Raw genomic sequence first — 56,416 nt, 5'->3', positions numbered from 1 at the left:
CTGAACAGGCGGCGTTTTTCGAAGGCGGTCAGGCCCCAGTCCACCACTCTGCGCGCTTCCTCCTGCCGCGTCTTGTCGTCTGCGATGCCGGCAAGCGCCAGATAGATGCGGCGCCCTTCCCGCTCCGCCGAAACCACGGCGGCAAAACCGCTGCCTTCTGCAAAACCGAGGCCAAGACCGTCTATACCGCTTCCCGGCATCAGCAACGTGTTCTTGTTGCGCTGGAAAATCCGGTTCCATTCGAAGTCCGGCTTCGTAAACAACGAGTAGCGGTCGGGATAGGTGTCATGCAGATGCTGGGCAAGGCGCACCATGTCCCTGGCGGTCGTCTGGTTTCCGGAATCGGGAAGTCCGGTGGAATTGGCAAACGTGCTGCGGTTCATGCCAAGTTCGCCGGCCCGTGCCGTCATGCGCTTGGCAAAGGCAGCGTCCGATCCCGCCATGCCTTCGGCGATGATGATGCAGCCGTCATTGGCGTTCTGCACGATGATTCCGGTCAAAAGGTCATTGATGCCAACGGAGGATTTCAGGGCGGCGAACATGGTTGACGTTCGCGATGGGGCTCCGCCCGTGCGCCAGGCATATTCCGAAACGGGATAGGCCGTTTCCGACGCCAGCTGTCCTTTCGACAGCGCATCCAGCACCACCTCCACCGTCATCAGCTTGGCAAGCGATGCGGGTGGAAAGGACTGATCCTCATTTTGGGCAAGTAGCACCGTACCGGTCTCGGCATCGATCATATAGGCCTGCTCGGCCTTGGCGATGAAGGGTGCAGTCTGCGATTGCGCCGCGCCGGCGCTCAAAAATGCAAAAGCGGCCGCCGCGACGGCCGACAGATAGGAGCGATGAAAGGTCTTGCGCATGAAACCGCCCAGTGCTGTCTGCCACAACCGGCCACCCGCCATGAGAACGGTGCGGCGGTGTCCTCAATCCGTTAGCGTGACTTCGCCTGCTGACGCTTCACATGGGCGAGGATCGACTCTTCGCTCAAGCCGTCACGATTGACGAGCACGGTGTCGAACACCTTTGCGGTTTTGGATACGGCGGCGGATTCTTCGGAATAGGCCGCTGCATATTTGGAAGACGGCGTGGGCACACGCAGATAATTGCCGCCTGGAGCCGCTGGTTCCCGCAGGAAGTTACCTTCGGGGCGCTCCGCCAGGATCGGGCCGATTTCCGGTAGGATCGCGAATTGTTCGAATGCGGGCTGTACACCGTTGACGAGTGGCATGGCCTGAAGCGCCGCATTCTTCTTGGAACCGACGAGCGCGGTCTGAGCCGAGCCGGCATAATTCGGGTTCGATGTCGGCGCCGGCACGAAATTCGGCGAGGCCGAAGCAACCATCACGCCGGTCGCGATCTGCCCTTCAGGCGCGACGCCCGGCGAACGCGAACCCTTCGGAATATAGGAAGCCATCAGGTAAGGCATGTCATGGCCGTCGAGCGGCGCACGGCCCGCATATTGAACCCGTACATTTGCTGTCCCCGTCGCCTTCATGTCCAGAAGATCTGCCGTCTTGCTGGAAACGTCGATCAGACGGCCCTCGTGGAACGGACCACGGTCGTTGACACGGACGAGCACCGACGCGCCATTATCCATATTGGTGATGCGCGCGTAGCTCGGCAGCGGAAATGTCGGATGTGCGGCGGAAAGATGTTCCTTGTCGTAAACCTCGCCATTGGCCGTGAGGCGTCCATGGAAGGCAGAGCCATACCAGGAAGCAAGGCCAACCTTGTTGTAGCCCGGCTCTTCTTTCGGGAAGTAACGGCGGCCCTTGACGGTATAGGCGTTACCCAGCAGCTCGCGTCCGCCACCCTTCGGGATGTTCTTTCCATCGGCAACGCGCGGGCTGGCCTTCACGCCATATTCGGATTCGGAGAAATATTCCTTGCTGCGCTTGGGCTTAGGCTTTGTCTCGGAGGTGGTGGAACACGACGCCGTTGCAGCGCAAAGCACGGAAATTGCAAGCCACTTCACGCCCGACCTGGCGCTGATGCCTGTTTTCTTGACCGTAGAATTCAAATCGTCTGCCCCACGCTGCTATTGGCTCGGAGAACCGCACCCTCACTTGCCTCGATATTGCCCCTGCCATCGAAGCACCTAACAGTCGCTTAATCTTGTGCATAACGTGGCGAAAATGCGAACGACTTTTGCAAATTCGATAAAATTGTAACGAACGTGGTTAATGATTTCTATCTTTTCGGCACGCCCTCCACGGCGGAATCCGCCCGCCGCAAGTCCTCCCCTCGCAGCCTCGCAAGGAACAAAGTAGCGGTAACCGCGTTTTCTCCGCGCAAACAAACGAGCTTCCGCCGGTTTCGGCTGAGGGAGGAAACATGATAAATTTTATGAAAACCACAGGTCTGGCGATTGGCATCGCCCTGGTATCCTTCGCCGCACCTATGCCTGCCGGTGCCCAGGATATGGAGCTCAGAATCGGCCCGGATGGCGTCCGTCCCGTCATCCGCGACCGTGATCGGGACATGGACCGCCGGGGTCCTCCACGCATGCGTGGCTGCAGCGAACGCGAAGCCCGCTGCGGCCCGTGAAGCAGGCCTTCGTGATCCCGAAGTCGTGCGCGTCACGCCGGGCCGCGTTGTTGTCGAAGGCTTCACGCGCCGGGGACCGGACCGGATCACCTTCGCAAATGAACGAGGCTGTCCGGAAATCTGATCCACAACCGCTGCCTGGAACCCGCCGAAAGGCGGGTTTCTTATTCGTACGGAATGTACGCGATGCCCAAACGCTGCGGGAACACGCCTCGTCGCGACATTATTCGAATGATGTTGCGCTTGATGGCAGATGGGGTGGGATTCGAACCCACGGTACGCTCTCACGCACGCCGGTTTTCAAGACCGGTTCCTTAAACCACTCGGACACCCATCCATGGTGGTGAGGCTTTATAGCGGTTTGAAAAAGGGCGTCAATCCCGCTCCGACAAGCATCGTCTTCCTTCTCTCACAGTTGGCGGATCATTGCCCCGGGGTCGCTGCAGGCGGCAGCAGGGAGCCGTCACCTGAAGGTATCGAAGGGACCTGCTGCGCTGTATCGAACAGCGTAAGGCTCAAAACGATTGCAACAAGCACCAACAAAAGCGCCACAAAGAGGATTCCGGATTTATCCATGCGTCTGCTCATGTCACGTTACGTTAAAGGAGAATATGTGCAATTCGAGGCGAGCAAAGAATAAAGCGAAAGCCTGTCAAGTTGTCTTACAGATCCGTCAAATTCATCGTTCAAAAATCTGCGGATTAAGTGAAATTTGTGCATCGGCGTACTGTTTGGGACGGAAGTGGCCTATCGCGTCCGCACCATTGTCTCTTATATCCCACTCATCGCTCCCGGGCATTGCCCAACTTTCCCCGAGCGATCAACCTGCCCCGCCTCTTTGCGGGGCTTTTTTCTTTTATGGTCATGACATGATGTGCGGCCGGAGGATGGGCGACCCTTTACGGCGGGCGTCTCGCTCAAACGCCGATGCTGGGCCCGCCATGGCCGTGCCGGCCTTCCCCCCGGAGAATGTCCTCGAAGAGGTTCAGCAGCGCCGGCGGCAAGGTATCGGACAACTCGGCGATGATTTCGTTGGCGCGGTTATAGGAATAGATCGCGCAGAGCGTGAGCACCAGCAGAACGATCCAGGGCCAGATTGGTTTGCGCCTTTGCGGCGCTCCGTTGGGCTGTTGCGGTAAAGTCATGCCGGCACCTTCCGTTCAGGCCTTGACGCGCGGCTCGCCTCCCGGCGCATAGGCGGTTTTCTGCAGGAAGCGGAATATGTTGCCGCATTGGGCGCAGCGGATCATGAAGTCGGTTGGGTCGCCCGAAGGGCGTTCTGCGCGAAATCCCCGGGGCATTTCGTCAATGCGGAAATCAACGTCCCGGCGGGTTTTGTCATCCGACTCGGACGCCTCGGCAAAACCCTGATGGCCACATTTGGAACATTCGAGTTTCCGGGAATATCTGTCACGCGCTGCCATATGCCGTCCTTTGCTTGCGCTTATCAGGTAGCAGCGGCAAAACATCATTTCAATGGCGATCGCCGCGGGTTAAAGCTTTGCCTATTATTTCCGCGCCGAAAACCCGGCGGACAGAACGAGTTTGAAAGCTCATGCATAGCGACACAGGCTTCCTTTCCTCTTCTCTCATAAGACGCGTCATCGTCATATGCGGAGCCCTTGCCGCCCTTCTCACTGCGCTCAATTTCGGCATGAAATGGTATGGCGACAGAATTATTCAGGCGGGACACACCACGTCGACCGACGAAGTGGAGATCACCATCGGCAACGACCGGCTGAAACTCGCAAAAAACACCCTTCGGAATCCGTCTGATCGTGACAGTGGTGCACATGAGCGCGCCGACCTCTACCTCACCTGGCCCGACCTTGCGGGGTATCGAGATTCGAATCGTGCCCTTTTCGACGATCCGAAAAATGCAGTCGGGCTGATTTTCGTTCAGCTGTCGCAAAGCACCATGTCGCAGGACATGTCAGGACGTTTCGAGCCGATTTATACCAGACTTATAGAAGGTGAGCCGACGCCCCTGAAGCACGGTCTGCTGCTCCATCGGCTGCGCGCTGATTCCGGTTATGGCAAGGAAGTCATATTGACCGGCCGACGCGACGGCGAAAGCGTCTATGTGGTGCGCTGCCTGCTGCCGCAGACGCCTCAGGAAACAACGGGTAGCGATTGTCAGAGAGATATCCAAGTCGGCCAGGACCTGAGCCTGTTCTACCGATTCTCGGCCAACCTGCTGCCGCAATGGCAGGCGCTAGACGCAGCCGTGACACGCTATGTCGAGAAACGCCTCGTAAAAGACGAAAACCCGTGACACGGCACGAGACAGATCGCGTGTGAAAAGTCGCATTTTATGGAAGGCGGATACCTTTCATAAACCACTTGGTAACGCCATCCCGATAAAGTTTCTACCCGGAGCATTCGGGCGGGGCGTGTCCGAGCGGAACATAAATATGCGATTGAAGAGTTCAGCAGTGTTGAAAAGTCTATCTTGGGCACATTCGCGCAAAGCGGGTACAGGGTCTTTTGTAAGGTTTGTGGCGTTGACACTTGCGGCGGCGTTCATAACCGCAACATCCGTCCAGACCGCAAAGGCCGATCCGAAATATGCGGGCATCGTCATCGATGCGAAGACCGGCAAGGTGCTTTACGGCGAGGATCCCGACGGGCTGCGTTACCCGGCTTCGCTCACAAAGATGATGACGCTTTATCTGACGTTCGAAGCCCTCAGTGCCGGACGTATCTCTCTTGATTCCAAGGTGCCGGTTTCGGCGAATGCAGCCAAGGAGCCGCCGTCCAAACTCGGTGTGCGCGCTGGCGGCAGCATTACGGTCGAGCAGGCGATCCTTGCTCTCGTTACCCGGTCGGCCAACGACATGGCGACGGCGCTCGGCGAATATCTCGGCGGCTCAGAAGACCGTTTCGCCAGAATGATGACCGCAAAGGCCCGTGCCCTGGGCATGACGCGCACGACCTACCGCAATGCCAACGGGCTGCCCAATACAGCCCAGATGACCACGGCGCGCGACCAAGCCCGCCTCGGCATCGCGCTTCGCCAGCATTTTCCGCAATATTACGGTTACTTCTCCACCCGCACCTTTAATTTCGGCAAGCAGGTAATCGGCAATCACAATCGCCTCGTCGGAACCGTGAAGGGCGTCGACGGTATCAAGACCGGTTACACGCGTGCAGCCGGCAGCAATCTTGCCACCTCCGCGCAGCTCGACGGGCGCTCCATTGTCGCCGTCGTCCTCGGCGGTCGCTCCAGCGCCGCCCGTGACGCCACCATGCGCAAACTGGTTGCAACCTATCTGCCGCAGGCGTCGCGTGGCGGCAACAGCAACCTGATTGCACAGACGCGTTCCGCCCCGGTCGAAGAGCCGGTCGCTGTGGCCGCCGCCGTTCCCTCTGTCGCCGTCGCCGCGACGGATGCCGGCCTGCCCAATGCCGGACCCGTTCCGCAGACGCGTTACGAGGAAGCGCCGGTTACCGCCTTTGCTGGATCTTCTTCCAATGCAGCCGTCAAGGCAATGGAAGCGGCTACCTGGCAGAAGGGTAAAGACCCCATCCGTCAGGCGCCCTCCGCGCCCGATCGCAAGCTGATAACCAATTCCACCAAGGTCGATAATATCGTCACGGCTTCCACCTCGGCTTCCGCAGCCTCCGTACCTTCCGTTGCGGCAAGGTCTGACGCGCCGCAGGGCGGCTGGGTCATCCAGATTGGCGCATCGCCGGACGAAAATTCCGCGCGCGGCCTGCTGCAGAGCGCCCAGGAAAAAGGCGGTGCGGCACTGCGTTCCGCCAAGCCCTTCACGGTGGCCTACAGCAAGGACGGCTCCCAGATATACCGCGCCCGTTTCGGCGGCTTCGACGGCCAGAACGCCGCGGTGAATGCATGCAATGCATTGAAAAAGAAAGGCGTCAGCTGCTGGGCATCCCTTCAGTGAAGACGTTCCCGCAGGCGGTGCTCTCTGTTTCGAACATCGCCTGTCTCCTCGAATTGTGTAATGAGTAGCGAGGCTTTCCAAGATGGCAGTCAACGAGAATTATTCGGACATTGCGTCTGGCAACGGGCATGGCAGCCTGTCGGTTCTGCATCCCATTCATGAGGCGGCGATGCGTATCGCCGATCTCGGTCTCAACCGTTCCAAGGCAAAAACGCGTGATCTCGTGGCGTTGCTGCTCTCGCATGGCGCCCGTGCCTGGCGCGCCAACCAGCCGGAAGCCAGCATTCACCTGCACGTCGCCCGTCGGTCGGGGCGCTCACCGGTTCATATACGTATTCGCTGACAGACCGCACCAGACGGAAACCCAAAGAAAAACCCCGCGGCGCACAGGCACCGCGGGGTTTTTGTTGATCCTGATGTGAAAAACGAGGCGGCTTACGCCTCGCTTTCCGGTGCCTCCGGCGTGGTTGGCAGATTGTCATCCGCCTCCTCGCCATTGCCATTTTCAGCCTCGTCGTCGCCTTCAGGCTCGTTGATGCGCTCCACGGAAACCACCTTCTCATCCTTCGCGGTCGAGAAGATTGTCACACCCTTGGTCGCGCGGCTGGCGATGCGGATGCCGTTCACAGGCACGCGGATGAGCTGTCCGCCATCGGAAACCAGCATGATCTGGTCGCCTTCTTCCACCGGGAAGGCAGCGACAAGTTCACCGATCTCCGACGTCTTCGCGGTATCGGTGGCGCGGATGCCCTTGCCGCCGCGGCCTGAAGTGCGGAAATCGTAAGACGATGAACGCTTGCCGAAGCCCTTCACGGAAACCGTCAGCACGAATTCTTCGCGCGCCTTCAGTTCCTGGTAGCGCTCCTCACTGAGTTCGCCCTCTTCCGTTACTTCCTCACCGACGAGCGCGATATCGTCCTCGTCCACGCCTGCGGCACGCCGTTCGGCAGCCGAGCGCTTGAGGTAAGCCGCACGCTCCCACGGCTCCGCTTCCACATGGCCCACAATGGTCATGGAGATGATGCGGTCGCCTTCGGCCAGGTTGATGCCGCGCACGCCGACGGAATTGCGGCCGGCAAAGACGCGTACATCGTCCACGGGGAAGCGGATGCACTGGCCGAGCGCGGTCGTCAGCAGCACATCGTCGCGGTCCGTACAGGTTTCGACGGAGAGGATTTCATCGCCCTCCTCGTCCAGCTTCATGGCGATCTTGCCGTTGCGGTTGACCTGTACGAAATCGCCGAGCTTGTTGCGGCGAACCGTGCCGCGCGTCGTCGAGAACATCACGTCAAGCGTTTCCCAGGTCGTTTCGTCCTCGGGCAACGGCATGATGGTGGTGATGCGCTCGCCGGGTTCCAGCGGCAGCATGTTGATCAGGGCCTTGCCCTTGGACTGCGGCGTGCCGATCGGCAGACGCCAGACCTTTTCCTTGTAGACGATGCCACGCGAGGAGAAGAACAGGACTGGCGTGTGGGTGTTGGCGACGAACAGACGGTTGACGAAATCTTCATCGCGCGTTGCCATGCCGGAGCGACCCTTGCCGCCGCGACGCTGTGCACGATACGTCGTCAGCGGCACGCGCTTGATGTAACCGAGATGCGAAACGGTCACGACCATGTCTTCGCGGGCGATGAGGTCTTCATCGTCCATATCGGGACCGCCCTCGACGATCTCGGATCGGCGTGGCGTGCCGAATTCGTCGCGGACGGCGGAAAGCTCGTCCTTGACGATCTGCATGATGCGCAGGCGTGATGACAGGATTTCCAGATATTCGCTGATCTCAGCGCCGATCTTGTTCAGCTCGTCGCCAATTTCATCGCGGCCGAGCGCTGTAAGACGTGCGAGGCGCAATTCGAGAATGGCGCGCGCCTGTTCCTCGGAAAGGTTGTAAGTCCCGTCTTCGTTGATGCGGTGGCGCGGATCATCGATGAGGCGGATCAGGCTTTCCACATCCTGTGCAGGCCAGCGACGCGTCATCAGTTCTTCTCGTGCCGAAGCCGGATCGGGAGCATGCCGGATGACGCGGATGACCTCATCGATATTTGCGACGGAAATCGCCAGACCGACCAACACATGCGCCCGCTCGCGCGCTTTGCGCAGCAGGTATTTCGTGCGACGGCTGACGACATCTTCGCGGAACGACACGAAAGCACGCAACATGTCGAGCAGCGTCATCTGCTCGGGCTTGCCGCCGTTCAGCGCCACCATGTTGCAGCCAAACGAGGTCTGCAGCGGTGTGTAGCGGTAAAGCTGGTTCAGGATGACGTCCGCATTGGCGTCGCGCTTCAATTCGATGACGACGCGGTAACCCTGGCGGTCAGATTCGTCGCGCAGGTCGGAAATGCCCTCGATGCGCTTTTCCTTGACCAGCTCAGCCATTTTTTCGATCATCGACGCCTTGTTCACCTGATAGGGAACTTCGGTGATGATGATCTGCTCGCGGTCGCCACGCATCGGCTCGATTGTCGCGCGGCCACGCATGATGACCGATCCGCGGCCCGTTTCGTAAGCCGAGCGGATGCCGGAACGGCCCATGATCAGCGCACCGGTCGGGAAATCAGGGCCCGGAATGATCTGCATCAGTTCCGGCAGCTCGATCGCCGGATTATCGATCAGGGCGATACAGCCATCGATAACCTCTGACAGGTTATGCGGCGGGATGTTCGTGGCCATGCCGACCGCGATGCCGCCTGCCCCGTTGACCAGCAGGTTCGGGAACTTGGCCGGAATGACGACCGGCTCCTGCAAGGTGCCGTCATAGTTGTCACGGAAGTCGACCGTTTCCTTGTCGAGATCGTCAAGCAGCGAATGCGCGGCCTTATCCAGACGGCATTCGGTATAACGTTCAGCGGCCGGCGGATCACCGTCGATGGAGCCGAAGTTGCCCTGGCCGTCGATCAGCGGCAGGCGGAGCGACCAGTCCTGCGCCATACGCGCCAGCGCGTCATAGATTGCCGAGTTGCCGTGCGGATGGAATTTACCCATCACGTCCCCGGTTACGCGGGCGCATTTGACGTATTTCTTGTTCCAGTCGATGCCGAGTTCGGACATGCCGTACAGAATACGGCGATGAACCGGCTTCAGGCCGTCTCGCACATCGGGAAGCGCGCGGGACACGATAACGCTCATGGCGTAATCGAGATACGACCGCTGCATTTCCTCCATGATGGAAATCGGTTCAATGCCTGGCGGAAGCTTTCCGCCGCCGGGGGGGCTCTGGTCAGTCAAAACGGATCACATTCTCTGTTAAGAATCGGATGGATTTTTATAGCGGAAACAGCCACGTTAAGCCAATTTCCCGGCGAGTTTTGAACAGGCTTTTGCGTCATTTGCAAGACGAACGCCGCTTTTCACGATTTAGCCGCCCAAATGCGTGGCGCTCTCTTTCAAAGTGCCCGCGACTTGCGTAGGCTCCGGCCTAAAAACAAAACCAACGGGGAAAGAATGGCCAGCAGCGAAACGCTCATCAATGCGCTTACCACACTTCTGGTCACACTCGATCCGCCGGGGCTTGCGCCCGTCTTTCTGGCGCTGACTGCCGGAATGACCCGTGACCAGCGCAGCCAGGTGGCGTTGCGCGGCTCCATCATCGCTTTCGGTATCCTTGCCGTCTTTGCCCTCTTCGGCCTCGCAATCCTCAATCTGCTCGGAATTTCGCTGGGCGCCTTCCGCATCGCCGGCGGCCTTCTGCTGTTCTGGATCGCCTTTGAAATGATTTTCGAAAAGCGCCAGGAGCGCAAGGAAAAGACCTCGGAAATCGCCATTACCAAGGACCATCTCCACAATCTCGCGGTCTTCCCGCTGGCCCTGCCGTTGATTGCCGGGCCAGGTGCTATTTCCGCCACCGTTCTGCTTGCCGGCTCAATGAAGACCACGGTCGAGATGGTGGTGCTCATCCTTATCCTCGCTTTCGCGATGGCCCTCGTTTACGCGGCCTTGATCGTCTCGGAACGGATGGACCGCTTTCTCGGCAATACCGGCCGCGCCATCCTTACCCGGCTTCTCGGAGTCCTGCTGGCCGCGCTTTCCGTGCAGTTCGTTGTCGACGGCATAAAATCGGCCTTCGCGTTCTGAGCCGTCCCTGCGCGACACCAACGCAATAAATTCCTGCCACCGCTGAAATGCCGGAAAATCCTCCCTTAAATTCAGCTGGCGCTTCGGCTAAAAGACGCGTGTCATTTCGGATTCGAAAGTTATCTCCATGCGTTCCACGCTGCGCCGCATCATTCCCGATGCCGCACCCGTCAGCAACAGGGAAAGGCTCCGCTCCGCCACAGGCGCCTTCGTCGGCATACTGCTGACTGGCATTCTCGCCAGTTTCGCTCTTCGTTTCGATCCCACGCTGCCCGCCATGATCGCGCCGATGGGGGCTTCGGCCGTCCTGTTGTTCGCCGTACCCTCCAGCCCGCTGGCGCAGCCCTGGTCGATCCTGTGCGGGAATTTCGTCTCGGCTTTTGTCGGGGTGACGGTGGCGCTGCTGGTTCCGGATCCGTTCCTCGCAAGCGCGCTCGCCATCAGCCTGGCCATCGCCGCCATGATGGCGCTGCGCTGCCTGCATCCGCCGAGCGGTGCGGTGGCACTGACGGCCGTTCTGGGCGGCCCTGCCATACATGGCCTCGGCTATGGTTTCCTGTTGTGGCCGGTCGCCGGAAATTCGCTGATCCTTCTTGCCCTGGCCGTCGCTTACAACAATGCCACCGGCCGCGCCTATCCACACGGTCTGAAGCTTGGCAAGGCCGCGCACGGGACAGCCGATCCGACACCCATCCAGAAAATCGGCTTTTCCTCCACCGATCTCGACGACGTGCTGAAGGAATATGACGAGTTCATCGATATCGACCGCGACGCGCTGGAAACCATCCTGCGGAAGACAGAGTTGCGCTCCTACCGGCGTCGCGCGCTGCATCTCGATTGCGAAAGTGTCATGTCGCGGGATGTGGTCGGCGTCGCCCCTGATGACAGCCTGCGCCACGCGCATGCCCTGATGCAAAGCCATCATTTCAAGGCGTTGCCCGTCACCAATGACAGCGCCGAAATCGTCGGCATCGTCACCCAGACAGACTTTCTGGAAAAGGCGAGCTGGAGAAACGGTCGTCCCTCGATCGGTTTCCTGCAGCGGCTTCGCCTCATCCTGTCAGGCGCAAGTGCCCCCAACGATACGGTCAAGGACATCATGACATCGCCCGTTAAAACCGTGCGGCCGGAAACACCAATCGAGGAAGCAATCATCCGCTTTGCGGAGGAAGGATTGCATTATCTGCCTGTCATCGACGCCAGGGGTAAGATGGTCGGCATCGTGTCGCAATCCGATGTCATGGTGGCGATGCTGGCCGATAAAGTCGCGGCATAGACTGCCCCGGGCGTCGAAGTGTTCTTCTCTTAAAAAAAACGGCAAAGCCCGATGTCAGCGTCTCGCCTTCAAAAGGCGCTGCCACAGTGTGCCACCGAAGAACCGCCCGAGCACGACAAAATAGGCAATGATCAGCACAAAGGCGATAAAGGCGGGCGCACCGTTGAGGGCAAAACCTCCGGGCGTCCGCCCTCCCGCTACCGTCGCGACCAGAAATCCGGAGGCGAAAAACGCCGTCCAGAAGTCGAGAAAAAAAGCGAGGATGATGCGCCAGGTGGCGGGCTGTTTTGGCTGCAGGGTTTCGTCAGTCAAGCTCACCTCCTGTCACACGTTTCTTCGTCCCCGGTTCGATCAGAACGGGATATCGTCATCCATGTCGTTGGAGAATCCGCCCGAAGGCTGGTTGCCACCACGGGAAGAACCGCCGCGCGAGGAGGACTGCTGGTCGTAACCGCCGCCATAGCTGGAGCCGCCGCCGCTGCCATAATCATTACCGCCGCCGAAGTCGCCGCCGCCGCTACGGCCGCCGCCCTCACCGCGACCATCGAGCATGGTCAGCGTGGAGTTGAAGCCCTGCAGCACGATTTCGGTGGAGTAACGGTCGTTACCGGTCTGGTCCTGCCATTTGCGGGTCTGCAACTGGCCTTCGATATAGAGCTTGGCGCCCTTCTTCACATATTGCTCGACGACCTTGCACAGGCCTTCGTTAAACACGACGACCGTGTGCCACTCGGTCTTTTCCTTGCGCTCGCCGCTGTTGCGGTCCCGCCAGGTCTCCGAGGTGGCGATGCGCAGGTTGGCAATGGGTCGGCCATCCTGCGTCCGGCGGATTTCGGGATCAGCGCCCACGTTTCCGATCAGAATTACCTTGTTTACGCTACCAGCCATCTCGTCATCCTGTCCGCCGGCCATCATGACCGGCAATTGCATTTCAAAAAATTCGGCACACAATAGCTGCCGCCGCCCGCAAAGGGCACCGCAAGCATGGAACTATCCACAAAGAATAATCTTAAGCTGTGGGGGCAGACATTCGCGCTTGCAATTCGTTCCTTTTTTGTTCTATTGAATTGCAGATTTCGAGTCAAGCATCGTGAAAAGCTGCGACCGATAGGGAATAGACCTCGACACGTCCGGCTGCGTCACTACATAAGGACGCGCCGCCATCCAGCCTGTTATTTTTGTCCGAGCCTTGTCATGAGTGAACTGAAGACGATTTCCATCCGTGGTGCCCGTGAACACAATCTCAAGGGTATCGATCTCGATCTGCCACGTAACAAGCTGATCGTCATGACCGGGCTTTCCGGCTCAGGCAAGTCGTCGCTCGCCTTCGATACGATCTACGCCGAAGGCCAGCGCCGTTATGTCGAAAGCCTCTCGGCCTATGCGCGCCAGTTCCTCGAAATGATGCAGAAGCCGGATGTCGACCAGATCGAGGGCCTGTCGCCGGCAATCTCCATCGAACAGAAGACCACCTCGCGCAACCCGCGCTCCACGGTCGGCACGGTCACCGAGATCTACGACTATATGCGCCTTCTCTTCGCGCGTGTCGGTGTCCCCTATTCGCCGGCCACGGGCCTGCCGATTGAAAGCCAGACGGTCAGCCAGATGGTCGACCGCATCCTCGCTTTCGAGGAGGGCACGCGTCTTTACATCCTCGCGCCGATCGTGCGCGGCCGCAAAGGCGAGTACAAGAAAGAACTTGCCGAGCTGATGAAGAAAGGCTTCCAGCGCGTCAAGGTGGACGGCCAGTTCTACGAGATCGCCGACGTTCCTGCTCTCGACAAGAAGTACAAACACGACATTGACGTGGTGGTTGACCGCGCCGTCGTGCGCCCGGATATGGCCGCGCGTCTTGCCGACAGCCTTGAGACCTGCCTCAAGCTTGCCGACGGGCTGGCAATTGCCGAATTTGCCGACAGGCCCCTGCCGCCCGAAGAGACAGCCGCCGGTGGTTCCGCCAACAAGTCTCTCAACGAGACCCATGAGCGGGTGCTGTTTTCGGAAAAATTCGCCTGCCCCGTTTCCGGCTTCACCATTCCGGAAATCGAGCCGCGTCTCTTCTCCTTCAACAACCCCTTCGGCGCCTGCCCCAGCTGCGATGGCCTTGGCTCGCAGCAGAAGGTGGATGAGAACCTGATCGTGCCGGAGCCGGCCCGTACCCTGCGTGACGGGGCCATTGCTCCCTGGGCAAAATCATCGTCGCCCTATTACAACCAGACGCTGGAAGCGCTCGGCAAAGCCTTCGGATTCAAGCTTTCGAGCAAGTGGTCCGATCTTTCGAAGGAGGCGCAGCACGCCATTCTTCAGGGCACTGACGACAAGATCGAGTTCAACTACCAGGACGGCGCCCGCTCCTACAAGACGGTCAAGAACTTCGAAGGCATCGTGCCCAATCTGGAGCGGCGCTGGAAAGAGACAGACAGCGCCTGGGCGCGCGAGGAAATCGAGCGCTACATGTCGGCAGCCCCCTGCCCGGCCTGCGCCGGTTACCGCCTGAAGCCGGAAGCGCTGGCGGTCAAGATCAACAAGCTGCATATCGGTGAAGTCACCGAAATGTCGATCCGCACGGCGCGCGACTGGTTCGAGGTGCTGCCGGAAAGCCTGAACGCGAAGCAGAATGAAATTGCCGTCCGTATCCTCAAGGAAATCCGCGAACGCCTGCGATTCCTCAACGATGTGGGGCTGGACTATCTCAGCATGTCGCGCAATTCGGGCACGCTGTCGGGCGGGGAGAGCCAGCGTATCCGTCTGGCCTCGCAGATAGGCTCTGGCCTCACCGGCGTTCTCTACGTTCTCGATGAGCCCTCAATCGGCCTGCACCAGCGCGACAATGCGCGCCTGCTGGATACGCTGAAACATCTGCGCGATATCGGCAACACCGTCATCGTGGTCGAACATGATGAGGACGCCATTCTGACGGCGGATTATGTGGTCGATATCGGCCCGGCGGCCGGTATTCACGGCGGCCAGGTGATTGCCGAAGGATCCCCGCAGGAAGTGATGGCCAATCCGAAATCGCTGACCGGCAAATATCTCTCCGGTGAACTCGGCGTTGCCGTGCCGGCTGAGCGCCGCAAACCGAAGAAGGGCCGCGAGATCAAGGTTTTTGGCGCACGCGGCAACAACCTGAAGAATGTCACGGCCGCTGTGCCGCTCGGTGTTTTCACGGCCGTAACCGGGGTTTCGGGTGGCGGCAAATCCACCTTCCTGATTGAGACGCTCTATAAATCGGCGGCGCGCAGGGTCATGGGCGCGCGTGAAATCCCGGCCGAACACGACCGCATCGATGGTTTCGAATTCATCGACAAGGTGATCGATATCGACCAGTCGCCGATCGGACGCACGCCGCGCTCCAACCCGGCCACCTATACCGGCGCCTTTACGCCGATCCGTGACTGGTTCGCCGGCCTGCCGGAAGCCAAGGCTCGTGGTTACGCGCCCGGCCGTTTCTCCTTCAACGTCAAGGGTGGCCGCTGCGAGGCCTGCCAGGGCGACGGGGTGATCAAGATCGAGATGCACTTCCTGCCTGACGTCTACGTCACCTGCGACGTCTGCCACGGCAAGCGTTATAACCGCGAGACGCTGGACGTCACCTTCAAGGGCAAATCCATCGCCGACGTGCTGGATATGACGGTTGAGGAGGGCGTCGAATTTTTCGCCGCCGTTCCCGCCGTGCGCGACAAGCTGCAATCGCTCTTCGATGTCGGCCTCGGTTACATCAAGGTCGGACAGCAGGCCAATACGCTTTCAGGCGGCGAGGCGCAGCGCGTCAAGCTCGCCAAGGAACTGTCGAAGCGCTCGACGGGCCGCACGCTCTATATTCTCGACGAGCCGACGACGGGCCTGCATTTCCACGACGTCAACAAGCTGCTCGAGATGCTGCATGCGCTGGTGGAACAGGGCAATTCCGTGGTGGTGATCGAGCATAATCTCGAAGTCATCAAGACGGCGGACTGGATCATCGATATCGGGCCTGAAGGCGGTACGGGCGGCGGCGAAGTGGTGGCCACGGGCACGCCGGAAGACATCGTCAAGGTGGAGCGTTCCTATACCGGCCACTTCCTGAAGGAGCTTCTGGAGCGCCGGCCGGCCGGAAAACGGGAGGCTGCGGAGTAAGCCGCAGCTTTCGTCGCAAAGGTTCGAAAGGCCGAAGGCCGGAGGAGGAACTAGATATGTCGACATCAGGCACGATCCGCACCGGTATCGGCGGCTGGACCTTCGAGCCCTGGGAGGGCACTTTTTATCCCGAAAAACTGCCGAAAAAACGCCAGCTGGAACACGCCAGCCGGCAGCTCACGGCAATCGAGGTGAACGGCACCTATTACAGCAGCCAGAAACCGGAGACCTTTGCGAAATGGGCATCCGAAGTGCCCGAGGACTTCGTGTTTTCCCTAAAGGCAAGCCGCTTTGTCACCAACCGCAGGGTTCTGGCCGAGGCGGGTGAGTCGATGACGAAGTTCCTGACGCAGGGGCTGACGGAACTCGGGTCCCATCTCGGTCCCATCCTCTGGCAGTTTGCGCCCACGAAAAAATTCGATGCGGAGGATTTCGGTGCATTTCTGGCGCTGCTGCCCGAAAAGCAGGACGGGCTCACTCTTCGCCATGTCGTGGAGGTGCGCAACCCGACATTTCAGGTTCCGGAATTCATCGAACTTCTTGCCAGGCACAAGGTCGCCGTCGTCTGCGCTGACCATCACGATTATCCGATGCTGCCTGACGTAACGGCCGATTTCGTTTATTGCCGCCTACAGAAGGGCGAGGACGACATCGAGACCTGTTATCCGAAAAAAGAGATCGCGCACTGGGCTGAGCGGGTAAAGACCTATGCGAGGGGCGGTGTGCCGGACGATCTGCCGCTGATCGCGCCGGATCGGAAGGTTGAGAAGACCCCGCGCGACGTTTTCGCTTTCTTCATTACCGGCGGCAAGGTCAATGCGCCTAATGGTGCGCAGGAACTGCAAAAGGCGGTCTGAGCGCTTTCAGCCCGCCATGTCTTTCGTGGCGCTGACATCGATGCTGGCGAAAGCGGCCTCGATGACCTCCGGCCCTGCCCCGGGCCTCGTGGCATCGCTGGAGAGGATTTGCCGGAAACGGCGCGCGCCGGGCATGCCCTGAAACAGTCCGACCATATGGCGGGTGACGTGGTTGAGACGTCCGCCCGCGGCGATATAATCGGCGGCATAGGCCATCATCGCGTCACGCAGCGCCATCCAGTCCGGGTGGCGGGCCTCCTCGCCATAGATGCGATGGTCGACGTCGGCAAGGATGGAGGTGTTGTGATAGGCGGCCCGGCCGAGCATCACGCCATCCATATGCTGGAGATGTCCGCTCGCCTGATCGAGATCGGCGATGCCGCCGTTGATGCCGATAAAGACGTCAGGATTTTCCCGCTTCATGCGATAGACGAGGTCATAATCGAGCGGCGGCACTTCGCGGTTTTCCTTTGGCGAAAGCCCCTGCAGCCAGGCTTTGCGCGCGTGAACCCAGACCGCGTCCGCGCCCGCCGCAACAACCCTCTTCAGAAAATCAGGCAGAACCGCTTCCGGCTCCTGCTCATCCACCCCGATCCGGCATTTCACGGTAACCGGCACACTAGCGGCAGCCTTCATTGCGGCCACACATTGCGCCACCACATCAGGCTCGCGCATCAGGCAAGCGCCGAAGGTGCCGGATTGCACCCGATCCGAGGGACAGCCAACATTCAGATTGATTTCATCATAACCGTAGTCCCCGGCGATCCGCACCGCTTCGGCAAGCTTGGCCGGATCAGACCCGCCGAGCTGCAACGCGACGGGGTGTTCCTGAGGGTGATAACCGAGCAGCCTGTCACGCTGGCCATGGATGATGGCGTCGGCAACGATCATTTCGGTGTAAAGCAGCGCACGCTTCGACAATTGCCGGTGCAGAAACCTGCACCTCGTATCGGTCCAGTCGATCATGGGGGCCACGGCGAAGATTTTTTCGCCGCTTGCAAGCGCTTGTCTGTACATGGATTAACCTCTTTGCGCCGGCTTCTACAGCAAAGGACTGTAAAAAGCCAGTTTTGCAGGCGAGGCAATTTTGAACTGGAAATCGCGCCGGAATCGCGGGACAAGAATTGCACCCTAAAAGACGACAGGAAATCCACATGGCCGCTACCGTCATCCCCGCCTCGAAGCCCGTTCTCCTGCCCGTCGAAGGCACGAGCGATCTGTTCCCTGTACGGCGGGTCTATTGTGTCGGCCGCAATTATGCCGATCACGCCATTGAGATGGGCCACGACCCCTCGCGCGAGCCGCCCTTCTATTTTCAGAAGAACCCGGACAACCTGCTGCCCGCAGGACAGGATTTTCCCTATCCGTCGCTCTCATCGAATGTGCATTACGAAGTTGAGTGCGTCGTGGTGCTGAAAAGCGGCGGAGCGGATATTCCGACGTCGGAAGCGCTGAACCATGTCTGGGGTTACGCCGTCGGTATCGACATGACACGCCGCGACCTGCAGGACGGGCTGAAGAAGATGGGACGTTCCTGGGAGGGCGCGAAGGCCTTCGAATATTCCGCGCCGGTGTCCCACATCGTCCCAGCGGACAGGATCGGGCATCCCGCAACCGGCGCGATCTGGCTCGACGTCAATGGCGAACGCAAGCAGACGGGCGATCTCGCCCAGATGATCTGGAAGGTGCCGGAAGTGATTGCAGAGCTTTCCAAGCTGTTCACCCTTGCCGCTGGCGACATCATCATGACCGGCACGCCGGCTGGCGTTGGTCCAATCGTTCGCGGTGACCGCATAGAATGCGGCGTCGAGGGTGTCGGCACACTGTCGGTGACGGTCGTCTGACGCACGAACATAAGGGAGGACATCGACATGCCGCTTTACCGCCTTGCCGACCGTGTGCCGCAAACGCCTGCAGCGGATCGCTACTGGATCGCTCCCGACGCCAATGTCATTGGCTCAGTCACGCTCGGCGAAGACGTCGGCATTTGGTTTGGTGCAACGCTGCGTGGAGACAATGAGCCGATCATCGTCGGGCGCGGCACCAATATTCAGGAAGGCGTGATGGTTCACAGCGATCCCGGCTTTGCCGCAACGATCGGCGAAATGTGCACCATTGGCCACCACGCTATCGTGCATGGCTGTACCATCGGCGATAATTCGTTGATCGGCATGGGCGCGACGATCCTGAACGGCGCAAAGATCGGCCGAAACTGCCTCGTCGGCGCCAATGCCCTGGTGACGGAGGGGAAGGAATTTCCGGATAATTCCCTGGTCGTCGGCTCGCCCGCGCGCGCTATCCGCACGCTTGATGACGACGCCGTGGCGGGGATTCGCCGCTCAGCGGAAAAATACGTCGAAAACTGGAAGCGTTTCTCGAAGGATCTGGCGATCATCGAAAGGTGATCGGGAGCGGGCAACAATACCCATTCCATCTATCGTCCGTCAGGCCGAGCAGGCGGCGCAAAGACCGCGGATTTCGATGGTGGTCTTTTCCGCTTTGAACTTGCTGTCCTTCACCCAGCGCTCCAGCCGGTGATCGATCTCGTGATCGTGGAATTCCGTGACCTGCCCGCAGGACTCGCAGATGGCGAAGGCGACGGTGCCATGGTGACTGGAGCAGCACTCCGCCTGGGTATGGGTGCAGGCGACGAAGGCGTTAAGGCTCTCCAGCCGGTGCACAAGGCCATATTCCACCAGTTTTTCCAGCGCCCGATAGACCTGCAGCGGCGCGCGGAAACCATCATCGCGCAACTTGTCGAGGATCATATAGGCGCTGAGCGGCTGATGCGCGTTTGAAAGGGCGTTCATGACCAGCGACTGGTTCTTGGTGAGGTTCTGCTGGGTCTGCGCATTCATGACTTGCCTCCTTCATCCGCGGAGCGGGACAAACCCGGCGCCGGCAACAGGCTTATAACGAAGAGGATCACCGCGGCAACCACGATGGATGGACCGGACGGTGTATCATAGGTGAGCGATCCGAAGAGGCCGCCAACAACGGCAACCGCACCGATCAGCGAAGCCACCACCGCCATTACCTCCGGTGTAGCGGAGAAACGTCTGGCGGTCGCAGCCGGTATGATGAGCAGCGATGTGATGAGCATGATACCGACCACCTTCATCGCGATGGCGATCACCAGCGCCATCAGCAACGTGAAGATCAATTTCGCCCGTTCCGGTTTCAGCCCCTCGGCTTCGGCCAGCTCCGTATTGACGGTGGAGGCAAGCAGCGATCGCCACAGGAACACCATGGAGACGATGACAACCAGTCCGCCGCCCCAGATCAGTGCAATATCGCTGCGGGTGACGGCGAGAATGTCGCCGAACAGGAACGAGACGAGATCGATGCGGACCCAGCTCATGAAGGCAACGATGACAAGGCCGATCGCCAATGCGGAGTGGGACAGGATGCCCAGCAGCGCATCGGCGGAAAGCGCCTGCCGCCGTTGCAGGAAAATCAAGAGGAGCGACACGGCCGACGCGACCAGAAACACGCTGACAATGAGGTTCAGCTGCAGCAGAAGAGACAGGGCAACACCCAAAAGCGCCGAATGGGCCATGGTATCGCCAAAATAGGCCATGCGCCGCCAGACGACAAAGCAGCCAAGCGGACCGGCTGTCAATGCAACCCCAATGCCGGCGACCATGGCGCGGACGAAGAAATCGTCAAACATGGCGTTCTCCCTGCCGCTGGTTCAGGTTGGCGTCGTCGTCATGTTCATGGCCGCAGCCGCATTCTCCATGATCATCGTGGCGGTGGCCGTGGTCATGATGGTCATGCCCGTGGTCATGATGAAGATCATGTCCGTGATGGTGACCATCCTCGGGGTGGCAATGGTCCGTCACCGTACCATCCGCATGTTGCACCCGGCCGTCCGGCAAATGGGTGTGATCATGATGGTGACTGTAGACCGCCAGCCCCTTCGCCGCCGCGCCGCCGAACAGGCGCATATATTCCGGACTCTGTCTCACCGCCTGCGGTGTGCCGCGGCAGCAGACATGGCCGTTGAGGCATATCACCGTATCGGTTTCCGCCATCACTACATGCAGATCATGCGAGATTAACAGAATTCCGCAATTATTTGAATTCCTGATATTTTTTATCAGATCATAAAGCGCGATCTCGCCGGAGAAGTCCACCCCCTGCACGGGTTCGTCAAGAACCAGAAGGTCTGGCTTGCGGGCAATGGCGCGGGCAAGAAGCGCGCGTTGGAACTCGCCACCGGACAGATGCTGCACCTCGGCATTGGCAAGATGCGCGATACCGGTCGCATTCAGCGCGGCGTCGATTTCGCGGGCGGCGAGCGGTCCTGTCAGTGTCATCAGTCGGCGCACCGAAAGCGGCATTGTCCAGTCGACCGAAAGCTTCTGCGGCACATAACCCACTTTCAGACCAGCCTTGCGGGTAACCACCCCCTCGGTTGGTTTGACGACACCAATCGCCATTTTCGCGCTCGTGGACTTGCCTGATCCGTTCGGCCCGATCAGTGTGACGATCTCGCCCTTGCTGACGGAAAATTCCACGCCGCGCACCAGCCAGCGGCCGTTGCGCTGGACGCCGGCATTGGCGAGGGAGACCAGTATCTCGTTACCCGGATGGGCGGAATGAAGCATGGGATTGTCCGTTTGGCGATGTTGCTTACCGCTATCGCATACGTTATAGAGTTACGCAATAAATGTAATAACATAACTAACGTTCTTCAAGTGGAGTGCATTTCATGAAATCGATCCTGATCCCGCTCGCGGCCTCCATGGCAATCGCGGTCGCCGCTTCCGGCGCCACCGCTGCACCCGAGGTCGTGGTGTCGATCAAGCCCGTCCACTCCCTCGTTGCAGCCATCATGCAAGGCGTCGGGGAACCACAGCTCATCGTCGACGGCGCGGCCTCGCCGCATACCTATAATCTCCGTCCGTCGAATGCACGCAAGCTCGAAACGGCGGATGTGGTTTTCTGGGTGGGTCCCGGACTGGAAGCATTTCTGGAGAAGCCGCTGGAAGCGCTGGCCGCCAAGGCGACTGTTGTGGAACTGGAAGATGCCAAGGGGCTGGAAAAGCTGCCCCTCCGTGAAGGGGGGCCCTTTGAAGCGCATGATCATGGCGAAGAAGGCCATGAGGCGAATGATGGTCATGCCGAAAAGCCGGACGCGCACGAGCATGGTCACGAGCATGACGGAGGCGGTCACGCCGGTCACGACGGTGAGAGCCACGATGACCATGAGCATGGCACCTATGACACACATCTCTGGCTTGACCCCGCCAATGCCAAGGCCATGGCCCAGGCAATCGAAACCGCGCTGATCGCGGCCGATCCGGGCAATGCCGCGATCTATCAGTCCAACACAAAGATGCTGATCGATGATCTCGACACACTTGACGCCGAACTGGCCAAAACGGTTCAGCCGGTGAAGGACAAGCCGTTCATTGTCTTCCACGACGCCTACCAATATTTCGAACATCGCTATGGCGTGAAGACGGCGGGATCGATCACCGTCAGCCCCGAAACCCTGCCGGGCGCGGATCGCGTCAAACAGATGCAAGAAAAGGTTCGCCAGCTCGGCGCGACATGCGTTTTTGCCGAACCGCAATTCGAGCCTAAGCTGGTCTCGGTCATCACCGAAGGCACGGCAGCGAAATCGGCTACGCTTGATCCGGAAGCGGCAACGCTGGAGCCAGGCCCGGAGCTTTACTTCAAGCTGATGCGCGGTATCGCCGGGTCGCTGAAGAATTGTTTGTCCTGATGGGCACTCATCAAGCCCGGCATGGCCAATGCGCCATGCCGGCTCGGTCTTGCGTGTGCCTTAAGGCTTCGGCGCCATGGAGGACCAGACCGGGCGGCTGATACTCTGCAGAGTTTCCGCGGGCGCGCCGTTGATGCGGGCCAAAAGGGCTTTCGCAAGCTCCCTGCCCGCCAGTTTGATATCCTCATTGACGGTATGGATCTGCGGCTTGATCCAGTTCAGGAATTCGGCGGACTGTTTCGAGACGATGTCGATGTCCTTTCCGATTTTCACGCCCGCGGCCTCGAACCCGGCCACCAGCGCTATGGTGCTGCTGCCACTGATCGAAACGACGCCATCGGGACGATCATCGGACTGCATGAGCCTCTGACCGAAATCGCGGATTTTTTCCAGCGGCGTTTCGATTGTAACGGTGTCCAACGGAAATTCGGTAAGGCCGAAATCCCTGATTGCCCGATTAAACCCCTTGCGAGCGTGGTCGTGAAACGAAAAACGTGACGGCGGCACGATGACGGCGATCTTCCTGCGTCCGCATTGAGCCAATCGCTCGACCGCTTCGTAGGCATAGGCCTCATTGTCAAAATCATGAAAGGCATGGTCGATGCCCATGTCCGAACGTCCATGGGTGACGAAGGGCATCTTGCGCTCCGTCATGAAACGGACTCGCGGATCGTTGGGTTCGATCTTGGAAATGATGACGCCATCCGCCGACCCCGTTTCGAGAATGTAGCGGATCGGCACCATGGAATCCTTGGCGTGGATATGGGGCGTTACGACCAGATGATATTGGGTCGAGGACAGAACCTCGGTGATGCCGAACACCATCTGGCTGGTAAAACCCATCAGCTCTTCATCGACGCTGAGAACGAGGGCAATCACATTGGTCTTGCCGGTGCGAAGGCGCACGCCGGCGCGGTTTGGCTGATAGCCGATCTGGCGGGCAATCAGCCGCACGCGCTCCTTTGTCTCCGCGCCGATATCAGGCGCATCCTTGAGAGCGCGCGAAACGGTGGTGATGCCGAGGCCCGTCATGTAAGCGATGGTCTTCAGGGTCGGGCGCTCGCCCGTCGTCACGGGCGCTTCGCTCCCGCCGGATTTACCAGTATCGTTCATGTCATTTCGCCATGCTTGACCGAACGGTGATCATAGATAGCTTTTACGTCGTTGCAAAGGCAAAGGTCCTCAACAGGGGTCCGCTTTCCGCGCGGGGGCCCTCGTTCGGGCTATAACGATGTAGCTCGAAAAAATGTCCGGTTCTTACTGCGCTTTTCTCTGGCCCGCCCGTGATGGCGGCGTAGCCAATATATGATTTGATCATAAACATTTAAAAATAATAATAACTTATTGATATAAAATCGAAAAATAAAATAACCTCGAGACCGATCCATCCGGCCGCGATCGATGCGCTGTTCCAGAAATTTTTCCTGACATATGTTGTACCTGAAAGACATGACGGAATGGAGGTTTTACGGTAACGTTGCCGAAGGGAGGGTATCATGAGACCGAGCAAGCGGGCGGTTAGCCACTTGCGGCGTCCATCCTCCCCAGATTCTGACACAAGCCTGCATCACAATGCCGGCTTCCTTATTTGAATTCATAAATGCAGGGTCCCGTCATGATTTCTTCCTCCACGCCCGAAACCGTCATCGATCTGGCAGGGCTCTGGCGCCTGACATCAGTGGACAGAGATCATACGACCGAGCTTACCGTCCCTGGGGATATCCATACGGCTCTCAAAGATGCGGGCATCATTCCAGATCCCTACCACGGAGCCAATGAAAAGGCTGTGCAATGGGTGGCCCGACAGGACTGGGTTCTTGAGCGAACGTTCATCCTCGATGAGGCGGACGCAAGCTGGTATCTCGACATCGACTATCTCGACACCGTCGCGATTGTCTTCGTGAACGACGTTCCGGTGCTCAGCGCGGACAATTGCTTCCGTCGCTACCGCCCTGACATTTCCCGTGCAGTGCGCCCCGGTGAAAACACCATTCGCATCCATTTTCACTCCAATATAACCGCCGGGGCGGAGCGCCAGGCGCGCCAGCCGTTTTATATACCCTATCACCCGGGGAATTCGCCTATCGCCAATGGCAATATGCTGCGCAAGCCGCAATGCCATTTCGGCTGGGACTGGAACATCGCGATTGCGCCACTCGGGCTTTACGGCAAAATCCTGCTGAAACGGCTCGATACGGCCCGGATCGAGCATGTCGTTACCTCACAGCGCCATATCGACGGCGGCGTCGAGCTGCATGTGGCCGTCACCCTCTTTGCCGAGGGACCGGCAAGCCTCCCGGTTTATCTGTCTCTCAACGATGAAAGGCTGAGGCTCGATTGCGGCGTCGGCGCAGGCGAAACCGTGGTGCGTCACGTCTTCTTCGTGGAAAATCCGGAGCTCTGGTGGCCGGCCGGCAGTGGCGAGCAGACGCTCTACACGCTGATGGTGGAGCTGCCCGATGAGACTGTGACCCGGCAGATCGGATTCAGGACCATAGAGCTTCTGACCGATAAGGATGATGCCGGGAGCCGCTTCGCGTTCCGCATCAACGGCAGGGAAATCTTCTGCCGCGGTGCCAACTGGATTCCCGCAGATGCGCTCTATTCGCTCACCAGCCGGGAAAAGACCGAAGACCTCCTCTGCTCCGCGGTCGAGGCTAACATGAACATGATCCGGGTCTGGGGCGGCGGATTTTATGAGGAAGACTGGTTCTACGACCTCTGCGACCGTCTTGGCCTGCTGGTGTGGCAGGACTTCATGTTCGCCTGCAATCTTTATCCCTGCAGCGAGGATTTTCTCGATAATGTCGAACATGAGGTTGATTATCAGGCGAAACGCCTCTCCTCGCATCCTTCCATCGCGCTCTGGTGCGGCGATAACGAGCTGGTGGGTGCACTGACCTGGTTCGATGAGTCCCGCAACAATCGCGACCGATACCTTGTGGCTTATGACCGACTGAACCGCACCATTGAAAAGGCCCTGAAAAAGGCCGCTCCCGAAGCGCTGTGGTGGCCATCAAGCCCCGCCTCCGGTTATCTCGATTATGGCGATGCCTGGCACGCGGATGGTTCCGGCGACATGCATTACTGGTCCGTGTGGCACGAGAACAAGTCATTCGACAATTACCGTTCGGTGAAGCCGCGTTTCTGCTCGGAATTCGGTTTCCAGTCCTACACCTCCATGCCGGTCATCCGCACCTATGCGGAAGACAGGGATATGAACATCGCCTCCCCCGTCATCGAACTGCACCAGAAAAATGCCGGCGGCAACGAGCGGATCGCCGGTACGATGTTCCGCTACTTCCGCTTCCCAAAGGACTTCGAGAATTTCGTTTATCTGAGCCAGGTCCAGCAGGCATTGGCTATCCGCACGGCCGTCGATTACTGGCGCTCGCTGAAGCCGCATTGCATGGGAACGCTATACTGGCAGCTGAACGACACCTGGCCGGTCGCCTCGTGGTCAAGCCTCGATTATGGCGGCGACTGGAAGGCGCTGCATTATGCCGCCCGCCGCTTCTTCCAGCCTGTCACGGTTTCGGCTATCCCTGCGGAGGATGGACGCCGAATAAACTTCTCCATGGTGAATGACACGGCGGAAGACGTCGAGATCGACATGAATATCGTTGCCCTGACCATGGACGGCAACCGAGTGCCGTTGAAATCCGCCAACGGCACCTGCACGACCGACAAGGCGGCTACGCTGACCGACATCGACATGAGCAGCCTGCCTGACGGAGCCATCCTTGCCTGGAGCTTCATCGCCTCCAACGGCATGACCGGCGAAGGCCACCATGTGCGCGACGCCTATAAAGCGCTGGAACTTCTGCCCGCCGGTCTGACATTCACCACCAGCTCGCTGAAAAACGGGCAGTTCGAAATAGATGTCACCGCAAGCGGGCTTGCGCTCTTCGTCATGCTGGAGGCAGATCAGCCCGGGCGTTATTCCGACAACCTTTTCGATCTCGCCGCCGGCGAAACGCGGCGTATCATCTTCACCCCGAAAGCGGGCGGCGGACAGCCGCACTTCCGTGTCTTCGATCTTCATGGCTGCCAGTCCCCGCATTGAAACGATGCGGAGAAAGGCATAACCATCCTGTTCGGGAAGACAGGCTTCGCGGCCTGCCCTCATCAGTTCAAATGGTTGCCGGGTTCTTCGGCAGCCGATCATCAGCAAGTGGAGGAAGACCCATGGTTTGGCAACCGGCCGAAAACCGTTACACGTCCATGAAATACAATCATTGCGGCGAAACCGGACTGAAACTGCCGGCGATCTCGCTGGGACTCTGGCATAATTTCGGCAACGATACGCCGCATCAGACGAAACAGGCCATCTGCCGCCGTGCCTTCGATCTCGGCATTACCCATTTCGACCTCGCCAACAATTATGGCCCGCCGCCCGGCAGCGCCGAGACCGCCTTCGGCGAAATCCTGAGGACGGATTTCCGGGGTTATCGTGACGAGATGATCATCTCCTCCAAGGCGGGTTACAACATGTGGCCTGGTCCTTACGGCGAATGGGGCAGCCGCAAATATCTTATCGCCTCCTGCGACCAGAGCCTGAAACGCATGGGGCTGGATTACGTCGATATATTCTATTCTCACCGTTTCGATCCCAACACGCCGCTTGAGGAAACCTGTGGTGCGCTCGATCAGATCGTGCGTTCGGGCAAGGCGCTTTATGTCGGCATTTCCTCCTATAACTCGAAGCGCACCCGTGAGGCCGCCGCGATCCTGAAGGACCTCGGCACGCCCTGCATCATCCACCAGCCGAGCTATTCGATGATCAATCGCTGGATTGAAGAAGATGGTCTCGTTGATACGCTGGAGGAACTAGGCATTGGCTCCATCGTCTTCTCGCCGCTGGCGCAGGGCATGCTGACGACGAAATATCTCGGCGGCGTGCCCGATGGCAGCCGCGCATCGCAGAGCAAGTCGCTGAACCCGGCTTTCCTCAATGAACGTAATGTCGAGAACATCCGGGCGCTGAACGGCATTGCCGAGCGGCGTGGCCAGACACTGGCGCAGATGGCCATCGCCTGGGTGCTGCGCGGCGGTCGCATCACCTCGGCGCTGATCGGCGCCAGCCGCGTCGAGCAGGTTGAAGACTGTGTGAAAGCGCTGGACAAACCGGATTTCACGACCGAAGAACTCGCTGAAATCGACCGCTACGCCAAGGACGCTGATATCAACCTCTGGGCAAAATCTGCCGAACGCGTCTGACCGAGGAGAGACCGCCCGGTTATTCCGGGCGGTCCGACCGCGTCAAGAAAGTTCAAAACAAAAGATTAACTTCTGCCTCTAAGCCTTAACAACCATTACATAATTGTAATTTTAAATTCAGTTTCCGTTCATTCGTTTGTTCGTAAGTTCTTCTCATTGAAACACGAGAGGAAACCTCCATGAAAAAGTTCGTCACCATTCTTCTGGCTGCAACCGTTCTCGCGGCCCCGATGGCTCAGGCGCAGGGCCGTCACGATGATCGCCACCGCGGCGTCATGTCACGAAAAAGGTCATCGTCAAGAAGCACCGTTGGGATCGTGGTCAGCGCCTCTCGCCAGCAGAGCGTCGTCATTTCGTCGATCGTCGCGATTATCGCCGTTACCGCCTGGCCGAACCGCGCCGCGACCAGCGCTGGGTGCGCGTCGACAACCAGTTCCTGCTCATCAATGCCGTCAGCGGCCTGATCGTCGGCCTTGCCGCCGCTCGCTAATTCCAAGCACCGGTGAAATGAAAAAGGCCCGCTTGCGCGGGCCTTTATCTTTATCCAATGGCCGATCAGAAAATATCGGCGCCGCTGCCCCACGGGCCATGCGGCTTGTCCACGCCGTCGGTGCGTTCGAAACCATGCGCGCCGAAGAAGTCGCGCTGCGCCTGGATGAGATTGGCGCTGCCGCGGCCGCGACGATAGGCGTCGAAATAGCCGAGGGCGGAAGCCAGCGCCGAAACCGGCAGGCCCGACAGGGCAGCGTAAGAAACGACGCGGCGCAGCGGCGCATCGGTTTCCTTGACGATGGCGGAGAAAGCCGGCGTCACGATGAGGTTGGCCACATGCGGATCCTTGGTAAAGGCCGAGGTGATCTCATCGAGGAACTCCGAGCGGATGATGCAGCCGGCGCGCCAGATGCGGGCAATCGTCGGCATCGGCAGGTTCCAGTTGAATTCCTTCGAAGCGGCCGACATGATGGCGAAGCCCTGCGCATAGGCACCGACCTTGGCGGCCAGAAGCGCGCTTTCCAGATCGGCGATGAAGGCCTTCCTGTCGGCCGGTGCGGCTGCAAGGGCCGGAAGGCCGAAGATCTTCTCGGCAGCTTCGCGCTCATCCTTCTGCGAGGAGAGAATACGGGCAGCCACGGCCGCTTCGATGGCGGTTGCGGCGACGCCCATGTTCTGCGCCTCGATGACGGACCACTTGCCCGTGCCCTTCTGGCCGGCCTTGTCGAGGATCAGATCGACCATCGGTTTGCCGGTGATCGGATCGGCGGCGCGCAGAACCTTTTCGGTGATTTCGATCAGGTAGGAATTAAGACGGCCCTTGTTCCATTCACCGAACACATCGGCGATTTCGGCAGCGCTCATCTTCAGACCGTCACGCAGGATGCCGTAGATTTCCGCGATCATCTGCATGTCGGCATATTCGATGCCATTATGGATGGTCTTGACGAAGTGGCCAGCACCATCATTGCCGAGCCATGCCACGCACGGATCGTCATTATATTTGGCGGAGATGGAGGTGAGCACTTTCTCGACGCGCTTCCAGCTGTCCTCGGTGCCGCCAACCATGATGGACGGTCCATGACGCGCGCCTTCTTCGCCACCCGAAACGCCCATGCCGATAAAGGTGAGGCCGCTGTCCTTCAGATTGTCGAAACGGCGGATCGTGTCGCGGAAATTCGCATTGCCCGCGTCGATCATGATGTCGCCGTTCGAAAGGTGCGGCTTCAGGATTTCCATCTGCTGGTCGACCGGATCGCCAGCCTTGATCATGATGATGATCGGGCGCGGAGGACGAATGGCGGCAACGAATTCCTCGATGGTTTCGCAAGGGATCAATTGTCCCTGCAACTCGCCGGCTTCAGCGTAGAATTTTCTCGTCGCTTCAGGGGTTCGGTTGAATACGGCGATCTTGTTGCCCTTTTCGGCGATGTTGAGCGCCAGGTTAGAGCCCATGACGCCGAGACCGATCAAACCGATTTCTGCCTGTTCCACGGATGTGCCTCCATCTTGCTTTTTGGTGGTCGTGTTGTGGCACTGTAATCACCAAACGGCAAGGCTGGGCGTGACTGAAACGATTAAATTTTGATGACGCAAATCAGCTTTGCATATTTGCGGCAGGTCACGGCCTATTCGAAATCGAGGATCGCGGCCGGTTATCACCATCGTCCAGCGCCCGCCAGGCGGCCCCATCCATGTCCTCATACTGGCCCGAACGCACGGACCAGAGGAAGGCAAAAAGTCCGAGTGCGCCTAATAGCAGCGCAACGGGAATGAGATAGATCAGCATGTTCATGTCAGTTGCGCCCCCTCGCCCGCAAACCCGGTCTCTGGTTCATTCCGACGACCGGCGGATTCAACCGATCCGGCGAGGCGCAATGCGTTGGCGACGACGATCAGCGACGATGTCGACATGGCGATAGCCGCGATCATCGGCGTCGCATAACCAGCAATCGCGATCGGCACGGCAATGATATTGTAGCCGATGGCAAGCGCGAAGTTCTGCCGGATGAGCTTTCCGGCCTGCTGCGACGTCTCGATCGCGAAAGGCACGGCATCGAGGTCCTCCTGCATGAAAACAAAATCGGCGGCCTGCCGGCCGATATCGGCCGCGGTGGCGGGCGCCATCGAAACATGTGCGGCGGCGAGCGCCGGCGCATCGTTGATACCGTCTCCCACCATCAGGACTTTGTGCCCTTCCCCGGTAAGCGAGGCGCAACGCGCCGCCTTGTCCTTCGGCGACAGGTCCGCGCTCCAGTTGGCGATCCCCAGCCGGTCGGCCATGGCGCTGACAGCTGCTGCCCGGTCACCCGAAACGATTTCCTGAGCCAAACCCCGCACCGACAGGCTGCGCAATGCCGCAGCCGCACCTGCGCGCGGATTGTCATCGAAACCGAAGCTCGCCAGAAGGCGGCCATCGAGTGACAACACCACCTCCGACCGCGCATTGCCGTTGTCGGCACCCTCATCATCCGGGCACGCGAAACGGCGGTTACCGAGCCGATAGGTTCCCACATCAGTCTTCGCCTCGACGCCCGAACCCGGGATTTCATGCACCGTCTCATACGCCGGCAAAGGGCTGCTGTAGGCGGCATGCAGAGCTTTTGAGAGGGGATGGCGGGAATGGGCAGCAAGTCCTGCCGCAATTGCCATGGTGGCGGGCTTTACCTCGCCCGTCTCGACCAGTCGCGGCCTGCCGATGGTCAATGTGCCGGTCTTGTCGAACAGTACGGTATCGATTTCCGCCAGTCGCTCCATGGCCGACCCCTCCTTGACCATGATCCCATGCCGGAAAAGCCTTCCCGCGGCCACCACCTGCACGACGGGAACGGCAAGGCCGAGCGCGCAGGGGCAGGTGATGATGAGAACCGCGATGGCGATCAGCATCGCCTGCTTCCAGTCGCCACCGAAGAAACCCCATCCGAGAAACGACACAAGCGCCAGAAGATGGACGACGGGCGAATAATAGCTTGCGGCCCGGTCGGCAATACGGCGGTAACGCGCTCGCCCACCTTCGGCCGCCTCCATCAGACTGATGACCTCCGACAGGAATGAATCCCTGGCCGAGGCGGTCACCCGGGCCACCAGCGAACCGGTAAGGTTCAGCGTACCCGCCTGCAGGCTGTCACCCACCGCAACACGCCTTGGCGCGCTTTCACCATTGACGATCGACATGTCGAGATCGCTGCTGCCACTCTCGACCACCGCGTCGACCGCCACACGGTCTCCTGCCGCTATCGCAATCGACATTCCCGGCTCGATATCGGCAAGCGGGCGGTATTCGCGTGTTCCGTTCTCACCGAGGACGGTCGCGCCCCGTGGCGAGAGCCGGGCGAGCCCGGCAATCGCCGAACGAGCCTTGTCGCGCATGATATGATCGAGCGTGCGGCCGATCAGCAGGAAGAACAGCAGCGACACCGTCGCATCGAACCAGGCATGTTCACCGTGGTGGATCGTCTCCCACAGCGAAACGGCATAGGACAGCGTGATGGCCAGTGCGATCGGCACGTCCATGTTGGTGCGGCCGTGTTTCAGCGCGCTCCAGGCCGACTGATAAAAGAAACGCCCACCGTAGATCAGCGCCGGGGCGGCGATCATCGCCGAAATCCAGTGAAACATGTCGCGCGTCGCCGCATCCGCGCCTGACCAGACGGAAACGGACAAAAGCATGATATTGGCCGAGGCAAAGCCGCATAGCGCAACCGCCCTGATCAGCTGCGAACGCAACGCGTCGGAAGCGTCCTGACCACTGGCGAAAAGATGCGTGCGGTATCCCGTCGCCAGAATGGCGCGGGCAAGGTCGGCGGGATCGGTCCTGACACCCTCGACCTCTTCTCTCCAGACAATCGCAACACGCTTGGACGAGAGGTTCAACCGCGCCCGCTCCACCTGCGGCAAGCGGCCGAGCGCGCGCTCCACGGTGGTGATGCAGGCGCCGCAATAAACATCCGGCACGCTGAGATCGGTCTGGCGGAGACCCTGCCCGAGATCACGGCTTGCCAGCATCAGCTCCTCTGACGACGGTGGATTGACCGAATCGGCAAGCTGCAGCGATCCTTCTGTCCCCGGTGCACAACAGCTCATTGGCGCCCCCTGACAACGGCGATCCGCGTGCCCTCGTGCACGATGATCCGGCCGTTCTTGACGGCTGTAATTTCTACGATCCACTGACCCGGCAGCATGTCATGCGGGCCGGTAAAGACCCCTTTGGCAACCGTGGTCAGCTCCATGTCGAAATTCTGGCGTTCCCCGACGGGCCGGCGAAAATGCGCGATCACCTGATCGGTATCGACCGGGCCGGTATCGGGATGAAAGACCTCGTAGTGGACCGTCCTTTCGTCCACCGCAAGTTTACCCTTGATGCCGGTCGCCGCCCTCGCCTTGGCTGCTTCCGCCTTCGCGTTGAACTGCTGGCTGGCCACATAGGTATTCGGCACGACAAGCCCGCTCCAGCTGTTGACCGCGTTCCAGGCCATCACCATGTTGACGGTGATGACGGTGCCGAAAAACAGCAGCATGACGCCCAGCATATGCCAGCCGGTAAAAGTGAAACCGGACGTGTGACGATTGTTCACGGTCATTTTGTCGCTCCCGGAGCGTTGAAAACAGCGTCATAGTGGGCCGTCTCATGGCCGCCCGTATCGCTGACGATAAACTCGAAATTTTCCGCGGCCCGAGCGACGCGCCCGCCCGGCCGGGTGACGAAGACCTTCAGCGTCGTCGCTTCATCCGGCTCCACCGTCACCTCAAAGGCACGCGCGGCCGCATCGGGCATACCGTTTATCTTCATCACGGCATCAGGAAGGCCCTTGATGGTCAGGCTCACCGTGCGCGGCTGCGGCACCATGTTGAGGATGCGCACGGTGTAGCCGTTGCGGATGGATCCGTTCGATTCCAGCACATATTGCGGATTGCGGTCGTGCAGAACATTGAGCGCCAGCCGCTCGCGCGTCACCAGCGCAAACAGCATGCCGATGCCGACAGCCGCCCAGATGGCAGTATAAAGTAGCGTCCGCGGACGGAAGATGATGCGCCAGTTGAAGTGGCGCACGCGCTTGCTGAATTTGCCGTCTTCCTCACGCACGTTGGCTGGGCGGATTGCGTGCTGACCGTTGCCGGTCGCGAGCGCCATGTTGGATTGATACTCGGCAAGCGTGGCATAGGCGATCAGGCCACGCGGCTTGCCGATCTTGTCCATCACCCCGTCGCAGGCATCGATGCAGAGCGCACAGGTGATGCATTCCAGCTGCTGCCCGTCCCTGATGTCGATGCCCATGGGACAGACCGCCACGCAAGCGTTGCAATCGACGCAATCGCCGACGCTCTCCCCCGCTGCGGCGGCTTTTTTGGCGTGCCGTGAGCGTGGCTCGCCGCGCCAGTCGTTATAGGTGACGACAAGCGAATTCTCATCCAGCATCGCCGCCTGAATGCGTGGCCAAGGGCACATGTAGGTGCAGACCTGTTCCCGCATCAACCCGCCAAAGACATAGGTCGTGGCGGTGAGGATGGCGACGGTCGAATAGGCAATCATGGGCGCCTGGCCGGTGACGAATTCCCGCGCCAGCGTCGGCGCATCGGCGAAGTAGAAAATCCAGGCGCCGCCGGTCAGGGCGCCAATCACCAGCCAGATCGCGTGCTTCAACACTCGCTTGCGGAATTTGCCGACTGTAAGGGGCGCGGCGTCCAGCTTCATGCGTGCATTTCGGTCACCCTCGATCGCCCGTTCGACGACGAGAAACAGGTCCACCCACACTGTCTGGGGACAGGTGTAACCGCACCATGCACGTCCCACGGCGGAGGTAACGAGAAACAGCCCCAACCCCGCCATGACCAGCAATCCCGCGACGAAGAAAAATTCCTGCGGCCAGATTTCGATGAAAAAGAAATAAAAGCGTCGATTGGCGATATCGATCAATACTGCCTGATCTGGCGCATAGGGGCCACGGTCCCAACGCAGGAACGGCGTGAGATAATAAATGCCGAGCGTGACGAGCATGACAAGCCATTTGAACCGCCGGAACCGACCTTCCGCGCGCTTGGGAAAAATTTTCCTGCGTGCTTCGTAAAGCGGTTTGCGCGTTTTTGCGGAATTGACGGCCTCCGCGTCCAGCCTTTCAACGGGCTGCTGCGGGCGTTCCTGTCCGGCGCGATAGATGTTCATGATAGGAGTCCGGTTTTTATCTCCTTGCTTTCTCCCATCTCTGCGGTGAAACATCCTTGACTTGCATCAAGTGACGACAAAGTGGCGCAGCAAGAGGAGCGTGCCGCAAGAGGAGGATGAAATGTCTGTCATGCAGTCGAGAATCATTCATCTGTCTATCGAGAAGCCGTGGAGTCACGTCTATGACTTCGTTTCCGATCCGAACAACATGGCTCGCTGGGCTGCCGGACTGGCAGGTGGCCTCAGGCCGGATGGCCAAGACTGGATCGCCGAAGGCGGACCACTCGGCGAGGTCAGGGTGAATTTTGCGCCAGCAAACGAATTCGGGGTCGTGGATCACGTCGTCACCTTGCCCGATGGCCTGAAGGTCTATAACGCGCTCAGGGTGACCCCGAACGGCAGTGGCGCCGAGGTCAGTTTCACGCTGCTTCGTCTTGAGGGGATGACGGACGAGGATTTCAACGGGGATGCGAGGGCTGTCACAGCCGATCTCGAAGCCTTGAAGGCGCTGCTCGAAGAGACGTGATGGAGTAAATGATGACGGAAAATGGCAACGACCGGCGAATCGACTATGTCGAATTCAACGTAAGCGATATTGAGCGCAGCAAAGCGTTTTACGGCGGCGCTTTCGGCTGGTCTTTCAAGGATTACGGTCCGCAATATTGCGAATTTTCCGACGGCCGTCTGACCGGCGGTTTTACCACCACGGCGCCGGTTTCCGCGAAGGGTGGACCGCTGGTTATTCTCTATGCGGCTGATATCGACGATGCCCAGCGGCAGGTGGTGGCGGCGGGTGGCGAGATAAGCGTCGCAATCTTCGCCTTTCCCGGCGGACGCCGGTTCCATTTTACCGATCCCGATGGATATGAACTGGCGGTCTGGTCTGCGGCGTAAAACGTTTCGGCAAACGTCAACTCTCGGCTTTGCGCGGAAGAATGACTTGGAATAAGGGGCGGCCGGGAGCGCTCAGCGTTCCCACTCCTCCCGCTCGCGTGTGGTCGTCTTCCCGAGCTTGCGTTCCAGCTCTGCGGCCTGCGCTTCGGAAAGGCGAACATCGAGGGCAACCGAACCATCCTCGTGATCTTCCCGCCCGTCGACGATGGAATTGCTGTAGACCCAGGAAATCAGCGGCAATTGTTCAACGGACAGGACCACGGTCGTCTCCGTCAGGACACCGGAGAGGCGTTTCGAAATCTCGTCCATCAGGGCATCGACGCCCTCGCCGGTGATCGCAGAGACAGCACGAATATTGGCGCTGCCTTCGGCTCTTTGCATGATGGCGTCGTGGGCTTCCGGATCGAGGCGGTCAACCTTGTTCCAGACCTCGATGATACGGTGCTCGGCTTCCTTTTCGTCAATGCCGAGATCGCCGAGAATGCGCAGCACATCCGCCGACTGCGCGGCATTGTCCGGATCGGACATATCGCGGACATGCAGGATGAGATCGGCTTCCAGCACTTCTTCCAGCGTCGCACGGAAAGCCGCGACCAGATGTGTCGGCAGATCCGAAATGAAACCGACCGTATCGGACAGGATCACCGTGCGGCCGTGCGGCAGTTTCATGCGCCGCAATGTCGGATCGAGTGTGGCGAACAGCATGTCCTCGGCCAGAACGCCCGCACCGGTAATGCGGTTGAACAGCGTCGACTTGCCGGCATTTGTATACCCGACCAGCGCCACGATCGGATGCGGCACCTTGCGGCGCTTGGCGCGATGAAGCTGGCGGGTTCGCACCACCTGCTCCAGTTCCCGCTCGAGCTTGACGATGCGTTCCTGAAGCAGGCGCCGGTCAGCCTCGATCTGCGTTTCACCGGGGCCGCCCATGAAGCCCGCGCCACCGCGCTGGCGTTCAAGGTGGGTCCAGCTTCGAACGAGGCGACCCTTCTGATAGTTCAGATGCGCAAGATCGACCTGCAGCGTACCCTCCTTGGTGGAGGCTCGGCGCCCGAAGATTTCCAGGATCAGGCCCGTTCGGTCGATGACCTTGGCATTCCAATGCTTTTCGAGATTGCGCTGCTGCACCGGCGTCAGCGGATGGTCGACAATGACCAGGCCGGAATTGGTTTCATCCAGAAGATGACCGATTTCCTCGATCTTGCCGGTGCCGAACAATGTCGCCGGGCGTGGCTGGTTGACCGCGACGATGAGCCCCTGGGTCACCTCGAGATCGATGGCGAGCGCCAGCCCCTTCGCTTCCTCAAGCTTCGCCTCGACCGAGCGGCCAGCAGCGGCAGGTGATGCAGACGCGTCGCGGGTGTCGCGCTGCTTCAGGACCGGCACAAGAACCACGGCGCGCATGTCGTCGCGGTGTTTTTCCTGCTCGGGAATGATCGATTCGTTCGAGGTGTCGCGGGTCGAAATGGCAGTCCTCATCGGGAAAGACGGTTGGAATTCGTCCGCGCCGGCGCGGACGTCAATAGGAAGCAACCGCCCAGCGGCAAATAAGTTCCCGGCGCGGCTGGTTCCATTAAGACGAGAAGGTCAGGACGCCTCGCGTGCAGCGCCTTCTTCGTTTTCGAACATCTGCATCGGCTGACCCGGCATGATGGTCGAAATAGCGTGCTTGTAGACAAGCTGTGCGTGATCGTCGCGACGCAGAAGCTCGCAGAAATTGTCGAAAGCCGTGACCACGCCCGTGAGCTTGACACCGTTGATCAGGAAGATCGTCAGCGCAATGTTCTTCTTGCGAACCGTGCTGAGGAACAGATCCTGAAGATTCTGCGAGCGGTCCGGACCTTCTTCGATTTCGAGTTCCAGCGGCTGTCCGGGCATGATGGTCGAGATCGCATGCTTGTAAACCAGCTGCGAATGACCGTCCCGGCGCAGCAGAACGCAGAAATTATCGAAGGACGTTATCACGCCCGTGAGCTTCACACCGTTGATCAGGAAGATCGTCAGTGAAATCTTTTTCTTGCGTACGGTGTTGAGGAAAAGATCTTGAAGGTTTTGAGAACGTTCCGCCATGGCGCCGCTTCTTTCTTTTTTGCCGGCAGGGATACCGGAAAATAATCAATCAATAATAAGCCGGCCAAATCTCGTCCCCCGTTTGGCCGACCTCAAACTCTGGTATCAAATCGTGTCTTGTTCGGCAACGGCGAAAACAGCCGAATGGGTACGAGTATTGACCCGTTTTCTGCCGTCGAAACAGTCAGAAATATTGTATCGAAACGCGGAAAAGCTGTTCCACGTCCCGCACCGCGTCGGCGGAGGCGAACAGTACGACACGGTCTTTCGCCTTGATCTTGGTGCTCCCGTCCGGCCGGATGACCACGCCATCGCGATATATCGCGCCGATACGGACGCCTTCGGGCATTTCAACGTCACGAAAGGACTGACCGACGAGCGGTGACGTTTCCAGCGCCTCCGCCTCGATCACCTCTGCCGAACCGCGCTGCACGGCATAGACGGAACGAATACGACCCTTGCGCACATGCTGGAGAACGCGGGAAATGGTGACCGCCCTCGGATTGATATAGGCGTCAAGTCCGAGCGAGTCGGCAACCTCGTGAAAGGAGGAACTGTTCAAAAGCGCGAGGTTCGATTTGCAGCCGAGTTGCTTGGCCATGACCGCAGCCAGGATATTGGTCTGGTCGTTATTGGTCAGGGTGACGATCAGGTCCGCGTCCTGAATGTCGGCCTGCATGAGAATTTTCTGGTCCAGCGCTGAACCATGCATGACGATGGTGTGGCTGAGCTGTTCCGATGCGGCAACTGCCCTGTCGCGATCCGCTTCGATAATTTTCACCCGTGTCTTTGGCTGCAACTCCTCGATCTTGCTGGCAACGAAGTGGCCGATATTGCCCGCGCCCGCAATAACGATGCGCTGCGCCTCCTGCTCTTCGTGACCGAACAGGCTGAGCGTGCGGCGGGCGTGTTGCCGCTGGCAGATGACGTAGGCAAGGTCGCCGACCCGCAATTGTTCGGAAGAATGCGCCACCTTGAGGAAACCATCCCGGTAGACACCCACAACCGTCGCGATAAGGTCTGGAAAGAGGCTGGAGAGTTGCTGCAACGGCGTGTTGATGACCGGGCAATCCTCCATGCATTCGATGGCCAGCATGTAGACCGTGTCGTCCGCGAAACGCACCACGTCGGTCGCGCCCGGAAAGGCGATGCGCCGCAACACCATCTTGCCGACTTCAACTTCCGGCGAGATCGTCACGTCGATGGACATGTTTTCGCGGCTGAAGAGATCGGCATATTCAGGCTTAAGATAGCTCTGGTCGCGGATGCGGGCGATCTTGGTCGGCACGCTGAACAAGGCATGCGCAACCTCGCAGGCGACGATGTTGATTTCGTCATGCAGCGTCACGGCGATGATCATGTCCGCCTGGTCCGCTCCGGCCTTGGCCAGCATGTCCGGATGCGCGCCATGGCCGACGTAACCGCGGACATCAAGCGTCTCTGTGATGGCGGTTATCAAAGACGCGGCGGTATCGATGACGGATACTTCGTTGTCCTCGCGCGACAATTGTTCGGCGATGCCGTAACCCACCTGCCCTGCGCCGCAAATGATGACTCTCATGCTGTCTCTCTGACGGATAATAGGTTACGGCGACCTGGCCCCGGCCCCCTTATACGCCGAGAGATTTCAGTTTGCGATGCAGTGCAGAGCGTTCCATGCCGACAAATTCCGCCGTTCGCGAAATATTGCCCCCGAATCGGTTGATCTGCGCCACCAGATAGTCTCGCTCGAACATTTCGCGAGCTTCGCGCAACGGCAGCGTCATGATGTGCTGATCGCCCTGAGCCGATATCTTCGGCAGCATGTCGCCGATATCGGACGGCAGCATGTCGGCAGAGATCGGGGCTTCACCGCCTTCGGGACGCGCCAGTATCATCAACCGCTCGATATTGTTGCGAAGCTGTCGGATGTTGCCCGGCCAGTCATGGGTCTGAAGAACGGCCATTGCGTCGTCGCCGATCTTGCGCGGGCGGATGCCAGCCTGTTCGGAAATCTGCCGCATGAACATGTCGACGAGGAAGGGAATATCCTCGCGTCGCTCGGACAGCGCCGGTACCTTCACCGGCACGACGGCGAGCCGGTGGTAGAGGTCCTCACGGAACTGGCCCTCGGCGATCAGGCTTTCGAGGTGATGGGCCGTCGACGAAATGATGCGCACATCCACCTTCACGCGCTTGCCGCCGCCCACACGCTCGAATTGCTGGTCGACAAGCACGCGGAGGATCTTGTTCTGGGTCTCGCGGGGCATCTCGCCCACTTCGTCGAGATAAAGAACGCCACGATGGGCTTCTTCCAGTGCGCCCACCTTCCGGGGCTGTCCAGGCAGGCCTTCGGTGCCGAAGAGTGCAATCTCCATGCGATCCGGCGTGATCGTCGCGGCGTTAAGGGCAACAAAGGGACCTGTCGCCCGAGACGACTTTTTGTGGATCATCCGCGCCACCAGTTCCTTGCCGGAACCTGACGGGCCGAGAATCATGATTCGGCTGTTGGTGGGCGCGACCCGGTCGATGGTCTGGCGCAGCTGCGATACCGCAAGTGACGCACCGACAAGTTCAACCGCATCCCCCGTGCGCTTCTTGAGCTCCTGAACCTCGCGCTTCAGCTTGGAGTTTTCCAGCGCGCGTTCGGCAATGAGAATCAGACGGTCCGCCTTGAACGGCTTTTCGATGAAGTCGAAGGCGCCGCGCTTGATGGCGTTGACGGCGGTTTCGATATTACCGTGACCCGAGATCATCACGACCGGAATTTCGGGATGGCGGCTCTTGATCTCATCGAGCAGCGCCAGACCGTCGAGCTTCGAACCCTGCATCCAGATGTCGAGAAAGATCAGGCGCGGCACGCGTTCCGAAATGGCGGCCAGCGCGCTGTCGCTGTCGAACGCCATACGCGTTTCATGCCCCTCATCGGAGAGAATGCCCGCCACGATTTCGCGAATGTCCGCCTCGTCATCCACGACCAGAATATCAGACGCCATATGCTGCTTCCTTGTTATTTTCGCCGCCGACCGCCTCGATATAGGGCAGCAGCACTCTGATCATGGCGCCGTGGCCATGATCGAACTCCGGCGGGGCATCATGGAGTTCCAGATACCCGCCATGCTCTTCGATGATCTTCTTGACGATGGCGAGGCCAAGGCCTGTGCCCTTGTCCCGCATCGTCATATAGGGTTCGAGAATGCGGTGGCGATTTTCCACCGGCAGACCGCGGCCATTGTCGATGATGTCGGCCACAAAACGCGAGTTGGTCTCGTCGAAGGACGCGCGAACGAGGATCTTGCCCGGCCGCTTTTCGCCTTCCACCGCTTCGATGGCTTCCGTCGCATTCTTGATGAGGTTGCCAAAGGCCTGCCCCAGCATGCGGGCATCGAACATGCCCTCCAGCGGGGTGTCACCCAGCTCCGTCGTGAACTTGGTGTCCGCGGCGCTGATTTCCCGGAGAAACGCCGCGTCCTTCAGGATCGCCCGCAGGTCCGACTTTTCCTTCGTTGGCTTCGGCATACGCGCAAAAGCGGAGAATTCATCCACCATGCGGCCGATATCGCCGACCTGCCGGACGATGGTGTCAGTACACTGGTCGAAGACGGCGCGGTCGCTTTCGTCGATCTGCTTGCCGAAACGGCGCTTGATGCGCTCGGCGGAAAGCTGGATCGGCGTCAGCGGGTTCTTGATTTCGTGTGCGATACGCCGCGCGACATCCGACCACGCCGTCGAGCGTTGCGCGATGACGAGATCGGTGATGTCGTCGAGCGTGATGACGTAGCTGTCACGGCTGTCGCGGGCGTCTTCGCGCGTTACCTGTACATTCAGCGTTCGTTCCTTGCCACGCCGCATAATGTTGATCTGCTTGCGGAAGTTGCCGCGCGACCAGCTGTTGGCCTCGTTGACGACCTGTTCGATCTCAGGCGCGATCTCGGAGAGTTGTGCGCCAATGAGCTGTTCCGACGTTTGTGCGAGGAACTCTTCGCCCGACGGATTGACGATGGTTATCCTGCGGTTTTCGTCAACGCCGATAACCGCGGCGGTCACGCCTGACAGCACGGCCTCGATGAAACGGCGGCGATCATCGATGTCGTCCTTGGCCTCGATGATCTGCTCCTGCTGGCTGCGCAGTTCCGACACCATCTTGTTGAAGGTGCGGGACAGGCGCCCGACGTCGCCATCGACGGCGCGAACGGGAACGAGAACATGCATGTTGCCGGTGGCGACACTGTCTGCGGCGCTGATGAGAAGGCGGATCGGCCGCACGATACGGTCGGCCACCGCAATGGCCGTCCAGATTGCCGCGAGCAGCACGATCAGCGCAAAACCGAGATAGAGAATTGCGAAGGCGATCTGCAGCGGGGCGCGGCCTGCCTCCATGGCCTTGTATTCGGCGCGGTTCTCTTCCATCAGCCGCATCGCGCCCATCACCTTGGGATCGACCGCACGCACCGTATAAAGGAATGTGCCGCTGATGCCTTCGAGCTTGATGATGGCGCCTACGAGGTTGGTAATACCGGGCGGGATCAGCGTCGGCTGGCCGGCGGCCGCCTTTTCAAGCGCGTCATGCGGTATCGCGGGAAGCGGCTTTTCCGTTTTGATGTCGGCCTGAGCGACGGCGTCGCCATCCTCCTGCACGAGAAACGCACCAAGAAGGCCGCGCCCCTTGGCCTGGCGGGTCATAAGATCAACGAAGCCGGTGCGGTCGAGATAAAAGAGAGCGCGGTTGCGGTCGAGGTCGGTCGCCATCGACAGGGTCTGCCCCTGGAGGTAACCGGCATTCTCCATCATGTATGCCTGGGCGATATTACTTGATGAATCGACGATCGACTGGGTGCGCAGCGAAAACCAGCGATCGAGACCGACGTTCAGCGTCAGGCTGGCGAAGATGGCGACAAGCACTGCGGGCGTGATCGCCACGATGGAGAAAAGGACGACAATGCGCACGTGCAGACGCGCCGCCGCCCTGCCCTTTTTGCGCGCTTTCAGCAGCCGGTTGATTTCGCGACCGATCAGGAAGATCAGGCCGATCACGAAGATCGAGTTGATGACGACGGAAGCGATGACCACATTCGATGTCGGCGCGATTGGCGTGACGCCCAGCAGCACGAAAAGCGTGATGATGGCGCACACGAGGGCCACGCCGGCGAGCACCAGCCCCGGCAGAGCGAAAGACATCCTGCGATCGGCGACCACCATGCCCGCTGCTTCGTCGGCAACGGCGTTTTCGGCGGCGGGTTTCCGCATGCACTACTCCCAATCGCTGGCCAGCCAGCGCCACAGTCATGAAGTCAGGCGAGGTTCGCACATGTGGGGCGAATCTCTGTCCTTCCTAGTGTTTTCCAAGCAACACAATGTGGCGAAAATGCAACGACAAATGCGGCCTTGTCAACATTCTCAGCTGGGGCGGGAGCTGCGATAGACGGAAACACCCAGCTCGCGGATTTTCTTGCGCAGGGTATTTCGGTTCAGACCGAGAAGATCGGCAGCCTTGATCTGGTTGCCGCGCGTGGCAGTCAACGCAGCCAGAATCAGCGGATACTCCAGTTCGCGCAGCACGCGGTCATAAAGGCCGGGCGGCGGAAGGCCATCGCCGAAGCTGGCGAAATAGTCCCGCATGTTTTCCTCGACCGCCTGCGAGATGGTGAGTGAACCGGTGCGCACGGCCATCTTGTCGAGCGGGCTGTCGGGAACATCCGATTGCAGTTCCTGCTCGATGATTTCGCGGGTGATGACTTCCTGCGGATAAAGCGCCATCAGTCGGCGGATCAGGTTTTCCAGCTCGCGCACGTTGCCCGGCCAGGCATAGGCCTTCATGACTTCAAGAGCTTCGGTCTCGAAACGCTTGCCTTCCAGGCCTTCCTTCTCGCCCGTCTGGATGAAATGGCGGACCAGATCGGGAATATCCTCGGCGCGGTCCCGCAGAGGTGGCAGGCGCAACGGCACCACGTTCAGGCGGTAATAGAGGTCCTCGCGGAACAGGCCCTGATTGATCGACTGTTTCAGGTCCTTGTTGGTCGCGGCGACGATACGGACATCGGTGCGGATCGGCGTGCGTCCGCCGACCGTCGTATATTCACCCTGCTGCAATACGCGCAGCAGGCGCGTCTGGGCGTCCATCGGCATGTCGCCGATTTCATCGAGGAAGAGCGTGCCGCCCTCGGCCTGTTCGAAACGGCCGGTCGAGCGGTTCTGGGCACCCGTGAAGGCGCCTTTCTCATGGCCGAAGAGCTCGGATTCAATGAGGTCACGCGGGATTGCCGCCATGTTGATGGCGACGAACGGACCGTTGCGGCGTTTGCCGTAATCATGCAGCGCGCGGGCCACCAGTTCCTTACCCGTGCCGGATTCGCCCGTTATCATCAGCGTCAGGTCGGTCTGCATCAGGCGGGCGAGAACCCGGTAGATTTCCTGCATTGCGGCGGAGCGACCGACGAGCGGCATGCCGTCCTGCATGTCGTCATCGAGCTTGGCCGGCTTGCGCTTGGGCTCCGATAAAGCCCGGCCAATGATGGCGATCAGTTCTGTCAGGTCGAAGGGCTTGGGCAGGTAATCGTAGGCGCCCTTTTCCGAGGCCTTGATGGCGGTCATGAAGGTGTTCTGAGCGCTCATGACGAGAACGGGAAGGTCCGGACGGGCTTTCTTGATGCGCGGCAGAAGGTCGAAGGCGTTTTCATCGGGCATGACGACATCGGTGACGACAAGATCGCCCTCACCTGCCGAAACCCAGCGCCAGAGCGTTGCAGCATTGGAGGTGATGCGCACGTCGTAACCGGCGCGGCTCAGCGCCTGGTTGAGCACCGTGCGGATTGCGGCATCATCATCGGCGACGAGGATCGTAGCTGTCATTGGTCATTCCCTGTCGTGTTCGGCAAAGTGCTGTCGTCGAGCGCCACTTCCGGCGAGACGGGCATCAATACGCGGAAAGTCGTGCGGTGGTTCTGGCTGTCGCATTCGACAATGCCGCCATGGGCGCCGATCAGCTTGGCGACAAGCGCCAGACCGAGGCCCGAACCATTCGTCTTGGTGGTGATGAACGGATCGAAAAGATGCGGCAAGAGATCGGCGGGTACGCCCGGGCCATTGTCATGCACGCAGAATTCCAACGGAAGCGAGATGCGCTCCCGGCTGCCGGCAACCGATAGTCGGATCCCGGGACGATAGGCGGTCGTCAGCACGATCTCGCCATCCGACTGATTGGCCACCGCTTCGGCCGCATTCTTGACCAGGTTGAGGAAGACCTGCACCAGCTGGTCGCGGTTTGCGTAGACCGGCGGCAGCGACGGGTCGTAATTCTCCGATATCTTGATGTTACGGGCGAAACCGGCCTTGGCGATCGCCTTTACATGATCGAGAACCGAATGGATGTTCACCGGCACGCGATCCACCGGCCGCTCATCGGAAAACACCTCCATGCGGTCGACCAGCGAAACGATGCGATCCGTCTCGTCACAGATCAGCCGGGTCAGCGCCCGGTCCTCATCCGCTACCGAGGTCTCCAGAAGCTGGGCCGCGCCGCGAATGCCCGACAGAGGGTTCTTGATCTCATGCGCGAGCATGGAGGCAAGACCGGTGACGGAGCGGGCAGCAGCGCGATGGGTCAGCTGCCGGTCGATCTTGTCGGCCATAGACCGTTCCTGAAAGACGACGACGACCGATCCAGGCTCGCTGACGACGGGCGCGACATAAAGATCAACCAGCTTGTCCTGGCCGAGACGCGGCGAGCTCAGATCAACGCGATATTCATTGACCGGCGCGCGGCGCTCCCGCACCTGATCGATCAGGGCAAGCAGCGGGCTGCCGAAGGGGATGAAAGTGGAAACCCTATAGCGCGCTAGGTGGGAGGCGCTGGCGCCGAAAAAGGCTTCGGCTTCCCAGTTGGCGAAGGCGATAAAACCTTCGGCATCCACCAGAATTACGGGATTCTGCACCGCGTTCAGAACCGCCATGGCGAGCGGGTTCGCATCTGCAGGGCTGTGTTTATCAGCGCTCATGCGGCCTTCCTTGCGGCATCTTCGCCCGCATTTTCGCAAAGGGCGGAACGCAGCAGGTCTGCCACCTCCCCCGTCTCGCGCGATGTCATGATTTTTGCCTTGTCGGTCGTGGCGATACCTGGCGCGAAACGGTCGAGATACCAGCCGAGATGTTTGCGGGCATGCCGGAGGCCGGCTTCCCTTCCGTAAAATTCCAGCATCATCTCATAATGTTCGACGGCGATGGCGGGGATATCCTCTCGATGCGGCGCTGCATGTCCCGCGAGCACCGCCGGCAACCACGGCTGCCCCTGCGCGCCGCGACCGACCATGACGGCGTCCGCACCAGACCGCCGCAGGATTTCGCGAGCATCTTCCGCCGTTTCGACGTCACCATTGGCGATCAGCGGCACGGAGATCACCTCACGCACGGCGCGGATGGCATCCCAATCCGCCCGACCCTCGTAAAACTGCATGCGGGTGCGACCGTGAATGGTAATAAGGCGAACGCCTGCTGCTTCGGCGCGCCGAGCTATATCAGGTGCGTTAATGCTGTTTTCATCCCAGCCGAGCCGCATCTTCAAGGTCACCGGCACATCGACCGCATTGACAGTCGCCTCGATCAGCGAAAGCGCGTGATCGGGATCGCGCATCAGCGCCGAGCCTGAATAACCGCCCGTCACCTTCTTGGCAGGACAGCCCATATTGATATCGATGATACCGGCGCCATTGCCAGCAGCGATCTTCGCCGCCTCGGCCATGAAATGCGCCTCGCGCCCCGCAAGCTGCACCATGTGCGGAACCATGCCTGCATTTTTCAGCCGCACCCAGGATTCCCCGCGATTGGCGACAAGCTCCCGGCTTGCCACCATTTCTGTCACCACGAGGCCCGCTCCGTAACGCCAGGCGAGCTGTCGGAAAGGCAGATCCGTCACGCCCGACATGGGCGCCAGCACAGCCCGATTACGGATCGTAACTGACCCGATGCTGAACGGTTCTGACAACTCCGGAAGGGCCAAATGATGATCTTTCATGCAGAAGGGTTATTTGCATTATTTTTAGACAGTGTTTGCGCAGTTGCCAAGCACTTTTAGAAGGTTGCACCTTTTATTTGCTGAGCGGCTGCCTGCCTGTTTTGCTGTCGGCGGCAAATTGTGCAGCTTCGAAGGCGCAGCAACGTCATGTCCTGCGCTTTGCGGGGCTGATGCCCGCCTTATCGGGCTGGCCATCCGGGTTTTGAAACGCTAGAGCATGACTGTCAACCACGAAGGGTTGCACGCAAAGCATACGACCAATGCAGGAACGTACTATGAAACTCGGCATCGTCATCGTGGCCGCGGGACGCGGGGAAAGAGCCGGCTCTCCCGAGGAGGGTCCGAAACAATATCGTCCGATCGGCGGCAAGGCGGTGATCGAGCACACTCTGTCGACGTTCCTCCAGTGGAAGAACGCTTCCCATATCGTCGTCGTGCACCATGCGGACGATACGGCGCTGCTCACTCCGGTTCTCCAGCGACTTGATGCCGGGGAGCGCGTCACCACGGTTATTGGCGGCGTGACACGGCAGCAGTCTGTTCTGGCAGGGCTGGAGGCGCTTTCCCGCCATGGCCTGAGCCACGTAATGATCCACGACGCGGTGCGGCCTTTCGTTTCCGTCGATATGCTTGAACGTATTGTCGCCCTGCACCGGGAGGGCGCGGGCGGTGTTCTACCCGCCCTGCCCGTCACTGACACGCTGAAACGCGGCGCGGGCAATCGTGTCACCGACACGGTTTCGAGACTGGGCCTTTATGCCGCACAGACCCCACAGAGTTTCGACTATGCCGACATCCTCGCCGCGCATCGCGCTGCTGCCGCCTCGGGAAAATCGGATTTTACCGATGACGCGTCGATTGCCGAATGGGCGGGTCTGGCAGTAACATTGACCGAAGGTTCGGTCGATAATGTGAAACTCACTCTCAAGCGGGATATCGCCATGGCCGATGAAAAGCTCTCTCATGCAATGCCGGACGTGCGCACCGGGAACGGCTACGACGTACACCAGCTGGAGGCCGGAGAAGGCGTGACGCTGTGCGGCATATTCATCGAGCATGATCAGAAGCTCAAAGGTCATTCGGATGCGGACGTTGCGCTGCATGCGCTGACGGATGCCTTGCTGGCGACCTGCGGCGCTGGCGACATCGGTGACCATTTCCCTCCTTCCGATCCGCAATGGAAAGGAGCTCCTTCCCGCATATTTCTGGAGCACGCGGCGAAAGTGGTGCGCGACAATGGCGGCACGATCATGAATGCCGATGTCTCGCTGATCGCCGAAGCGCCGCGCATCGGGCCGCATCGGCAGGCCATGCGGGAAGCGCTCTCCGACATGCTCGGCATCTCGCTGGAGCGTTGCTCGGTGAAGGCGACGACCAATGAAACCATCGGCTTCGTTGGTCGCAGGGAGGGGATCGCAGCAATCGCCACCGCCACGGTCGTTTACAGGGGCAGACCGCTATGAGCCTGTTTCCAGCGGATATTGAAGGGCTCGCACGGCAGATCATTGCTGATTTTGCAGCAGACGGTCTCATGGTCTCGACCGCGGAAAGCTGCACGGGCGGCCTGATCGCGGGTGCGTTGACGGAGATTTCGGGCTCCTCGGCGGTGGTCGACCGCGGTTTTGTCACCTATACGAACGAGGCCAAGATGGACATGCTTGGCGTTGGCGCTGAAACGCTGACGGGCTTTGGCGCGGTCTCGCGGCAAACCGCACTGCAGATGGCGCACGGCGCCCTGTTCCGGTCACGCGCCGATTTCGCGGTTGCCGTTACCGGCATTGCCGGTCCGGGGGGCGGATCCGCCGAAAAGCCGGTAGGTCTCGTTCATCTGGCCGCCAAGGCCCGTCACGGCCGGAGCCTGCATCAGAAAATGCATTATGGCGAGATCGGCCGTACGGACATCCGTCTTGCAACGGTCAGGACGGCGCTCGAGATGCTGATTGCCCTCCGTCAGGCGGGATTGGTGTAGATCTTATCGGCGCGGGTCTCGAAAGCTTCTGCGAACATGCGGAAGGCACGGTCGAACATGGACCCCATGACTGCGCCCAAGAGGCGGTTCTTGAACTCGTATTCGATGAAGAAATGCACGTTGGAGCCGCCCTCGGCAGCATCGAAACGCCAGCGATTGTCGAGATATTTGAATGGCCCGTCGATATATTTGACGTTGATGGCCCGTTCCGCGGGATTGAGCAGAACCTGCGTGGTGAAGGTCTCGCGAATGGCCTTGTAACCCACGGTCATATCCGCCACCAGCAGCGTCTTGCCATCGCGCTCCTTGCGGGAGCGCACGGTAAGTGCTTCGCATAAGGGCAGGAACTGCGGATACTTCTCCACATCGGCGACGAGGTCGTACATGCGGTCCGGCGAGTGTTTTACAAAACGATGCGTTTCGAACTTGGGCATGAGCGGCAGTTAATCCTCGATGTGCAGAAGATCAAGAAGGCGGCGGAGTTGTTTTCGGCTTTTCAGCTGCCATACCGGCACATCCGGCCCATAGAGGTCGAAATTCTGCTCGAAAAGTGGTGCGTGTCGCCGCTCGAAATTCCAGATGTAGCGCAGGAATTCGCGGTCCAGTCGCTCAGGGCAGCCCTGCGCCATTTCCGGTCGCGCCTTGCCGTAGCCTTTCACGATTCGGCTGGTGGCACCCCAGAGACAGAGCCAGCGCGGCATGCGAACCCAGATCACGATATCGGTTCTCGGCAGACGCAGATCAAACGACGAGGGATTGCTGCCATCCATCAACCACCGCTCGCCCGCAACGAAGTCCGCGATCCTTTCACGCTGTTCCGCACGCGGGCGCAGTTGCCAGCCCGGCAGCCAGAAGATCTCCCGGTCCATCGAGATATATTCCAGTCCAAAGCGCCGCACGAGCTTGCGCGAGAGCGTGGACTTGCCACCGCCGGAACAGCCGACGATCATGATGCGGCGCGCGCCAGCGATGATGGCGGCCGCATCATCCGCCTTTTCGAGGTAGTTCGGCATATTCTGAGCCCCATTCGACCGCTGCGCGCCCCTCTCCCATCTGGCGATTGCTTTCAATCGATATCCGGGTGGCGCATGGCAGTTACGGAAAATTGACTATTGCAACCCCTTGCGGGGGATTGCTATTTATTTGCGACTAATATTACACCCATTGGATGCAACGGCGCTGGAAGCTCCCTATTTCGCCCAGCCTATTCATCCTTGGGTTCAGACCCGATACATAACCGCTTTGAGCCACTGAGTGAGCCGATGGACGATTTTTCCAACATCATCAACCTTCTCGAATCCGCCAAACAGCTTGCATCGATGAACGGCATGCCTGTGCTCGCCTATCTGATCGACGTCGCCAAATGCGAGGCGAGAGAAAACAAGCCGGTTCTGCGCAAGGGCAAGAGCGGCGAATCGACCGCCAAGGAAGACTGTTAATTGCCGGCGCCTGGCCGACCGATAAAGCCGGCTGGCCCAATCTTCAAGACAATGTCATAATCACCCAATGAAACCGGCCGCTTTTCCAGGCGGCCGTTTCTTTGCCCAATGGAAACGACAGCGTTATGACAGCCGCATCAGCCGACATCAGAACCTACAGACAGGAAAGACCGAAGGAGCGACACGCATTCGTTCAGATCGTTCTGCCGGTCTCGGGTTGCCTGCGTATCGATGTGGCAGGACGGCAAGATGAGTTGTCCATCGGGCGCGGCGTCTTTATCCACCGCGATCTTCCGCATACCCAGGAAGCCACGGCCATCAATCATTCGCTGGTGGTGGATATCGATGAATGCTTGATTCCCGAACAGACGCTTGAAAAATTCGCTCACGCGCCCTTCCTCTATATTGCGCCTGAGACACGTCAATTGATCGCCTATATGCGCAGCCTGGTTGGAACGGATGGACGCCGTGACGATATTGCCGCCATTTGGGCGCCGCTGCTGGTTGACAGCCTTGCCAACAACAAGCGCGATATGCGCCAGCGCCTGCGAAAGCTGAGCGAAGTCGTGAGGGCCGAGCCCTTCTTTCCGTGGACGATCGAGATGCTGGCCTCTTGCATGACGCTCAGCGACAGCCTCCTGCATGCGCTGTTTCTCGAAGAATTCGGTGTTCCGCCGCATCGGTGGCTTTCCGGGTTGCGCATGGAGAAGGTGTGCGTCCTGCTCAGCAACTCCGTCATGCCGATTTCCGAAATCGCGCTCAGGGCCGGTTTTTCCGACCAGACGGCACTGACACGGGCCATGCGCCTTGCGGTGGGAGAGACCCCCGCCGCGTATCGCCGCCGCCACGGCATTCATTAGAACCGCTCACATTCGTCAGGAGTTTTTGTCAAGACAGCCGCAACCGCCTGTGGCACATCGCTGACAAATGTGAATGCGGATGTGATGGACATGAACAGGACTGGTCTCGGTGTTTTTTACGGCATAATGGCGGGTGCGCTCTGGGGCGGGATATTTCTCGCTCCGAAACTCGTGCCGGATTTTTCCGCCCTGCAGCTTTCCACGGCGCGCTACCTGACCTATGGGCTGATTTCGCTGGTCATCATCGGGCCACGCCTCAAACAAGTGTCGGCGCGGTTTGGCGCGCGCGAATGGTTGGCGCTTGGCTGGCTGAGCATGATCGGCAACATCGCCTACTATGTTTTCATCTCGACCGCGGTGAAATTGAGCGGCGTCGCCTTCACCTCAATCATCATCGGCTTCCTGCCTGTTGCCGTTACCATCATCGGCAGCCGCGACCACGGCGCCGTATCGCTGAAGCGGCTGTGGCCGTCGCTTGCCTTCGGCGCGATAGGCATTCTCGGCATCTCATGGCAGTCGCTGACGGAAAACGATGCGGGTCTGGATATTTCTCGTGTCATCGGCCTTGCCTGCGCGCTCGGGGCGCTGGCTTCATGGACGGCTTTCGCCGTAGGCAATGCCCGCTGGCTGTCGCGCCTTCACGATGTGAGCGCAGATGACTGGAACATGATGACGGGTGTAGTGACCGGCGGGCTTGCGCTGGCGCTCGCCATCCCCGCCTTCGCACTGGGTGGAGAAAGCCACAGCACGGGCGACTGGCTGTATTTCGCCGCCATCGCCGCCGGGCTCGGCTTCACCGCGTCCATCCTCGGCAATGCCTTCTGGAACCGTATGAGCCGCATGCTGCCGCTTACCATGGTTGGGCAGATGATCCTGTTTGAAACGCTGTTTGCGCTGCTTTACGGTTTTCTCTGGGAAGGGCGTGGCCCGACGCTGGTCGAGGTCCTGGCGATCTGCTCGGTCGTGCTGAGCGTCGTGCTCTGCATGCGGGCGCACAGGCCTGAAAAGGTTGCGGCGTGATCGGCCTGAAGGCCAAAAACAGACGATTGCATTGATCCGCAGGCGCCGCGTCTCACGCACCATCATCCTCGGGCCTTTCCCAAGGATCTAGTCACCCATTGTCATTTTCATAGGTTGCAGATGCTCGGGGCAGGCCCGAGCATGACGATGGTGATAACATGAAGACTTCAAATCTCAACGCCGTATTGGCGAACCTTGCGTCGCTTATTCCGCAGCCGCCAGCAGCTTCTTTTCGCGTGCCGCACGCAGGCGTTCGAAATCGTCACCGGCGTGGTGGGAAGAACGGGTCAGCGGGCTTGACGAAACCATCAGGAAGCCCTTGGTGTAAGCCACCGTCTCGTAGGACTTGAATTCCTCCGGCGTCACGAAAGCCTCGACCTTGTGGTGCTTGCGGGTGGGCTGCAGGTACTGGCCGATGGTCAGGAAGTCGACGTCAGCGCTGCGCAGATCGTCCATCAGCTGCAGCACTTCATTGCGCTCTTCACCGAGGCCAACCATGATGCCCGACTTGGTGAACATGGTGGGATCGAGTTCCTTCACCCGTTGCAGAAGGCGCACCGAGTGGAAATAGCGCGCACCCGGGCGGACCGTGAGGTAGTTGCCCGGAACCGTTTCCAGATTATGGTTGAAGACGTCGGGCTTTGCGGCAACGACACGTTCCAGCGCGCCGGGCTTCTTCAGGAAGTCGGGCGTGAGGATTTCGATTGTGGTCGTCGGAGAGGCTGCGCGGATCGCCCAGATCACCTTTTCGAAATGTTCAGCGCCGCCATCGGCGAGATCGTCACGGTCGACGGAGGTAATGACGACGTGGGAAAGTCCCATCTGCTTGACGGCCTTGGCGACATTTTCCGGCTCATTCATGTCGAGCGGATTGGGCTTGCCGGTCGCGACGTTGCAGAAGGCGCAGGCACGGGTGCAGATTTCACCCATGATCATGAAGGTCGCGTGCTTCTTGTCCCAGCATTCGCCGATATTTGGACAGCCGGCTTCCTCGCACACGGTCACCAGCTTGTGGCTGCGCACCAGTTCGCGCGTCTCGTGGTAACCCTTGGAGGTCGGCGCCTTGACGCGGATCCATTCGGGCTTGCGCATCACCTCGGTATCAGGCTTGTGCGCCTTTTCCGGGTGGCGGATACGCTTTTCGTCAGACGACGTCCTGTCGAGAATAGTGACCATAAAAACCTGCTTCCATCGCCCTTGGCGATCCAGACATCTTTGGTGCGATGCTTTAGAACAATTCCAGAAAAAGCGTAAGCCCCTTCCGGTCACGACGCCTTGTCAGCGCCGCACGAGCTTAGCCACGAACAGCAACAGGCTTGCGCCGATGAAGGCGGTAACGAAATAACCGAGCCTGCTATCCTGCACGAAAACATCGAAGGTTCGCAGCACCGCAACAGCAACCACCGAACCGACAATGCCAAGGACAATGTTCATGAAAATGCCGAAACGCATATCCATGAGCTTGCCGGCAAGCCAGCCGGCGAGACCGCCGATGATGATTGCTGCAATCCAGCCTACACTTTCCATTCCCACGCTCCCTGAAATAACAGCCCGCCTTAAGGCTGTATCGAGACATATGGGACACCCGGCATGGTTAGACAATGCCGGGCATCACGCGGCACTTATGCGTTCAGCACACGTCCATAGGCATCGAGCACGCTTTCCTTCATCGATTCCGAAATGGTCGGATGCGGGAAGATCGTGTGCATCAAATCTTCTTCTGTCGTCTCCAGATTCATGGCGACGACAAAGCCCTGGATAAGTTCGGTCACTTCCGCCCCGACCATATGCGCGCCGAGCAGCTCGCCGGTCTTCTTGTCGAAGATGGTCTTGACCATGCCCTGATCTTCACCCAGCGCGACAGCCTTGCCGTTCGCCGCAAAGGAGAAGCGGCCGACGCGGATATCCCGGCCCTGTTCCTTGGCCTTGGCTTCGGTGAGACCGACAGAAGCGACCTGCGGGTTGCAATAGGTGCAGCCGGGAATCTTCAGTTTGTCCATCGGGTGAACATTCGGCAGACCGGCGATCTTTTCGACGCAGATGACAGCCTCGTGCTCCGCCTTGTGGGCCAGCAGCGGCGGACCCGCGACATCGCCGATGGCGTAGATGCCGGGAACGTTGGTCTTGCCGTAGCCGTCGATGACGATGAAGCCGCGATCGGTCTTCACACCGGCAGCTTCGAGGCCGATGCCTTCGATATTGGCAACGACGCCGACGGCGGAGATCATGCGATCAGCCGTGATCTTTTCGGAAGAACCGTCCTTCTTCTCCAGCGTCGCGGTGATGGAGTTTGCGCCCTTCTCCACCTTCGAAACCTTGGTTTCCAGATGGATCTTCATGCCCTGCTTTTCGAGTTGCTTCTTGGCGAAGGTGGATATTTCCGCATCTTCGACAGGCATGACCTGGCTCATGATTTCGACAACGGTCACGTCCACGCCCATGGTGCGGTAGAAGCTGGCGAATTCGATGCCAATCGCGCCGGAGCCCATGACGAGCAGCGACTTCGGCATTTCTTCCGGCTTCATTGCCTCGAAATAGGTCCAGATCAGCTTGCCATCGGGCTCAATGCCGGGCAGCGCGCGCGGGCGGGCGCCCGTGGCGACGATGATGTGCTTGGCTGTATAAGTACCCTCGCCCAGCGTGTTCTTCGGAACCGGACCCTGCGGCTGCACCACCGGCTTGGTGGACTTGCCGACCACGATTTCGCCCGGCTTGGTGATCTTGGCTTCACCCCAGATGATATCGACCTTGTTCTTCTTGAACAGGAAACCGACGCCATTGTTCATGCGGGCTGCAATGCCGCGCGAGCGCGCCACGATTGCCTTGACGTCAGGCTTGATCGAGCCTTCCAGCGTCAGGCCGTACTCCTTGGCGTGGGTGGCGGTGTGCATGACATCGGCTGTGCGCAGCAGCGCCTTGGTGGGAATGCAGCCCCAGTTGGAGCAGATGCCGGCCAGATGCTCACGCTCCACGACGGCAACCTTCATGCCGAGCTGGGCTGCGCGGATCGCGGCAATGTAACCGCCCGGTCCCGAACCGATGATGATGACGTCATATGATTGAGCCATTGGAAATCCTGCCTTGTCCTATCGGGTCGCGAGCAGCGCCACGACCGGGAATTGTTCTTAAAGTCCGAGCATCATGCGGACGACGGGCTCCAGCCCCCGCCCGATGGCCCGCGTATTTTCAGCATCGAGATGAACGCCATCCACCGGCGTCGTTCGGGCGACGGAACCCGCATCGAAAAAGCCGCAATCAAGCTCGTCGGCCAGATCCCGATAAACGGACGCCAGCATCGCCGATTCATCGATCGCATCGCGAAAGATCGCGCCCATGAACGGATTGGCCGTCTCACACAGCTGCGGCGGTGCGACGATCAGCACGTCAGGCGCTTCCCAGTCCGGCACCTGCCAGATGTGGTTGCGCGTGAGCTTCACCAGCCGTTCGACACCCTTCATGGCAACGATCGCCGATCCGTGGATTGACGGCTTCAGGTCGTTGGTGCCGAGCATGATAATCACCAGATCCAGCGGCGCATGGCTGTGCAACAACGTCGGAAGAACCCGCGCGCCGTTGCGGTCGCAATCGGCGGTGTTGTCGTCATAGGCGGTGGTGCGACCACCCAGACCTTCGTGAATCACATGCACGTCAGGACCGAGCGCCTTCTGCAAGACGCTCGGCCAAAGATCGTCATGGCTGTGCCGGCCACCCGTTTCCGCATTTGATCCCCAGGTGAGGGAATCGCCAAAGCAGAGGACCGACTTCACCATCTTACTCTCCGATCAAACCAGCATGCCCATCGGGTTTTCGATGTAGCGCTTGAAGGCGCCGATCAGTTCGGCTCCGAGCGCGCCATCGACGCAACGGTGGTCGGTGGAGAGCGTGACCGTCATGACGTTGGCGATCTTGATCTCGCCATTCTTGACGACAGCGCGTTCTTCACCCGCGCCGACCGCCAGGATGGTGGCATGCGGCGGGTTGATGACGGCGGAGAAGCTTTTCACGCCCATCATGCCCATGTTGGACACGGCGGTCGTGCCACCCTGATATTCCTCGGGCTTCAGCTTGCGCTCTTTCGCGCGCTTGCCGTAGTCCTTCATCTCGTTGGAGATGGTGGAGAGCGACTTCTGCTCGGCCTTGCGGATGATCGGCGTTATCAGGCCGCCCGGAATGGAAACGGCAACGCCGACATCCGAATGCTTGTGCTTGACCATGGCGCTTTCCGTCCAGGAGACGTTGGCGTCGGGCACGTCACGAAGGGCCAGCGCCAGCGCCTTGATGACCATATCATTGACCGAAAGCTTGTAGGCCGGCTTGCCGTCCTTTTCAGGGGCAGCGGCGTTAAGCTGGGCGCGCAGCGCCAGAAGCGTATCCAGCTCGCAATCGACCGAAACGTAGAAATGCGGAACGGTCTGCTTGGATTCGACCAGACGCTTGGCAATGACCTTGCGCATGCCGTCATGCGGCACGAGCTCGTAGGAGCCCTCTTCGAACAGCTTGAGAACGGCTTCGTCCGACTGGCCCTTGGCAAGCGCCGGAGCCGGTGTGCCTGCGGATGCAGCAGCGGCGGGAGCAGCCTTTGCACCGCCGGAAGCCGCAGCTTTTTCAATGTCGGTCTTGACGATACGGCCATGCGGGCCGGAACCGGAAACGGCCGAAAGGTCGAGACCGGCTTCCTTGGCGAGACGACGTGCCAACGGCGAAGCGAAGATGCGCTCGCCGGACTTTGCAACCGGCGCTGGCGTGGACGAGGCAGCGGGCTGGTCGGCAACCGGCTTTTCAGCCTTC

Annotated in this window: 52 protein-coding genes, 1 tRNA gene and 3 pseudogenes (2 of these 56 running past the window's edge); 22 read left to right on the top strand and 34 right to left on the bottom strand. The window is 59.7% G+C overall.

Features of this window, described 5'->3' with window-relative positions; translation table 11 throughout:
• Positions 1–863 carry the 5' portion of a D-alanyl-D-alanine carboxypeptidase family protein gene (locus tag EGT36_RS13910; protein WP_037092832.1) on the bottom strand. 310 nt of this gene lie to the left of the window's left edge, so 863 of the gene's 1,173 nt are visible here — the first part of the coding sequence; the start codon lies at positions 861–863; its stop codon lies beyond the left edge, outside the window.
• Between the two features lie 71 nt (positions 864–934).
• A complete protein-coding gene (locus tag EGT36_RS13905; RefSeq protein WP_006697463.1) occupies positions 935–2,023 on the bottom strand; it encodes a septal ring lytic transglycosylase RlpA family protein in 1,089 nt (362 codons plus the stop codon).
• A gap of 314 nt (positions 2,024–2,337) precedes the next feature.
• Between EGT36_RS13905 and EGT36_RS13900 the strand changes: the two are divergent.
• A pseudogene (locus EGT36_RS13900) lies at positions 2,338–2,674 on the top strand (hypothetical protein).
• Between the two features lie 123 nt (positions 2,675–2,797).
• Here EGT36_RS13900 and EGT36_RS13895 read toward each other — a convergent pair.
• A tRNA-Ser gene (locus EGT36_RS13895) sits at positions 2,798–2,887 on the bottom strand.
• On the opposite strand from EGT36_RS13895, the gene EGT36_RS30520 reads away from it, so the two are divergent.
• Positions 2,888–3,190 carry a hypothetical protein gene (locus EGT36_RS30520; RefSeq protein ID WP_162702017.1) on the top strand — a complete coding sequence of 101 codons (303 nt, stop codon included), beginning with the start codon at positions 2,888–2,890 and terminating at the stop codon, positions 3,188–3,190.
• Positions 3,191–3,467: 277 nt separating this feature from the next.
• On the opposite strand, the gene EGT36_RS13885 is transcribed toward EGT36_RS30520, so the two are convergent.
• Positions 3,468–3,695: a hypothetical protein gene (locus EGT36_RS13885; RefSeq protein WP_037089202.1), complete on the bottom strand. Its 228-nt coding sequence runs from the start codon at positions 3,693–3,695 to the stop codon at positions 3,468–3,470.
• 15 nt (positions 3,696–3,710) lie between these two features.
• A complete protein-coding gene (locus tag EGT36_RS31035) occupies positions 3,711–3,974 on the bottom strand; it encodes a hypothetical protein (RefSeq protein ID WP_004441746.1) in 264 nt (87 codons plus the stop codon).
• Between the two features lie 131 nt (positions 3,975–4,105).
• On the opposite strand from EGT36_RS31035, the gene EGT36_RS13875 reads away from it, so the two are divergent.
• The 3 genes from EGT36_RS13875 to EGT36_RS13865 all read left to right on the top strand — a co-directional run bounded on the left by EGT36_RS13875 (position 4,106) and on the right by EGT36_RS13865 (position 6,801).
• Positions 4,106–4,825: a hypothetical protein gene (locus tag EGT36_RS13875; protein ID WP_125270473.1), complete on the top strand. Its 720-nt coding sequence runs from the start codon at positions 4,106–4,108 to the stop codon at positions 4,823–4,825.
• A 139-nt stretch (positions 4,826–4,964) separates the two neighbouring features.
• The gene (locus EGT36_RS13870) at positions 4,965–6,458 is read left to right on the top strand and encodes a D-alanyl-D-alanine carboxypeptidase (protein ID WP_077987111.1); all 1,494 of its coding nucleotides are present in this window, start codon (positions 4,965–4,967) and stop codon (positions 6,456–6,458) included.
• 82 nt (positions 6,459–6,540) lie between these two features.
• On the top strand, positions 6,541–6,801 hold the full coding sequence (locus tag EGT36_RS13865; protein ID WP_004441743.1) for a hypothetical protein: 261 nt from the start codon (positions 6,541–6,543) through the stop codon (positions 6,799–6,801).
• Positions 6,802–6,893: 92 nt separating this feature from the next.
• Here EGT36_RS13865 and gyrA read toward each other — a convergent pair whose 3' ends face one another.
• Positions 6,894–9,686 (bottom strand): DNA gyrase subunit A, encoded by a 2,793-nt coding sequence (gene gyrA, locus EGT36_RS13860; protein WP_004441736.1) that lies wholly within the window; start codon positions 9,684–9,686, stop codon positions 6,894–6,896.
• Between the two features lie 216 nt (positions 9,687–9,902).
• Between gyrA and EGT36_RS13855 the strand changes: the two genes are divergently transcribed.
• Entirely contained in the window at positions 9,903–10,532 is a 630-nt protein-coding gene (locus EGT36_RS13855) for a MarC family protein (RefSeq protein ID WP_035208833.1), read from the top strand.
• Positions 10,533–10,659: 127 nt separating this feature from the next.
• Positions 10,660–11,808 (top strand): CBS domain-containing protein, encoded by a 1,149-nt coding sequence (locus EGT36_RS13850; RefSeq protein WP_022556124.1) that lies wholly within the window; start codon positions 10,660–10,662, stop codon positions 11,806–11,808.
• A 54-nt stretch (positions 11,809–11,862) separates the two neighbouring features.
• Here EGT36_RS13850 and EGT36_RS13845 read toward each other — a convergent pair whose 3' ends face one another.
• Positions 11,863–12,126 carry a hypothetical protein gene (locus EGT36_RS13845; RefSeq protein WP_286083960.1) on the bottom strand — a complete coding sequence of 88 codons (264 nt, stop codon included), beginning with the start codon at positions 12,124–12,126 and terminating at the stop codon, positions 11,863–11,865.
• A gap of 33 nt (positions 12,127–12,159) precedes the next feature.
• Positions 12,160–12,738, bottom strand: coding sequence for a single-stranded DNA-binding protein (locus EGT36_RS13840; protein WP_048902810.1), 579 nt, complete (start codon positions 12,736–12,738; stop codon positions 12,160–12,162).
• A 264-nt stretch (positions 12,739–13,002) separates the two neighbouring features.
• On the opposite strand from EGT36_RS13840, the gene uvrA reads away from it, so the two are divergent.
• The gene (gene uvrA / locus EGT36_RS13835; protein WP_037089196.1) at positions 13,003–15,924 is read left to right on the top strand and encodes an excinuclease ABC subunit UvrA; all 2,922 of its coding nucleotides are present in this window, start codon (positions 13,003–13,005) and stop codon (positions 15,922–15,924) included.
• A gap of 56 nt (positions 15,925–15,980) precedes the next feature.
• Complete coding sequence (locus tag EGT36_RS13830; protein ID WP_037089194.1) at positions 15,981–16,781, top strand: DUF72 domain-containing protein; 801 nt, start codon at positions 15,981–15,983, stop codon at positions 16,779–16,781.
• 6 nt (positions 16,782–16,787) lie between these two features.
• Here the strand turns inward: EGT36_RS13830 and dusA are convergent, their stop codons facing one another.
• Complete coding sequence (dusA, locus tag EGT36_RS13825) at positions 16,788–17,798, bottom strand: tRNA dihydrouridine(20/20a) synthase DusA (protein WP_037089192.1); 1,011 nt, start codon at positions 17,796–17,798, stop codon at positions 16,788–16,790.
• Positions 17,799–17,935: 137 nt separating this feature from the next.
• Here dusA and EGT36_RS13820 point away from each other — a divergent pair, with 137 nt between their 5' ends.
• Positions 17,936–18,625, top strand: a complete 690-nt coding sequence (locus EGT36_RS13820) for a fumarylacetoacetate hydrolase family protein (protein WP_037089190.1) — start codon at positions 17,936–17,938, stop codon at positions 18,623–18,625.
• Positions 18,626–18,652: 27 nt separating this feature from the next.
• Entirely contained in the window at positions 18,653–19,186 is a 534-nt protein-coding gene (locus EGT36_RS13815) for a gamma carbonic anhydrase family protein (protein WP_037089188.1), read from the top strand.
• Between the two features lie 39 nt (positions 19,187–19,225).
• On the opposite strand, the gene zur is transcribed toward EGT36_RS13815, so the two are convergent.
• Genes zur through znuC form a run of 3 tightly spaced genes read right to left on the bottom strand, consistent with a single transcriptional unit; the run spans position 19,226 to position 21,394 of the window.
• On the bottom strand, positions 19,226–19,639 hold the full coding sequence (gene zur / locus EGT36_RS13810; protein WP_004441705.1) for a zinc uptake transcriptional repressor Zur: 414 nt from the start codon (positions 19,637–19,639) through the stop codon (positions 19,226–19,228).
• A complete protein-coding gene (gene znuB / locus EGT36_RS13805) occupies positions 19,636–20,454 on the bottom strand; it encodes a zinc ABC transporter permease subunit ZnuB (RefSeq protein ID WP_004441703.1) in 819 nt (272 codons plus the stop codon). Before znuB ends, zur begins: the two co-directional genes overlap by 4 nt.
• Positions 20,447–21,394 (bottom strand): zinc ABC transporter ATP-binding protein ZnuC, encoded by a 948-nt coding sequence (znuC, locus tag EGT36_RS13800; RefSeq protein ID WP_125270471.1) that lies wholly within the window; start codon positions 21,392–21,394, stop codon positions 20,447–20,449. The genes znuB and znuC overlap by 8 nt, the downstream gene beginning before the upstream one ends.
• A gap of 104 nt (positions 21,395–21,498) precedes the next feature.
• Between znuC and znuA the strand changes: the two genes are divergently transcribed.
• Positions 21,499–22,518, top strand: a complete 1,020-nt coding sequence (gene znuA, locus EGT36_RS13795; protein WP_125270470.1) for a zinc ABC transporter substrate-binding protein ZnuA — start codon at positions 21,499–21,501, stop codon at positions 22,516–22,518.
• Between the two features lie 60 nt (positions 22,519–22,578).
• Here the strand turns inward: znuA and EGT36_RS13790 are convergent, their stop codons facing one another.
• Complete coding sequence (locus EGT36_RS13790; RefSeq protein ID WP_037089183.1) at positions 22,579–23,631, bottom strand: LacI family transcriptional regulator; 1,053 nt, start codon at positions 23,629–23,631, stop codon at positions 22,579–22,581.
• A gap of 502 nt (positions 23,632–24,133) precedes the next feature.
• Here EGT36_RS13790 and EGT36_RS13785 point away from each other — a divergent pair.
• The 3 genes and pseudogenes from EGT36_RS13785 (at position 24,134) to EGT36_RS13775 (ending at position 28,228) form a co-directional block, all read left to right on the top strand.
• Positions 24,134–26,584 carry a beta-mannosidase gene (locus EGT36_RS13785; protein WP_376751444.1) on the top strand — a complete coding sequence of 817 codons (2,451 nt, stop codon included), beginning with the start codon at positions 24,134–24,136 and terminating at the stop codon, positions 26,582–26,584.
• Between the two features lie 122 nt (positions 26,585–26,706).
• Entirely contained in the window at positions 26,707–27,738 is a 1,032-nt protein-coding gene (gene mgrA / locus EGT36_RS13780) for an L-glyceraldehyde 3-phosphate reductase (protein ID WP_037089179.1), read from the top strand.
• Positions 27,739–27,917: 179 nt separating this feature from the next.
• Positions 27,918–28,228: pseudogene (locus EGT36_RS13775) on the top strand (RcnB family protein).
• A gap of 65 nt (positions 28,229–28,293) precedes the next feature.
• On the opposite strand, the gene gnd reads toward EGT36_RS13775, so the two are convergent.
• The 5 genes from gnd to ccoG form a co-directional block, all read right to left on the bottom strand.
• Positions 28,294–29,724 (bottom strand): NADP-dependent phosphogluconate dehydrogenase, encoded by a 1,431-nt coding sequence (gnd, locus tag EGT36_RS13770; protein WP_006697538.1) that lies wholly within the window; start codon positions 29,722–29,724, stop codon positions 28,294–28,296.
• A gap of 127 nt (positions 29,725–29,851) precedes the next feature.
• Positions 29,852–30,025: a cbb3-type cytochrome oxidase assembly protein CcoS gene (gene ccoS / locus EGT36_RS13765; RefSeq protein WP_037089176.1), complete on the bottom strand. Its 174-nt coding sequence runs from the start codon at positions 30,023–30,025 to the stop codon at positions 29,852–29,854.
• Entirely contained in the window at positions 30,022–32,313 is a 2,292-nt protein-coding gene (locus tag EGT36_RS13760) for a cation-translocating P-type ATPase (protein WP_081950386.1), read from the bottom strand. Before EGT36_RS13760 ends, ccoS begins: the two co-directional genes overlap by 4 nt.
• Positions 32,310–32,810, bottom strand: a complete 501-nt coding sequence (locus EGT36_RS13755) for a FixH family protein (protein ID WP_037089172.1) — start codon at positions 32,808–32,810, stop codon at positions 32,310–32,312. The genes EGT36_RS13760 and EGT36_RS13755 overlap by 4 nt, the downstream gene beginning before the upstream one ends.
• Positions 32,807–34,390 carry a cytochrome c oxidase accessory protein CcoG gene (gene ccoG, locus EGT36_RS13750; RefSeq protein WP_037089170.1) on the bottom strand — a complete coding sequence of 528 codons (1,584 nt, stop codon included), beginning with the start codon at positions 34,388–34,390 and terminating at the stop codon, positions 32,807–32,809. The genes EGT36_RS13755 and ccoG overlap by 4 nt, the downstream gene beginning before the upstream one ends.
• A 121-nt stretch (positions 34,391–34,511) precedes the next feature.
• Here ccoG and EGT36_RS13745 point away from each other — a divergent pair, with 121 nt between their 5' ends.
• Positions 34,512–34,916 (top strand): SRPBCC family protein, encoded by a 405-nt coding sequence (locus EGT36_RS13745; RefSeq protein WP_035208858.1) that lies wholly within the window; start codon positions 34,512–34,514, stop codon positions 34,914–34,916.
• A gap of 11 nt (positions 34,917–34,927) precedes the next feature.
• Positions 34,928–35,284: a VOC family protein gene (locus EGT36_RS13740; RefSeq protein WP_037089260.1), complete on the top strand. Its 357-nt coding sequence runs from the start codon at positions 34,928–34,930 to the stop codon at positions 35,282–35,284.
• Between the two features lie 72 nt (positions 35,285–35,356).
• On the opposite strand, the gene hflX is transcribed toward EGT36_RS13740, so the two are convergent.
• From hflX to dusB, 9 genes and pseudogenes are all read right to left on the bottom strand, one after another.
• Positions 35,357–36,763: a GTPase HflX gene (gene hflX, locus EGT36_RS13735; protein ID WP_169692020.1), complete on the bottom strand. Its 1,407-nt coding sequence runs from the start codon at positions 36,761–36,763 to the stop codon at positions 35,357–35,359.
• Positions 36,764–36,871: 108 nt separating this feature from the next.
• Complete coding sequence (hfq, locus tag EGT36_RS30820) at positions 36,872–37,162, bottom strand: RNA chaperone Hfq (RefSeq protein ID WP_197483846.1); 291 nt, start codon at positions 37,160–37,162, stop codon at positions 36,872–36,874.
• A pseudogene (hfq, locus tag EGT36_RS31030) lies at positions 37,139–37,354 on the bottom strand (RNA chaperone Hfq); the annotation flags it as partial. The pseudogene hfq (EGT36_RS31030) and the gene hfq (EGT36_RS30820), both read right to left, overlap by 24 nt.
• Before the next feature lie 184 nt (positions 37,355–37,538).
• Positions 37,539–38,915: a Trk system potassium transporter TrkA gene (gene trkA / locus EGT36_RS13725; protein ID WP_004441664.1), complete on the bottom strand. Its 1,377-nt coding sequence runs from the start codon at positions 38,913–38,915 to the stop codon at positions 37,539–37,541.
• Between the two features lie 49 nt (positions 38,916–38,964).
• The gene (gene ntrX / locus EGT36_RS13720) at positions 38,965–40,329 is read right to left on the bottom strand and encodes a nitrogen assimilation response regulator NtrX (RefSeq protein ID WP_004441661.1); all 1,365 of its coding nucleotides are present in this window, start codon (positions 40,327–40,329) and stop codon (positions 38,965–38,967) included.
• The gene (locus tag EGT36_RS13715) at positions 40,319–42,580 is read right to left on the bottom strand and encodes a sensor histidine kinase NtrY-like (protein ID WP_035208859.1); all 2,262 of its coding nucleotides are present in this window, start codon (positions 42,578–42,580) and stop codon (positions 40,319–40,321) included. Before EGT36_RS13715 ends, ntrX begins: the two co-directional genes overlap by 11 nt.
• A 150-nt stretch (positions 42,581–42,730) precedes the next feature.
• Positions 42,731–44,182 carry a nitrogen regulation protein NR(I) gene (gene ntrC, locus EGT36_RS13710; protein ID WP_004441656.1) on the bottom strand — a complete coding sequence of 484 codons (1,452 nt, stop codon included), beginning with the start codon at positions 44,180–44,182 and terminating at the stop codon, positions 42,731–42,733.
• Positions 44,179–45,327, bottom strand: a complete 1,149-nt coding sequence (locus EGT36_RS13705) for a two-component system sensor histidine kinase NtrB (protein WP_004441645.1) — start codon at positions 45,325–45,327, stop codon at positions 44,179–44,181. Before EGT36_RS13705 ends, ntrC begins: the two co-directional genes overlap by 4 nt.
• Positions 45,324–46,340 (bottom strand): tRNA dihydrouridine synthase DusB, encoded by a 1,017-nt coding sequence (dusB, locus tag EGT36_RS13700; RefSeq protein WP_037089165.1) that lies wholly within the window; start codon positions 46,338–46,340, stop codon positions 45,324–45,326. Before dusB ends, EGT36_RS13705 begins: the two co-directional genes overlap by 4 nt.
• Positions 46,341–46,615: 275 nt before the next feature.
• On the opposite strand from dusB, the gene EGT36_RS13695 reads away from it, so the two are divergent.
• Both EGT36_RS13695 and EGT36_RS13690 read left to right on the top strand, forming a co-directional pair.
• Positions 46,616–47,803 (top strand): bifunctional 2-C-methyl-D-erythritol 4-phosphate cytidylyltransferase/2-C-methyl-D-erythritol 2,4-cyclodiphosphate synthase, encoded by a 1,188-nt coding sequence (locus tag EGT36_RS13695; protein WP_037089163.1) that lies wholly within the window; start codon positions 46,616–46,618, stop codon positions 47,801–47,803.
• Complete coding sequence (locus tag EGT36_RS13690; protein WP_037089162.1) at positions 47,800–48,309, top strand: CinA family protein; 510 nt, start codon at positions 47,800–47,802, stop codon at positions 48,307–48,309. Before EGT36_RS13695 ends, EGT36_RS13690 begins: the two co-directional genes overlap by 4 nt.
• On the opposite strand, the gene EGT36_RS13685 is transcribed toward EGT36_RS13690, so the two are convergent.
• Together EGT36_RS13685 and EGT36_RS13680 are read right to left on the bottom strand one after the other, a co-directional pair.
• The gene (locus tag EGT36_RS13685; protein WP_037089160.1) at positions 48,291–48,743 is read right to left on the bottom strand and encodes a type II toxin-antitoxin system RatA family toxin; all 453 of its coding nucleotides are present in this window, start codon (positions 48,741–48,743) and stop codon (positions 48,291–48,293) included. The two genes, EGT36_RS13690 and EGT36_RS13685, sit on opposite strands and share 19 nt — an antisense overlap.
• A 9-nt stretch (positions 48,744–48,752) precedes the next feature.
• Positions 48,753–49,322 (bottom strand): P-loop NTPase family protein, encoded by a 570-nt coding sequence (locus EGT36_RS13680; RefSeq protein WP_006697547.1) that lies wholly within the window; start codon positions 49,320–49,322, stop codon positions 48,753–48,755.
• 249 nt (positions 49,323–49,571) lie between these two features.
• Between EGT36_RS13680 and EGT36_RS30515 the strand changes: the two genes are divergently transcribed.
• The 3 genes from EGT36_RS30515 to EGT36_RS13665 all read left to right on the top strand — a co-directional run bounded on the left by EGT36_RS30515 (position 49,572) and on the right by EGT36_RS13665 (position 51,628).
• Complete coding sequence (locus EGT36_RS30515) at positions 49,572–49,748, top strand: hypothetical protein (RefSeq protein ID WP_172965646.1); 177 nt, start codon at positions 49,572–49,574, stop codon at positions 49,746–49,748.
• A gap of 125 nt (positions 49,749–49,873) precedes the next feature.
• A complete protein-coding gene (locus EGT36_RS13670; RefSeq protein ID WP_125270469.1) occupies positions 49,874–50,608 on the top strand; it encodes a helix-turn-helix transcriptional regulator in 735 nt (244 codons plus the stop codon).
• A gap of 90 nt (positions 50,609–50,698) precedes the next feature.
• The gene (locus EGT36_RS13665; protein WP_022556104.1) at positions 50,699–51,628 is read left to right on the top strand and encodes a DMT family transporter; all 930 of its coding nucleotides are present in this window, start codon (positions 50,699–50,701) and stop codon (positions 51,626–51,628) included.
• Between the two features lie 204 nt (positions 51,629–51,832).
• Here EGT36_RS13665 and lipA read toward each other — a convergent pair whose 3' ends face one another.
• The 5 genes from lipA to EGT36_RS13640 form a co-directional block, all read right to left on the bottom strand.
• A complete protein-coding gene (lipA, locus tag EGT36_RS13660) occupies positions 51,833–52,804 on the bottom strand; it encodes a lipoyl synthase (RefSeq protein ID WP_004441621.1) in 972 nt (323 codons plus the stop codon).
• A gap of 102 nt (positions 52,805–52,906) precedes the next feature.
• Positions 52,907–53,155 carry a GlsB/YeaQ/YmgE family stress response membrane protein gene (locus EGT36_RS13655; protein WP_004441618.1) on the bottom strand — a complete coding sequence of 83 codons (249 nt, stop codon included), beginning with the start codon at positions 53,153–53,155 and terminating at the stop codon, positions 52,907–52,909.
• Between the two features lie 95 nt (positions 53,156–53,250).
• A complete protein-coding gene (lpdA, locus tag EGT36_RS13650) occupies positions 53,251–54,696 on the bottom strand; it encodes a dihydrolipoyl dehydrogenase (protein WP_037089153.1) in 1,446 nt (481 codons plus the stop codon).
• Positions 54,697–54,753: 57 nt separating this feature from the next.
• Complete coding sequence (locus EGT36_RS13645) at positions 54,754–55,398, bottom strand: SGNH/GDSL hydrolase family protein (protein WP_006697549.1); 645 nt, start codon at positions 55,396–55,398, stop codon at positions 54,754–54,756.
• Positions 55,399–55,410: 12 nt separating this feature from the next.
• Positions 55,411–56,416, bottom strand: partial view of a pyruvate dehydrogenase complex dihydrolipoamide acetyltransferase gene (locus EGT36_RS13640; RefSeq protein ID WP_037089151.1) — the 3' portion only. The gene runs 365 nt beyond the window's last position; the window shows 1,006 of its 1,371 coding nt (coding positions 366–1,371); its start codon lies off the right edge, out of view; the stop codon is at positions 55,411–55,413.

This window comes from Agrobacterium sp. FDAARGOS_525 (assembly GCF_003938925.1).
In the GTDB taxonomy this organism is placed as follows: domain Bacteria; phylum Pseudomonadota; class Alphaproteobacteria; order Rhizobiales; family Rhizobiaceae; genus Agrobacterium; species Agrobacterium pusense.
This window is presented reverse-complemented; position numbering and strand designations above follow the sequence as displayed.

What these genes read in the sequence shown, in the direction of transcription:
- EGT36_RS30520 (WP_162702017.1), top strand. Translation starts at nt 2,888, where the DNA reads ATGGTGGTGAGGCTTTATAGCGGTTTGAAAAAGGGCGTCAATCCCGCT.
- EGT36_RS13885 (WP_037089202.1), bottom strand. Translation starts at nt 3,695, where the DNA reads ATGACTTTACCGCAACAGCCCAACGGAGCGCCGCAAAGGCGCAAACCA.
- EGT36_RS31035 (WP_004441746.1), bottom strand. Translation starts at nt 3,974, where the DNA reads ATGGCAGCGCGTGACAGATATTCCCGGAAACTCGAATGTTCCAAATGT.
- EGT36_RS13875 (WP_125270473.1), top strand. Translation starts at nt 4,106, where the DNA reads ATGCATAGCGACACAGGCTTCCTTTCCTCTTCTCTCATAAGACGCGTC.
- EGT36_RS13870 (WP_077987111.1), top strand. Translation starts at nt 4,965, where the DNA reads ATGCGATTGAAGAGTTCAGCAGTGTTGAAAAGTCTATCTTGGGCACAT.
- EGT36_RS13865 (WP_004441743.1), top strand. Translation starts at nt 6,541, where the DNA reads ATGGCAGTCAACGAGAATTATTCGGACATTGCGTCTGGCAACGGGCAT.
- EGT36_RS13855 (WP_035208833.1), top strand. Translation starts at nt 9,903, where the DNA reads ATGGCCAGCAGCGAAACGCTCATCAATGCGCTTACCACACTTCTGGTC.
- EGT36_RS13850 (WP_022556124.1), top strand. Translation starts at nt 10,660, where the DNA reads ATGCGTTCCACGCTGCGCCGCATCATTCCCGATGCCGCACCCGTCAGC.
- EGT36_RS13840 (WP_048902810.1), bottom strand. Translation starts at nt 12,738, where the DNA reads ATGCAATTGCCGGTCATGATGGCCGGCGGACAGGATGACGAGATGGCT.
- uvrA (WP_037089196.1), top strand. Translation starts at nt 13,003, where the DNA reads ATGAGTGAACTGAAGACGATTTCCATCCGTGGTGCCCGTGAACACAAT.
- EGT36_RS13830 (WP_037089194.1), top strand. Translation starts at nt 15,981, where the DNA reads ATGTCGACATCAGGCACGATCCGCACCGGTATCGGCGGCTGGACCTTC.
- dusA (WP_037089192.1), bottom strand. Translation starts at nt 17,798, where the DNA reads ATGTACAGACAAGCGCTTGCAAGCGGCGAAAAAATCTTCGCCGTGGCC.
- EGT36_RS13820 (WP_037089190.1), top strand. Translation starts at nt 17,936, where the DNA reads ATGGCCGCTACCGTCATCCCCGCCTCGAAGCCCGTTCTCCTGCCCGTC.
- EGT36_RS13815 (WP_037089188.1), top strand. Translation starts at nt 18,653, where the DNA reads ATGCCGCTTTACCGCCTTGCCGACCGTGTGCCGCAAACGCCTGCAGCG.
- zur (WP_004441705.1), bottom strand. Translation starts at nt 19,639, where the DNA reads ATGAATGCGCAGACCCAGCAGAACCTCACCAAGAACCAGTCGCTGGTC.
- znuB (WP_004441703.1), bottom strand. Translation starts at nt 20,454, where the DNA reads ATGTTTGACGATTTCTTCGTCCGCGCCATGGTCGCCGGCATTGGGGTT.
- znuC (WP_125270471.1), bottom strand. Translation starts at nt 21,394, where the DNA reads ATGCTTCATTCCGCCCATCCGGGTAACGAGATACTGGTCTCCCTCGCC.
- znuA (WP_125270470.1), top strand. Translation starts at nt 21,499, where the DNA reads ATGAAATCGATCCTGATCCCGCTCGCGGCCTCCATGGCAATCGCGGTC.
- EGT36_RS13790 (WP_037089183.1), bottom strand. Translation starts at nt 23,631, where the DNA reads ATGAACGATACTGGTAAATCCGGCGGGAGCGAAGCGCCCGTGACGACG.
- EGT36_RS13785 (WP_376751444.1), top strand. Translation starts at nt 24,134, where the DNA reads ATGATTTCTTCCTCCACGCCCGAAACCGTCATCGATCTGGCAGGGCTC.
- mgrA (WP_037089179.1), top strand. Translation starts at nt 26,707, where the DNA reads ATGGTTTGGCAACCGGCCGAAAACCGTTACACGTCCATGAAATACAAT.
- ccoS (WP_037089176.1), bottom strand. Translation starts at nt 30,025, where the DNA reads ATGAACATGCTGATCTATCTCATTCCCGTTGCGCTGCTATTAGGCGCA.
- EGT36_RS13760 (WP_081950386.1), bottom strand. Translation starts at nt 32,313, where the DNA reads ATGAGCTGTTGTGCACCGGGGACAGAAGGATCGCTGCAGCTTGCCGAT.
- EGT36_RS13755 (WP_037089172.1), bottom strand. Translation starts at nt 32,810, where the DNA reads ATGACCGTGAACAATCGTCACACGTCCGGTTTCACTTTTACCGGCTGG.
- ccoG (WP_037089170.1), bottom strand. Translation starts at nt 34,390, where the DNA reads ATGAACATCTATCGCGCCGGACAGGAACGCCCGCAGCAGCCCGTTGAA.
- EGT36_RS13745 (WP_035208858.1), top strand. Translation starts at nt 34,512, where the DNA reads ATGTCTGTCATGCAGTCGAGAATCATTCATCTGTCTATCGAGAAGCCG.
- EGT36_RS13740 (WP_037089260.1), top strand. Translation starts at nt 34,928, where the DNA reads ATGACGGAAAATGGCAACGACCGGCGAATCGACTATGTCGAATTCAAC.
- hflX (WP_169692020.1), bottom strand. Translation starts at nt 36,763, where the DNA reads ATGAGGACTGCCATTTCGACCCGCGACACCTCGAACGAATCGATCATT.
- hfq (WP_197483846.1), bottom strand. Translation starts at nt 37,162, where the DNA reads ATGCCCGGACAGCCGCTGGAACTCGAAATCGAAGAAGGTCCGGACCGC.
- trkA (WP_004441664.1), bottom strand. Translation starts at nt 38,915, where the DNA reads ATGAGAGTCATCATTTGCGGCGCAGGGCAGGTGGGTTACGGCATCGCC.
- ntrX (WP_004441661.1), bottom strand. Translation starts at nt 40,329, where the DNA reads ATGGCGTCTGATATTCTGGTCGTGGATGACGAGGCGGACATTCGCGAA.
- EGT36_RS13715 (WP_035208859.1), bottom strand. Translation starts at nt 42,580, where the DNA reads ATGCGGAAACCCGCCGCCGAAAACGCCGTTGCCGACGAAGCAGCGGGC.
- ntrC (WP_004441656.1), bottom strand. Translation starts at nt 44,182, where the DNA reads ATGACAGCTACGATCCTCGTCGCCGATGATGATGCCGCAATCCGCACG.
- EGT36_RS13705 (WP_004441645.1), bottom strand. Translation starts at nt 45,327, where the DNA reads ATGAGCGCTGATAAACACAGCCCTGCAGATGCGAACCCGCTCGCCATG.
- dusB (WP_037089165.1), bottom strand. Translation starts at nt 46,340, where the DNA reads ATGAAAGATCATCATTTGGCCCTTCCGGAGTTGTCAGAACCGTTCAGC.
- EGT36_RS13695 (WP_037089163.1), top strand. Translation starts at nt 46,616, where the DNA reads ATGAAACTCGGCATCGTCATCGTGGCCGCGGGACGCGGGGAAAGAGCC.
- EGT36_RS13690 (WP_037089162.1), top strand. Translation starts at nt 47,800, where the DNA reads ATGAGCCTGTTTCCAGCGGATATTGAAGGGCTCGCACGGCAGATCATT.
- EGT36_RS13685 (WP_037089160.1), bottom strand. Translation starts at nt 48,743, where the DNA reads ATGCCCAAGTTCGAAACGCATCGTTTTGTAAAACACTCGCCGGACCGC.
- EGT36_RS13680 (WP_006697547.1), bottom strand. Translation starts at nt 49,322, where the DNA reads ATGCCGAACTACCTCGAAAAGGCGGATGATGCGGCCGCCATCATCGCT.
- EGT36_RS30515 (WP_172965646.1), top strand. Translation starts at nt 49,572, where the DNA reads ATGGACGATTTTTCCAACATCATCAACCTTCTCGAATCCGCCAAACAG.
- EGT36_RS13670 (WP_125270469.1), top strand. Translation starts at nt 49,874, where the DNA reads ATGACAGCCGCATCAGCCGACATCAGAACCTACAGACAGGAAAGACCG.
- EGT36_RS13665 (WP_022556104.1), top strand. Translation starts at nt 50,699, where the DNA reads ATGAACAGGACTGGTCTCGGTGTTTTTTACGGCATAATGGCGGGTGCG.
- lipA (WP_004441621.1), bottom strand. Translation starts at nt 52,804, where the DNA reads ATGGTCACTATTCTCGACAGGACGTCGTCTGACGAAAAGCGTATCCGC.
- EGT36_RS13655 (WP_004441618.1), bottom strand. Translation starts at nt 53,155, where the DNA reads ATGGAAAGTGTAGGCTGGATTGCAGCAATCATCATCGGCGGTCTCGCC.
- lpdA (WP_037089153.1), bottom strand. Translation starts at nt 54,696, where the DNA reads ATGGCTCAATCATATGACGTCATCATCATCGGTTCGGGACCGGGCGGT.
- EGT36_RS13645 (WP_006697549.1), bottom strand. Translation starts at nt 55,398, where the DNA reads ATGGTGAAGTCGGTCCTCTGCTTTGGCGATTCCCTCACCTGGGGATCA.